The organism is Sporosarcina sp. Y1004, assembly GCF_057669665.1.
The window spans coordinates 1-57,671 of record NZ_JBYHFQ010000025.1; the positions used below are offsets into that span (position 1 = coordinate 1).

Consider the following 57,671-nt stretch of genomic DNA (forward strand, 5'->3'; position numbering starts at 1 on the left):
TTCCCGCTGGAGTCGCCGCTCTCCACTACAATCAACTAGTTCTTACTATGAAAAGCACTTTTTCAGTGCCCTCGATGCCTCCCGCGATAAGCCGGATAGGAGAGCACTTTCAGTCTTACCGCTCCGGCTACCACGAAGTTGCGCCTTCGCTGGTTTTTTCTCTACAATGGAGAAACCTCAGAAATGGGGATAGCGCCCGAAATTGTATCTTCGGGCGCTTTAAAATAGATAGAGAAGAATCTATTCTCTCATTAAAAAAAGAAAGCGCACTTCTATTTTGACCATTCTAGGTGAGCGAAGGACAAATAACGGAAACAGGATTACCGAAAAGAGCACTTAGATTAGTGACGTAGTCACTAATCTAAGTGCTTGGTTTCCTGGTAATGGTGTAGCGTTAACTTTGTCCAAAGCGAACCGATAATAGCTCAAAGGAAGACTGCGCCCAGTTTGGATAGGGATTTAGTTATTCAACTTATATAAGTCGAATTCGCTTATAGCAGCCCTTTGCCATTACGGTGGGCTTTCATCTCATCATTGAGCTTATCGAAGAATTCTTCGTTTGTTTTTGTGAGACGTAGTTTTTTCAGGAAGCGCTCTGCGAAGTCGTGCGAATCGGAAAATGTTTTCCGAATGGCCCATAACTTTTCAAGCTGGTCAGCAGGAATGAGTAACTCCTCTTTCCGTGTACCTGAACGACGAATATCAAGTGCTGGGAAGATGCGTCGTTCTGCAAGATGGCGATCCAGATGTAATTCCATATTACCCGTCCCTTTGAATTCTTCATAAATGACTTCATCCATACGTGAACCTGTGTCGATTAAAGCCGTCGCAAGAATCGTTAGACTGCCGCCTTCTTCCAAGTTTCGAGCTGCCCCGAAAAATCGTTTTGGTCGATGAAAAGCAGCCGGATCGATACCGCCGGACAGTGTACGTCCGCTTGACGGAATGACAAGGTTATACGCACGTGCTAGTCGTGTGATGGAATCCATTAGGATGATAACGTCTCTTTTATGTTCTACGAGTCTCATAGCTCGTTCCAATACTAGTTCCGCGACTTTAACATGATTTTCCGGTAATTCGTCGAATGTAGAACTGACGACATCCGCCTTAACGGAACGTTCGATATCAGTCACTTCTTCCGGTCTTTCATCGATGAGCAGAACAATCAGTTCAGCATCGGGGTGATTCAATGTGATGGAATTTGCAATTTCTTTCAATAACAATGTTTTTCCGGCTTTTGGCGGAGCGGCTATCAATCCACGCTGACCGAAACCGACCGGTGAAATTAAATCCATAATACGTGTCGACAGCTTCAAAGGATCCACTTCAAGCTTAATATGACGATCCGGATAGAGCGGTGTCAGTGCTGGGAAGTGCACCCGTTCACGTGCCACTTCAGGATCTTCACCGTTGACCGCTTCTACTTGCAATAGTCCGTAGTAGCGTTCCGATTCTTTTGGAGGTCGGACTTTCCCACTCACTTTATCACCGTTTCTGAGATCGAAGCGACGGATTTGTGAAGCGGATATATAAATGTCTTCCGAACTCGGTGAATAGTTAATTGGGCGAAGGAAGCCATAGCCTTCTGACTGGATGATTTCAAGGACACCTTCCATGAAAAAGTACCCTTCTTGTTCAGCTCTTGATTTCAATATAGCAAAAATAAGTTCTTTTTTTGTCAATTTGCTGTAATAAGCAATTTTATATTCTTTTGCGAGGGCATATAGCTCTTTTAAAGTCATATTTTCCAACGCTGATATTGTTAACACTGTCATATTCGGCACCACTCTTTACGTTAATGGGTTTAATTTTGAGGTTAAATAAGGAAGGGTAATTACAATAATAATTCCAAGGGTTCACTTTGAAAGGACTTGGATATATATAGGCACTCCCTATGTAAGCGAAAATGCCCGGCATGTGGCCGGGCGATGAGCTCCATCAGTCTTGCATGACAAGCAGAGGTTTTTTCTCCATACTGTGACGACCTTCAACGAAACGAATTGTACCTGATTTTGAACGCATGACAAGTGAATGCGTTTCACTATATCCGCCTTTGAATTGTACGCCGCGAAGAAGTTCTCCGTCGGTTACACCCGTAGCAGCGAATATCGCGTCATCACCTTTGACAAGGTCATCCATGTAAAGCACTTTATCGACATCAATCCCCATTTTGAGGCAACGTTCGCGTTCAGCGTCGTTCGAAGGAACGAGACGTCCTTGAATTTCTCCGCCGAGGCATTTTAATCCGACTGCAGCGATAACGCCTTCCGGTGCACCGCCCAGTCCGAATAGAATGTCCACGCCAGTTTCATCGAATGCTGTATTGATGGCAGCTGCAACGTCACCGTCATTGATGAGTTTAATGCGAGCGCCCGCGGCACGAATTTCTTCGATAATTGCTGCATGACGTTCTCTGTCCAGAACTGTTGCAACAACGTCACCGATGTCTTTATTTTTAGCTTTGGCTACTGCCATAAGGTTTTCCGTCACGGTAGCGTCAATACTGACTTTCCCAACAGATTCCCGTCCGACAGCAATTTTATCCATATACATATCTGGTGCATTCAAAAGATTTCCTTTATCCGCAATTGCAATGACTGCTAGCGCATTCCAGCCGCCTGCTGCGACAATATTCGTGCCTTCTAGAGGATCTACTGCAACGTCCACTTCTGGACCCACACCAGTACCCAGTTTTTCACCAATGTATAACATTGGTGCTTCGTCCATTTCGCCTTCACCAATCACGACAATACCTTGCATCGGAATTGTGTCGAAAACAGTACGCATTGCTGTTGTTGCAGCGTCGTCCGCTTCGTTTTTCAAACCGCGTCCCATCCAGCGTGAAGCTGAAACTGCCGCCGCTTCTGTGACTCGAACTAATTCCATCGATAAACTGCGTTCCATTTATGTTCCCCCTGATGGACGGTTTCAACCGTCATTATTGCCATTCTGATTAATTATAGCATATTTATTTTTTAAACTTACCAGCTCATTCTCTAACGACGGCTTCCTCCGAAACCGATGTTTTACGAATATCGGCACCGATTCCCTGAAGTTTTTCTATAAGTGAACCGTATCCACGCTCGATATGTTGGATTTCCTGAACTTCTGTTACTCCGTCGGCAATAAGTCCTGCAATAACAAGTGCAGCGCCAGCTCGTAGATCGGACGCGCTGACAGTTGCTGCTTGGAGCGGCGTCGGTCCTGCAAGTATAGCTGAACGTCCTTCGACACGAGAATCAGCATTCATCCTGCGAAGTTCGTCAATATGTTTAAATCTGGCAGAATACACCGTATCCGTAATGACTGAAGGTCCAGCTGCTTGTGTGAGCAACACGGAAAACGGCTGTTGAAGATCCGTCGGAAAACCTGGATAAACAAGTGTTTTTACATCCACTGCCTGCAGATTCCTCGATTTCGGAATGAAAATCTGTTCTTCACCTTCGACAACGTCGACACCCATTTCCCGTAGTTTCGCTGTAAGCGCCTCGACATGGAAAGGTATCACATTCTCTATAGTTACGCCATCGCCTGCTGCAGCCGCCAAAATCATGAAAGTTCCCGCTTCAATACGATCTGGAATGATGGTATGTCGCGTTCCGTGGAGTTTTTCCACTCCATCAATTCGAATGACATTTGTCCCGGCACCTTTTATTTTAGCACCCATATTGGAAAGTAGTGTAGCTACGTCAACAATTTCAGGCTCTTTCGCTGCATTTTCGATTGTCGTGCGACCTGTTGCAAGAACCGCTGCAAGCATAATATTAATCGTAGCGCCTACGCTGCTGACGTCTAGATAGATTTTTGCGCCCCGTAATTCTTCCGCACGTAAATAAATTGCACCATGTTCGTTTGTCACTTTTGCACCAAGCGCTTCAAAACCTTTAATATGCTGATCAATGGGTCGGGGTCCTAAAAAACAACCGCCTGGAAGTCCAATGACTGCGTGTTTGAATCGGCCTAGCATTGCACCCATCAAATAGTAGGAAGCACGAAGTTTTTTTACATTACCGTTTGGAAGCGGCATGGCTATCATTTCTGTCGGATCAATCGTCATTGTCCCTTTATCGAAATTAACTTTTCCACCGATGTCTTCCAGTAATGCTTGAAGCGTTGCAACATCCGAAATTTCGGGCAACCCTTCGATTGTTACGATAGAATCAGCCAGTATGGAGGCCGGGATAAGTGCAACTGCACTGTTTTTGGCGCCGCTCACTTTTATGGTTCCTTGCAATGGTTTGCCGCCTGTTACTTTATAAACGTCCATATTACTCTCCTTTGGTGAGTCACTTATTCTTTCTAGTTTCCCAGTCCGCAAGAAAAGCTTCGATCCCTTTATCTGTGAGTGGGTGCTTGAAAAGTTGTGTCAACACATTGAAAGGTGTCGTTGCAATATCGGCACCGCTTAGCGCGGCATCCGTAATGTGTTGCGGACTGCGGATTGACGCAGCGATGATTTCTGTTTTTATGTTATGGATTGTGAATATGTCTGCAATCGTAGAGACTAAAGCCATACCATCCTGTCCTATATCGTCAAGTCTGCCAAGGAACGGAGAAACATATGTTGCTCCCGCACGTGCAGCAAGAAGCGCTTGGTTTGCACTGAAGATTAGCGTAACGTTCGTTTTGATGCCTTCTTGTGAAAAGACCGAACACGCTTTCAGTCCTTCAGGTGTCATCGGTAATTTCACCGTGATGTTCGGGGCGATTTTTGCTAATTCGCGACCTTCCCTAATCATACCTTCTGCGTCAAGTGCGATCACTTCCGCACTTACTGAACCAGGGACAAGTGCTGAAATTTCTCGCAATCTGTCATGGAATGGTACGTCTTCTTTTGCAACGAGTGAAGGATTCGTCGTAACGCCGGACAAAATGCCCCAACTATGTGCTTCTTTTATTTCATCAAAGTTTGCTGTATCTATGAAAAACTTCATGAATGAATTCCCCCTTGGTGTTTGTTTTCTGGTGGTGCTTGTGGAAGGCTCTTTTCGCTAGCGAAAAAGCCCTGCTCTTTTCGTAAACGAAAAAGCCTTGAAAAAGCCTTATGCTTTGAAAATAAGGAGATGCATCATTGCAGATGCTTCTCCTCTTTGTTTTAGTGTTATGTGGTTACGCTTTTTGCGAGCTGCCGAATTCGCGCATTTTGCCGATGACCGTTTTTTTGATGGCATCACGCATTGGCGTTAAGAATTTACGCGGGTCGTATACTTCAGCGTCCGCTGTCAGTTTTTCACGGACCGCTTTTGTACCTTGGATTTGATTTTCCGTATTGACGTTAATTTTTGCCGTTCCAAGTGACACAGCGCGTTGAATGTCATGTAGCGGAATCCCTGTTCCACCGTGGAGCACTAGTGGTAAATCAGATTGCTTCGAAATTTCTTCCATTTCCTCGAAACCAAGGTTTGGTTCGCCTTTATAAGGTCCATGAACGGACCCTAATGCTGGCGCAAGACAATCGATTCCTGTCTTATCGACAAGCTCTTTACATTCTGCAGGATCTGCATAGATGACGCCGTCCGCAATGATATCGTCTTCCTGTCCACCGACTACGCCTAGTTCTGCTTCTACAGAAACGCCGCGTTCATGAGCAAAATCAACTACTCTTTTCGTAATTTCAATATTTTCAGCTAGCGATTTTGATGAAGCGTCAATCATGACAGAAGTAAACCCAGCTTCAATCGCTTCTTTACATTTTTCAAAACTCGAACCATGATCGAGATGAATAGCGACTGGAACAGTAACTTGATAATCATGCATCAGGCCTTTTACCATATGTACAACAGTCGTGAAGCCGCCCATATAACGTGCTGCACCTTCAGATACACCAAGAATAACCGGTGATTGTTCTTCCTGCGCTGCTTGTAAAATGGCTTGCGTATATTCAAGGTTGTTCAAATTGAACTGACCTATTGCATATCCTTCTTTTTTTCCTTTAATCATCATTTCTTTCATGGAAACAAGTGACATGTGAATTCCTCCTCAGGTTATAGAAAGCTATTTTCTTTAGCTCTGTTAGAACGAATTATGTGTATGTTTATACCTTATATACCTCTATTATCATAACAAAAACAGACAGTGTTTACCACTGTCTGTTTTGTCAACTTCCAAAAACTGCATTTACCGCATCACGGACTTCGTAAATATCGAATGGCTTTGTAAAATATTTAACTGCTCCCGTTTTCAGCGCATCTTCCGTCAATTCAATTTCCCCGTATGCGGTCATCATGATAACTGGAATTTCTGGCCAGCCCAATTTTATCCTTTTTAATACTTCCAGCCCATCAATTCCTGGCATTTTCATATCAAGCAGGACACAGTCTGGAACTTCTAACTCCACTTCACGTAGTGCCTCCATACCATTTGCGGCGAGTACTGTCTTAAAACCTTCTCGGCTAAAAACTTCATCAAGCAGAAGCCGAATCCCTTTTTGATCATCTACGATTAAAAGTTTTTTCAATTATCACTCCTACTTTCTAAATAGTTATTTATAACTGTTATTAATAACTATTTGACATATAAGTATAATATCCTTCTTTTAAGTCGAATTATTGTAATTTGCTTTCCATCCACATAATTCTATAATGGGATGGAGGTGTTCATATTGAAAATGTTAACAACACAAATTAGTGGGCTTCTCCAGCGCATTGCTGGAAACGGTGAAGCGTCAATTGAAGAGACTGCACGTCTTCTTGCGCAAGCGACAATTGGAGAAGGCCGCATAATTATTGCGGGATTTGGCGAAATGACTGCTGTTATTGAAACCGCAATTCATGGTGCAGAACCACTACACGGTGCCGTTTCTTACGATAATGAGATAGGCATTGGAAAAGCTGATAGAATTTGGCTATTAACGCGTTCCGCAACGGATGTCCAAGCTCTTGAGTTGGCACGCTTTCTCGCAGAACGATTCATCCCGTTCGCAGTACTCGCTGCAGAAAAGGCCGGTATTGGCAACGAACTCGATGATTTAGCCTATACGTATATATCGACTGGTCTAACACGAGGCCTGCTACCCGGTGATAATGGAGAGCGAATCGTTCAACCTCACGCGCTAGCTGCCTTGTTTGTTTACGAAGCTGTGAAGCTCGCTTATGACGAAATGATTTCGGATGAAGATTGACTGAAAAAAAAGCGGCACATTGACGTAATTTCAGTCGATGTGCTGCTTTTTTGGTTTTGTAGATGAGCAGATTCATTTTCTTACCTAATTCCTTACTCTTTTCCAGCAATTACCGCTTTAACGAATTCGCGGAATAACGGTTGGGGACGTGTTGGGCGTGATGCAAATTCCGGATGGAAAGAGACGCCGATGAAGAACGGGTGGTCCTTCAATTCAATAATTTCAACAAGCCGATCATTTGGGCTGATACCCGAAATAATCATACCTGCTTCTTCGAATTGCTCGCGGAATTCATTGTTAAATTCATAACGGTGACGGTGACGTTCGTAAATCAACTCTTCGCCGTATGCACCACTCGCTTTTGTACCTTCTTTCAATTTACACGGATAGGCACCTAAACGGAAATAATCTTCCGCAATCCCATTGCTCTCAGCCGGGCTTTCGAAAATTTGGTTTTTGGTCTCTTTATCGAATTCAACAGAATGAGCGTTTTCAATCCCCATTACATTGCGTGCATATTCAACTGCAGCCAATTGCATGCCTAGGCTGATTCCGAAGAAAGGCACATTATGTGTACGCGCATATGTGATTGCTTCAATTTTGCCATCGATTCCGCGATTGCCAAATCCTCCAGGTACAAGAATCCCGTCGACATCTGATAATATTTCATTTGCATTTTCTGCTGTAACTTCTTCAGAATTAATCCATTTCATTTCAATATCCGTGTCAAAGTCATAACCTGCATGGCGAAGTGCTTCTACAGCAGAGATATACGCATCCTGCATTTCAACATATTTCCCAACAAGTCCAATACGGATTTTTTTCGAAAGGGATTTCACTTTACGAACCAATGCTTCAATCTCTGTCATATCCGGTTCTTTCGTCTCAAGCTCAAGGAAGTCAACTACGATTTTATCCATATTTTGTTCGTGCAAACGCAGAGGAACTTCATAAAGCGATTCAGCATCGAGGGCTTCAATAACTTCTTCCGGTTTGATGCTGGCAAACAATGCAATTTTGTCTTTCATATCTTTCGGTACCGGGTGTTCACTGCGAACTACGATTAAATTCGGTTGGATACCTAGACTTCTTAGTTCTTTAACACTGTGTTGTGTTGGTTTCGACTTCATTTCTCCAGCCGCATGCAAGTAAGGAATGAGTGTGTTATGGATGTACATAACATCACTTTTACCAAGATCTGTCTTCATCTGACGGATGGCTTCTAAATATGGAAGCGATTCGATGTCGCCGACGCTACCGCCAATCTCTGTGATGACGACGTCTGCATTTGTCTCTTTTCCTGCACGTATAAGCAAGCCTTTTATTTCATTTGTAATATGGGGAATAACTTGGACAGTTGCTCCATTATAATCACCACGGCGTTCTTTTTTTAGTACGGATGAATAGACTTTCCCCATCGTAACGTTTGAGAATTTGTTCAATTTAATGTCGATGAAGCGTTCATAATGGCCAAGATCCAGATCCGTTTCCGCCCCGTCTTCTGTCACAAAAACCTCACCGTGCTGCAAAGGACTCATCATCCTAGGGTCAACGTTAATGTATGGATCGAATTTCTGAATTGTAACTTGAAGTCCCCGACTTTTCAACAAACGACCAAGTGATGCTGCGTTAATGCCTTTACCAAGTGACGAGACTACGCCGCCGGTTACAAAAATAAATTTAGTCATGTGCAATTCCTCCATTTTTCTCTTTACTTACTAAAAAAATAAAAAAGCGCCCCATCTGTAGACAATAATCTACAGGAGGAGCGCATATATACTGATTCTTGTCCTTTTAAGGAGCCCAGTAAAATCTTATAGTTTCGGACGCGTGAAGTCAAGTAATTATTCCTCTTCTTCTTCCTCTTCTTCTTCGTCATCAAGTTCTACATCATCGGGAATGATTTCAAGGTCATCATCAGGTTCGAGAAGGTCCACTTCAATTTCAACGACCTCTTCATCTTCTTCATCGTCGTCGTCATCATCGTCATCTTCATCGTCGTCGTCGTCTTCGAGCAGTTCATCGAATTCTTCGTCGAACAACTCATCCTCGTCGTCTTCGTCCTCAATGATATCCTCATCTTCAAGCACAACTTTTTTCTTTTTCTTCTTCTTGCGCACTTTTACGACTGGAGCTGTTTCCACTTCTATCTGATCAACCGGATACCATTCACGTAATCCCCAGCGATTATCATTGATGGCAAGGAATCTTCCGTCAATATTCATGTCCGTGTAGAACTGTTGCAACTTTGTTCTCATTACACGTTCTGTTACACCGTTCAGTTTACGGACTGCGTCCATCAGCTGAAGTAATGTAAGCGGCTCTTTTCTTTCAGCCAAAACTGCATATGCGATGTCTATCATTGATTCTTCAAACAGTTGATCTTTTGTCATTTCACGGATATTCAATAAACACACGTCCTTTCTATAAAGCGAAACTTCAATTAGCGGGATAAAAACAAACATACTTATCATTATAAACAATACCGTACGGAATATGCTACAATCTTTTACTCTTTTTAAAGTATAGGATTTCTTTCACACAAATAAACCCCAAATATACTCCAGTAAGTAAGAATGGGATGGCTCCTAATCCTTTATCATACAGAAAAAAGATAAGAGTGACAAGGATGACTATGATTATTACATGATGATACATTTTCATCCCTGCACCCCTTCCAGCCATTCTACCCATTATACGTGGAAATAACAGCCAATATCCAATAAAACGAAAAGTATTTAGAATGTGTGCAGGTATTAATGCTTAATATGACAAGAAAATCCGTGCTAACCGAAGTTTGCACGGATTTGTGTCTGCTTTAGACCTACAGGTTGTAAATTATGAAGTGTTCCTTTGTTGGCCAGCTGCAGGCGCCTTCCGCTTTTCGTACTGTCTAGCTGCAGGCGCCAGACGCTTGGGTCGCTTCAGGCCAACTGATAAAGGCAAAGTGCGCCTTTTTCAGTTGCCCCTCCAGCGCCTGGCGCGTCTTAACGGCGCCTTCCGCTTTTCTTGTTGTCTAGCTGCAGCGGCCAGCCTCTCGGGTCGCTTCAGCTTATCTGATAAAGGCAAAGTGCGCCTTTTTCAGATAAGCCTCCAGCAGGGCGGGATTGAACTCCATCCCGCCTACCTGTCGAGGCTTAACGGCCGCTTCCGCTTGGGCCCACAGGATGTGGGTCATGCAGCGGAGAGGGATTGAACTTCATCCCTCTTAATTGCCGCACGATGCGGCGTTCTTTGGCTGCGTTCCTTAGTTGTCCAGCTGCAGGCGCCAGACGCTCGGGTCATAAGCCGGCCTGACTGCGCGGGAAAACGCCGCTTCGTCATTCCGTCTTATGCCTGTCGCGTCTTAGCGGCGCCTTCCGCTTTTCGTACTGTCCAGCTGCAGCGACCAGACGCTTGGGTCATAAGCCAGACCGACTGCACGGCAAAGTACGCCGCTCCGTCGGTCTGGCTTATGCCTGTCGCGTCTAAACGGTCGCTTCCGCATTTCGTATTACATATTCCTTCTATATTGCCCGCCTACTTCATATAGGGCGTTTGTGATTTGGCCTAGGCTTGCTACTCTTACTGAGTCCATAAGTTGTTCGAAGATGTTGCCGCCTGAGACTGCTACTTCTTTTAGTTTTTGTAAGGCTGCTTCGGTTTGGTCTTCGTGTTTTGTTTTGAATGTACGTAAGTTGATGATTTGTGTTTCTTTTTCTTGTTGTGTGGCACGTGCGATTTCCATGTTATCGACGTCTTCTGAAGACGGCGGGTTCGGGTTCAGGTAGGTGTTGACGCCGATGATTGGCAATTCTCCTGAATGTTTTTTCATTTCATAGTGCATGGATTCTTCTTGAATTTTACCGCGTTGGTATTGTGTTTCCATTGAACCGAGCACGCCGCCGCGGTCGTTGAGGCTTTCGAATTCCTGTAGGACCATTTCTTCGACGAGGTCCGTCAATTCTTCGACGATGAATGCCCCTTGGAGCGGGTTTTCGTTTTTGGATAGACCGTGTTCGCTTGTAATGATCATTTGGATTGCCATTGCACGACGGACTGACTCTTCCGTTGGCGTTGTAATTGCTTCGTCGTAAGCATTCGTGTGTAGCGAGTTACAGTTGTCCTGCAGAGCCATAAGTGCCTGCAACGTAGTACGGATATCGTTAAAATCAATTTCCTGTGCATGCAAGCTGCGCCCGGATGTTTGGACATGGTACTTCAACTTTTGACTGCGTTCGTTTGCGCCATATTTCTCGCGCATCGCAACGGCCCAAATGCGGCGAGCAACTCGGCCGATTACCGTGTATTCCGGATCGAGTCCGTTCGAGAAGAAGAACGACAAGTTCGGAGCAAAATCATCGATATTCATGCCGCGGCTCAAGTAATATTCCACGTACGTGAAGCCGTTTGATAAAGTGAAAGCCAATTGTGAAATGGGATTCGCGCCTGCTTCAGCGATATGGTAACCCGAAATCGATACCGAGTAATAGTTACGCACTTTTTGGTCGATGAAGTACTGTTGGATATCCCCCATCATACGCAGTGCAAATTCAGTCGAAAAGATACATGTGTTTTGTCCTTGGTCCTCTTTCAGAATATCTGCTTGTACCGTACCACGCACGGCTTGCAGTGTTCCCTCTTTGACCTCTGTAAACTCTTCAACTGTCAAAGCACGACCAAGTTTTTCCTCATTGATGCGCACTTGCTGATCAATAGCCGTATTCATGAACATTGCTAGAATGATAGGAGCTGGACCATTGATGGTCATCGAAACGGATGTTGCCGGTGCGCACAAGTCAAACCCTTCATATAACTTTTTCATGTCTTCAAGCGTACAGATACTGACCCCTGATTCTCCAACTTTCCCGTAAATATCCGGGCGTTCATCTGGGTCTTCTCCGTACAATGTCACAGAGTCGAATGCTGTTGATAGGCGCTTTGCATCGTCATCTTTTGATAGATAGTGAAAACGGCGGTTCGTCCGTTCAGGCGTTCCTTCTCCTGCGAATTGACGTTTTGGATCTTCCCCTTCACGTTTGAACGGGAATACGCCTGCTGTATAGGGATACGATCCCGGAACGTTCTCTGCATACACCCAACGAAGAATTTCCCCATAATCCTTGAATTTCGGCAATGCGACTTTCGGTATTTTCAATCCAGAAAGGCTCGTTGTCGTCAAAGCGGTACGCAGTTCTTTATCACGCACTTTTGTGATGAATTCATCACCCGCATAGGCTTCTTTCAACTTTTCCCAGTTTGCTAGAATACGTTTCGATTCCGCCGTCAATTCTTCCTTAATGCCCTCCGCAAGTGTTTGCAGCGAAGTTACGAGTGCATCATCCGGTGCCTGTTCGTTGACCGTTTGAATGGCTCCTTCAAGCTGGAAGAGTTTGCGAGCCAGTGTTTCCTGCACGATGGACTTTTTATGGTAACCGCGGACTGTATCGGAAATTTCCCGTAAGTATTGCTGACGATCGTTCGGTATGATTACATTTTGTTTTTGTGTTTTTACAAATTGTCCATACGAAGTTTCCCAGTCAAGATCACATTTTTCATTCAGCACATTTACAAGTGCCGCGAAAAGCGAATTCGTCCCTTTATCATTGAACTGGCTAGCGATTGTGCCATAGACCGGCATTGTATCTAAGTTTTTATCCCAGAGAAGATGACTGCGCTGATACTGTTTTTGCACTTGGCGCAGTGCATCTTCAGAGCCTTTACGTTCGAATTTATTGATGACGATGAGGTCCGCGAAGTCAATCATGTCAATCTTTTCAAGTTGTGTCGGCGCGCCGAATTCACTTGTCATAACATACATCGAAGCATCGGATACTTCTGTAATTTCTGCATCGCCTTGACCTATTCCGCTTGTTTCAATCACGATCAGGTCGAATCCGGCTGTTTTGACGATGTCTAATACATCTTTAATGGCACCGGAAAGTTCCGTACGAGAACCGCGTGTCGCAAGACTTCTCATGAATACACGTTTGTTGAAGATGGCATTCATGCGAATTCGGTCCCCTAACAAAGCACCACCCGTTTTCTGTTTCGTCGGGTCGATGGATAGAATCGCTACTTTTTTATCGGGCAGTTCGTGGAGGAAGCGGCGAATGAGCTCGTCAGTTAACGAACTTTTCCCTGCCCCACCTGTTCCTGTAATTCCGAGAATCGGTGTATTTTTAGATAGCGTACGTGCTTTTTCAAGAACGGCAGTCGCTTGCGGATCGTTTTTACCGTACATTTCTTCCGCATAAGTAATTAAATTCGCAAGTATTTCCGGCTGACTAGCACTAACTTTTTCAAGATTTTCCATTTCGTTATCTGTTTCTGTAAGGAAATCACATTGTTCCATCATCCGGTTAATCATCCCTTGTAGGCCCATTTTGCGCCCGTCTTCCGGTGAAAAGATCCATGTGATGCCATAATCATGCAGCTCTTTAATTTCCTTCGGGATAATTACTCCGCCACCACCTGCGTAAATGTGGATGTGCGGAGCCCCTTTTTCCTGAAGAAGATCATACATGTATTTGAAGTATTCAACGTGCCCACCCTGGTACGATGACATCGCGATCGCTTGGACGTCTTCCTGAATTGCGGCATTGACCACTTCTTCAACAGAGCGATTGTGACCCAGGTGAATGACCTCAGCTCCGCTTGCTTGTAAAATGCGACGCATAATATTAATGGATGCATCATGTCCATCGAAAAGACTCGACGCTGTAACGAACCGGATATGGTGTTTCGGCTTGTAAATCTCAACTGTTTCCATATATAGAACACCCCTTCTGATATAGGTGCCAGGTACTCAAACAATTCGAGGTTCATGAATTTAGTAAGTTTCTGGCGCCTTATGAACATTCAACCATTTAGATTGTCGTTTTTTAATCTATCCCCCCGATTAATCCTTTGAAAAGCTGATCCGTTTGAACGCGGATATAATCTTCTATTTTATAGTTTTTTTGCAAAGCCCATCTGCGGAATGCCCACATCTGACCTTGAACGACGATATGATGTGCTGCAATTCCGATTTCTTCTTCCGCAATGCGCAGTTCCCCCGACTTTGCACATGCCTGCAGAAGATTTTCGAACAAGGCGGCCATTTCCATTTCTTTCGTTAAGACGTATTGCAAGGCATCTTTTGGCAACGATTTCGTTTCTTGGTACATGACAACGAATTCATCCGACATATCGTCTATCAAATGGAAATACTGATCAATGGCCACTTTTAGACCTTCCACAGTTCCTTCCTTAATAGGCAGGGCGGATAGGCGATCGTGCACTTCGTTATAAATGCTGTCGCAGACTAGATAGAGCACATCTTCTTTTGTACGGATGTATTCATAAAGCGTTCCGATGCTGAACCCCGCCGCTTTCGCAATTTCACGGGTCGTTGCTCGATGGAACCCTTTCTCTTTAAATAGTTTCACCGCACCATGGATCATCTGTTCACGCCGTTTTTCAATCAAACTTTCATCTTTGACAGACGATTTCACTTCTCTTTTGTTCATCCTAATACTCCTCCCTAGCTTATTTAGTTAGCATACGGGAGATGACGAGACGCTGAATTTCTTGCGTTCCTTCGTAAATCTGCGTAATTTTCGCATCACGCATGTATCGCTCAACCGGATAATCTTTTGTATAACCATAGCCGCCGAATACTTGAACAGCATCTGTCGTAACTTTCATCGCTGTATCTCCAGCCATCAATTTCGCCATTGCCGATGCTTTTCCGTATGGTAAGTCATTCGACTCTAGCCAAGCTGCTTGGTAAGTTAGCAGTCGTGAAGCTTCTGTCGCTGTCGCCATGTCTGCCAATTTAAATCCGATGCCTTGGTTTGCTGCAATCGGTTTACCGAACTGAACGCGTTCTTTTGCATAGTCAACGGATGCATCAAGTGCACCTTGTGCAATTCCAACTGCTTGTGCAGCGATTCCGTTACGACCGCCATCAAGTGTTTTCATCGCGATTATGAAGCCCTGTCCTTCTTCGCCAAGAAGGTTTTCTTTTGGTACACGGCAATTGTCAAACATTATTTCAGTTGTAGGCGATGAACGAATTCCGAGTTTCCGCTCTTTTTTCCCAACTGAGAAGCCTGGGAAGTCTTTTTCTACGATGAATGCGCTTGTGCCTTTATGTTTTGAATCTGGGTCAGTGACCGCGAAGACGATGTATATGTCTGCAATTCCGCCGTTTGTGATGAAGATTTTAGAGCCATTCAAGACATAGTGGTCCCCGTCTCGTTTTGCAGAAGTGCGCATGCCACCTGCATCAGAACCCGAACTTGGCTCAGTTAAGCCGTATGCGCCCATTTTCGTACCTTCTGCCATTGGTCGAAGGTATTGCTGTTTCTGTTCTTCCGTACCGTATTTGAATACAGGCCAGCCTGCAAGTGATGTATGTGCGGAAAGTGTAACTCCTGTTGAAGCACAGACGCGTGACAATTCTTCTACAGCGATACAATACGCTAGGAAGTCACTTCCAATGCCGCCGTATTCTTCTGGCCAAGGAATACCTGTAAGGCCGAGTTCAGCCATTTTCTTGAAGATATCCATGTCAAAACGTTCTTCTTCATCGCGTTCAGCTGCAGTTGGTGCAACTTCTTTTTCTGCGAAATCGCGAACCATTTTGCGAATCATTTCGTGTTCCTCGGATAATTTAAAGTTCATTGGGTTTCCCACCTTATTTGGTATTTTGTGTTGGCGTGTTTTTATGAGTTACTTCATCAAATGTTTGCTTATGACAATGCGTTGAATTTCGCTTGTACCTTCATAGATTTCCGTCACTTTTGCGTCACGGAAATAACGTTCGACTGGATAATCTTCAGTATAACCGTAGCCACCAAACACTTGGACCGCTTCAATCGAGCCTTCCACTGCAGCTTTTGATGCGAACAATTTAGCCATCGACGCTTCTTTTCCGCAAGGCAGTCCTTCTGCGCGTAGTTGTGCAGCCCTGTATACGAGCAATTTTGCCGATTCAACTGCGGTAGCCATGTCTGCCAGTTTAAATCCTACGCCCTGTTGAGCGGCAATTGGTTTCCCGAATTGGACGCGTTGTTTCGCGTAATCTGTTGCTGCTTCAAGTGCCGCTTCAGCGATTCCAAGTGCTTGCGCCGCGATACCGATGCGACCTACGTCAAGATTCGCCATCGCAATTTTGAATCCTTCGCCTTCTACACCCAATAGGTTTTGCGCAGGAACTTTCATTTGATCAAACGACAACTCTACTGTTCGTGATCCGTGAAGACCCATTTTCTGTTCATCTTTCCCAATTACGAGACCCGGAGTGTCTTTGTCTACGATGAACGCGGAGATTCCGTACGTCCCTTTTGTTGGATCTGTCGCTGCGAAGACGATGTAGACATCTGCTTCTCCACCGTTTGTAATGAACATTTTAGACCCGTTTAATACGTAGTGGTCCTCTTTTTTGACGGCGCGTGTTTTAAGGGATCCCGCATCAGAACCGGAAGAAGCTTCTGTCAGACAGAATGCACCAAGGTATTCGCCGCTCGCTAGTTTAGGAAGGTAACGACTTTTTTGTTCGTCGTTACCGAAATAGATAATCGGATTTGTGCCGACTGAAGTATGAACGGAAAGAATAACACCCACAACCGCGCTGACTTTCGATAGTTCATGGATAGCGCTAATATACGAGATGAAATCCATGCCCGCTCCGCCGTATTCTTCAGGAACGGTAATGCCCATTAAACCGAGACCGCCCATTTTCTTCAAGATTTCACGTGGAAATTCCCCAGCTTCCATACGTGGAATGAACGGTTCAATTTCGGTTTTCGCAAAGTTTATTACCATGTCGCGCATCATCTGCTGTTCTTCGGTGAATGATAAATCCATTATAATTTCCCCTTTATATTGAAAGCATTAGTTATTCGTAAACGTAGAATCCTCGGCCTGATTTCTTCCCTAGCCATCCTGCTTTAACATACTTTCTAAGTAACGGACATGGGCGATATTTTGAGTCGCCGAATCCTTCGTGCAAGGTTTCCATAATATACAGGCATGTGTCGAGTCCGATGAAATCTGCTAGTTGTAGCGGCCCCATTGGGTGATTCATGCCAAGTTTCATCACTTCGTCAATTGCTTCTTCAGTTGCAACGCCTTCATAGAGCGTGTAAATTGCTTCGTTAATCATCGGCATTAGTATGCGGTTTGCGACAAACCCAGGAAAGTCATTCACTTCAACTGGTGTTTTTGATAATTTCACGGTCATTTCTTCGACTGCTTTGTATACTTCGTCGGCTGTTGCCAGTCCCCGTATGATTTCAACAAGTTTCATAACAGGAACTGGATTCATGAAGTGCATGCCAATCACTTGTTCCGGACGTTTTGTCGCCGCCGCAATTTCAGTGATTGGAAGAGATGATGTATTGGATGCGAGGATCGCATGTTGCGGTGCAATTTCATCCAACTTTTCAAAAATCGACTTTTTAATGGCCATGTTTTCAACAGCTGCTTCGATGACAATATCTACGTCTGATGCGTCTTGTAGATCGAGTGATTTTGTGATGCGTCCGAGAACGGCAGATTTTTCGTCTTCCGTCATACGTCCTTTTTCAACGTTGCGTGAAAGGTTTTTCGTAATGACCGCAAGTCCTTTAACATAGGATTCTTCTTTGATATCATTCAATTTCACGTCGAAGCCCGCTTGTGCACAAACTTGAGCAATGCCTCCACCCATCTGTCCTGCTCCGATAACCATTATCTTTTTAATAGCCATTTGGTCGATTCCTCCTCCGTATTATTCCGATTTAGCTACTTCAATCATGATGGCGTCGCCTTGGCCTCCGCCTGAACAAATCGCTGCGATACCAATGCCGCCGCCTTGACGTTTCAATTCATGTGCAAGTGTCAGGATAATACGCGCTCCACTCGCTCCGATTGGATGACCTAGCGCAACCGCCCCGCCGTTGACGTTTACTTTTTCAGGATCTAACTCCGCAATTTGCGTACTTGCTAGTGCAACTGCTGCAAATGCTTCATTTATTTCAAAAAGCTTTATGTCTTCTAGTTTCTTACCTGTTTTTTCAAGTAATGCATTGATGACAAGTCCAGGTGTTTGCGGGAAGTTTTCCGGTTCAATGGCAACTTCTGCATGGCCGATAATTGTCGCAAGAGGTGTTTTCCCTTCTTTCAGGGCACGCTCTTCATTCATCAGAATCAGTGCACATGCACCGTCGTTAACGCCAGGTGCGTTTCCTGCAGTGATGGTTCCGTCCTTACCAAATACCGGACGCAATTTCGCGAGTGATTCAAGAGATGTCGTACGGCGTGGTGCTTCATCCGTATCAACTAAAACGGGCTCACCTTTACGTTGCGGGACCTCTACGGGAATGATTTCTTTTGCGAACAAGCCCGAATCAATTGCTTTAAGTGCACGTTCATGACTGCGCAGTGACCATGCATCTTGTGCTTCGCGCGTCAAAGCGAATTCTTCTGCTGTCGCATTGCCGTAAGTGCCCATATGAACGCGCTTAGGTGAGAATGAACAAGAAAGTCCATCGTAAATCAGACCGTCAATCAGTTCTGCATCGCCCATTTTCAGTCCGTATCGTGCTTTTGGTAAGTAGTAAGGAGCGCAAGACATAGATTCCATTCCACCTGCAACAATTACTTCTTCGTCCCCCAGACGAATTAACTGATCGCCAAGTGTTACGCTTCGCATGCCCGATGCACAAACTTTGTTAATGGTTTCCGTTTTCACAGACCATGGCAGTCCTGCCTTCGTTGCAGCTTGTCTTGATGGAATTTGTCCTTGCCCCGCTTGTAATACTGTTCCAATAATCACTTCACCGATTTCTTCCGGTTTTACATCTGCGCGGCTCAATGCCCCTTTGATGGCAATACCTCCGAGATCGCTTGCTGTCATCGATTTCAATGCTCCGCCTAACTTTGTAAATGGCGTACGTGCCCCGCTCAAGATAACTGTTCTTCCCATTCCCTTATCGCCCCTTTGTCGTTGGTGTAGCCGCTTTCATTTTTCATTTACATCGAACGACTGAACGCTCGCTCGGTTAATATTCAAGAAAAAAGGAGTGTTTCCACTCCTTTTTATTGGTAATTCATAGTTCTTATTCTATTAATTGTACGACAGTATTGTCTGTTCCGCAATGATTTATTGCAAAATTGACTCTACTTCTTCTGCTAGAACAGGACTCCAGTTTTCACCGAAAATGGAACGCTCCAGCAATTCAGCGATGTCGTACGTACCGACCGTTTCTTCGACTTCTTTTGCTTTCGTTCCGTCTGATAGCATTGTCAGGCAGTAAGGACAGCCGGATGAAATGATTCCCGGACTGACTTCAAGCGCTTGTTCAGTTCGGGCAACGTTAATGCGGTGGCCTGAATCTTCTTCCATCCACATTAGTCCTCCACCCGCTCCACAGCACATGCCGTCTTCGCGATTACGCTTCATCTCAACAAGCTCAACTCCCGGAATCGCTTTGAGAATTTCACGCGGCGGATCATAAACGTCGTTGTATCTACCCAGATAACATGAATCATGGAATGTGATTGTTTCATTGATGGCATGTTCCGGCTTCAATTTCCCTTGCACCACAAGTTCGTACAGCATTTCTGTATGATGGACGACTTCCGCTTTAAATCCGAAGTCCGGATATTCGTTTTTAAAAATATTGTACGCATGCGGGTCAATCGTAACAATTTTTGTGACGCCCGCTTTTTCGAACTCATCGATATTGGATGTAGCCAGTTCTTGGAATAAAAACTCATTTCCAAGACGACGCGGCGTATCTCCTGAGTTCTTTTCTTTATTGCCCAGAATAGCGAACTTGATGCCTGCTTCGTTCATGAGATGTACAAAGGATAAGGCGATTTTTTGTGAACGATTGTCGAATGAACCCATCGAGCCTACCCAGAACAGGTACTCGAATTCTTCACCCGCTTTCTTCAATTCTTTAACCGTTGGAATTTGAAGATCTGGACGTGCATCTCTCCAGTTTTCTTTTTCTTTACGGTTCAGCCCCCAAGGATTTCCTTGACGTTCGATGTTTGTCATCGCGCGTTGTGCATCCGGGTCCATTTTCCCTTCTGTCATCACAAGGTAACGGCGAAGGTCGATGATTTTATCAACGTGCTCATTCATAACTGGACATTGGTCTTCACAGTTACGGCAAGTTGTACATGCCCAGATTTCCTCTTCAGTGATAATATCGCCGATTAAGGACGGGTTATAGATATCGTCCATTGTTGCGCCTTCAAGTCCGGCTGCAAATGCGATTTGGTTTCCTTTTGTATTGTTGAATGCGAGCGCTGGCACCCACGGATTCTTCTTCGTGACAAGTGCACCCGTATTGGTCAAGTTATCACGAAGTTTTGTGATCAAGTCCATCGGGGACAGCATTTTACCAGTCCCTGTCGCTGGACACATATTCGTACAGCGTCCACATTCGACGCAAGCGTATAAGTCAATCATTTGCAGCTGTGTAAAGTCAGTAATTTTCCCTACTCCAAGCGGCGGCATTTCTTCTCCTTCTTCCACATTTTCCAATGCTTCGAAGTCGATTGGCTTTAATCTGCCCGCATGGTCAAGACGGTGAAAATAAACGTTGGCAGGCCCTGCAATCAAGTGCGCGTGTTTCGATTGCGGCACATAAACAAGGAATGTTAGTAAGATTAATAGATGAATCCACCAAGCGATAAAGAATATGACGGCTGCCCCAGTTTCCGGCATAAAGCTGAAAATCATGGCAATCCCAGATGCAATTGGTTCAGTCCATGACGCTGCATGTCCTTGCCAAATCATGTTCATACCGTTTGCAAGTAACGTCGAAACCATAAGCCCCCCAATGAAAATCAGAACAAGTCCCGATTTCCATCCGCGTTTCAGACGAACTAGTTTTTCAATATAACGGCGGTGGAATGCCCATACAACCGCAACGAGAATCGTTAATGCAACGATTTCTTGGAAAAATGTAAAAGCAGGATAAAGTGGACCGAATGGTAAGTGTGATCCCGGCTTTAACCCTTTCCAGATAAGATCGATGGCCCCGAATTGCACGAGTAAAAACCCGTAGAAAAACATGAGGTGGATCGCTCCACTTTTTTTATCTTTTAATAGTTTCTTTTGTCCGAATACGTACACCCAGATTTTACGTAGACGTTCGGAGACGTTATTATCAAATTCTTCTTTCTTCCCCAGTTTGATAAACTGAATCCGTGTTCGAATTAAATGTGTGAACAATGCAAGCGCATACGCCACGACTGCGAGAAACAGAATCCAGTTGGCAATAAGCAATGGATGCATATATTCTCCCCCCCCCTTAAATTGTTTGAATATTATAGACAGTGTAGTCGAAAATAGTATTCTTGTCGATGTCTATTTTCTATTTTAATTATGAATGAGCATTCAGTCAACAGATATTTTTAGATAAGATAGAAATTTAGTTTCGGTTTTGGTTTGATTGCTGATGGGTGGGTGGTTGGGGGCAGGAATTGGGCGCTTGCATGTCGGATTCGGGCGGTTGGACGACGGGATTGAGCGGTTGTATGTTGGATACGGGCGGTCGAACGACGGGATTGGGCGCTTGCATGTTGGATACGGGCGGTTGGACGACGGGATTGGGCGGTTGCATGTTAGATACGAGCGGTTGGACGACGGGATTGAGCGGTTCCATGTCGGATACGGGCGGTCAAACGACGGGATTGGGCGGTTGCATGTCGGATACGGGCGGTCGGACGACGGGATTGGGCGGTTCCATGTCGAATTCGGGCGGTCGCTCGCGCCGAATATACGATTCCGCTTCTTAATCACAGAAAAAACCTGCAAGAAATCTACAGGTTTCAAGTAATTATGATTAATTGATTCAATAGCGGACCGAAAAACGTTGCGGCCTCCTTTATTTTCGCTTCTGGAATGGCGAGGAGGACGACTGTTGACGGACCCGCTGATTTCAGTGGATCTAAAACAGTTTCAATGCGCGCATCTTTCATTCCGGTTAACAAACGGACTTCTTCTAAAATTCCGCTTGAGCCAACTGGCCAGATTTGATGGATGATTTCCTTTTTCATCGCCTCATGAATGAGGGAAACAGATGCAATTTCTTCCGCTTGTTCCCGCACTTCATCCCCGACTAGGGGCTTACCGTATGTAAACCAGGCAACTCTTTCTGTAGCTGGGGCCTCTACTCGCTTCCCAATCATCGTTACTGCCATTGCTGATTGAACCAGCTCCATATTCGTTTCCGAACTGCCGCTAATTGACGGCACTTCAAGCCCTGCTTCAAGAAATAAATCCGTCACACCAGCCACGTAGTTCCCCCAACTGTCACTGCCGCTAAAATTATGAATTAGAATCGTAATAGGTTCCGCTCGCGTTGCCCATTGCTCGAGCAGCGTCACGCGAGCAGCAAAGTATGCCGTGATTCTGTCTGGCACAGTAACGAGATCACCTGGTTTTTCACCAATACCGCCCGAATTATCGGTCGTCGCGATCATGCCATTTCCGATATCAATGGCATTCCTCACTTAAGAACACCCATGCGCCCCGTCACGATATGCTGAAGTGACGGCATGACAACCGCCGCAACAACTGCGTTGACGATTGTAGCAAGCAATAGGAACGGAACTGCTCCTATGAAAAATGCTGGTGAAATTAGGAAATAAAATGGTAGTGGCGCAATCAAACCATTTGCCACTATGAAAAATAGCCATTTCGCAATCGGGCGCTCCGCTTTATGCAGACGTGCAAAGATGATAACAATGACGAACATTTCAAGTGCAATGAGCACGTGAAATGGACCTAAAGGAAAACCCGCATACATTGCAGAGGCTGTGTGCCCGAGCATTGCGGCTACCCCCGAGAAGACGGGTGGAAGAAAGGCAGCCGAGATAAGAGCCGGAACCGTATCGAGTGCCAACGAACCGATGCCAGACGGGATTTTTATCATTCCGCCAACGACACAAAGTGCGACAAACAACGCTGTCAATGTCAGCTTTTTCAACTGCATCGTTTAATCCTCCTTTTTCTTGTCAGTTCTAAACACTTTCGCGCTTCTTACATACTCATTATCAGGCACATTTACCCGTGAATTCGCAATGCGTGCAGAGACAAAAAGATAGTCGGAAAGTCTGTTCAAATAGCGTTGGACAACTGCCGGCACATCGTCTTCAGCTTTCAAAAGCGAAACTGTTTGGCGTTCAGCACGTCTCGCGACAGTTCGCGCAATATGAAGCGTTGCGGCAGCAGGTGTTCCACCCGGTAAGATGAACTTTTCCAAAGGCGGCGCTTCTTCCATGAGTGCATCAATACGTTGTTCAAGTACTTCCACCGGTTCTTCGGCTAATTTATAATGACGTTCTTTCATAACGTTTGCTAAGTCGCCTCCGCCATCGAATAATTCATTTTGAATGGCTTCTAAATCCGTCAGCATATCTGCAAAAATGGCAGGATCTAGTTCCGTCATTGCCTTCCCTACGAATGAATTCAATTCATCCATCGTGCCGTATGCTTCAACTCGAAGACTGTCTTTGTCGACGCGTCCTCCAATTAGACTCGTTTGTCCTTTATCCCCAGTACGTGTATAAATCTTCATTTAAAATCTCCCCTTTTCTTTAGTGGTTTTGCAAGGCCGTACCAAATTCGTGTCACGTCATCCGCTTCCGTGAGCAACCGCTGATAAAGCCGGCCGACAGTATCTCTTAACTTTCGCTGGTTTGCATCTATCGGAACAATTCCCCGTCCAATATCGGTTAAAATAAGTACTGTATCCTGTTGTAGCGATACGCTCTTCATTACATATTCAACTGCCGCTTCTTCCGGCAATTTTGTTTCAGCTAGCCACTTCTCAATTCCGGCTACAACGATTGTCTGGCTAGCATCCTGATTGACTGGATTACTAGCATCAGGACAATCCCCTTCGAACCATTGAACGTTGTGTTTACCTCGTTCCGTCAGCCATCTCTTTACATAGTCCCGCTTGCCGTTATGGGCACCGCCGATAAATACGTGCATACTTTCCCCTCCTCGAATGCATTGTCACTTTCCCATTCAAGCCGGTACCCTGTTCCGTGGGGGACATTCCACGACCAGAACTCTTTTTCCTCAGGAGAAAACTTCGTTAGAATTGCACGGATTGGTCCGCCATGCGTGACAACAACCGATTTGTTCGGCAATTTTTTCAGCGCTGCAACTACACGCGTTTCTACATCCGCCAAACTTTCCCCGTCTAAAGGCGCAATCGCATAGGGATCGTCAATCCAATTTCTATAGTTCATGTTCTTTTCAAGTTGGGCGTACGTTTTCCCTTCAAACACGCCAAAATTACATTCTCGCCAACTAGCATCTGCTTGAAAAGTGACTTGTGGGAAATAGATTTCCGCACTTTGTTTTGCGCGGAGTAGATCGCTACCGTAAACGTGTTGCGGCATGTCCGGTAGCATCCACTCCCGTTTGCTCGTTTCCACAATGGGTTCATCTGTCCAGCCAATATACTTACGCTGTTGATTGCCTAAAGTTGGGAGGTGCCGAATCAGATAAAGCACAAAACTGTGAGCCATAAAAGCGCCTCCGATCCTTCAATGAATGCGCCGCACAAGTCACCACTAACGCCTCCGAAATGTTTCACTGTCCATCTGCGGTATATGAACAATGCGACTGTGAGAACAATTGCAAGGGCAGCGGGGATTATTAAACTATTCAACATTAATCCGATTCCTACTAAAATCATAGTACTGCCGAATAGCGTCCATCCAATGATTGATTTTGATGACATATTCCCTTTAAAAAAGTGCGCAATCCCTTTATCTTTCGCAGGTCGTAAGGTCGTGAAATACAGATTCATACCAGCTCTGGCGAGAAAAGGGATAGCTATAAATATGAAGCCATTTCCTACATCATGCATTAAGATTTCATTGAACAAAGCGATTTTTAGAATGATTAGTAAGATAAGTGCCATCGTTCCAAATGCTCCAAGGCGCGGGTCATCTAGAATTTCCAACCGTTTTTCACGATCTTTGTATGAAAAGAATGCATCGCCTGTATCCGCCCAGCCATCCAAATGTAAACCGCCCGTCAATAGGATACCTGTCAAAACAACCAACACAGCCGCCAGAAATGTGCCTACTTGTAAATAATTCAATAGGAGTTCTGACACACCGTACATTGCAAGCCCAATTACCGCTCCGACGAAAGGAAGCGCCACATACATTGCCGTTACTTCTTTTCGGCCTAGTGGCAATTCTTTTCGTATGGGGATTGCGGTGAAAAACTGCACTGCGAGCAATAATCCGTTCATTGTGTCCCACCGGATTGTGAAATCACTTTTTTCATCAGCAGCCAGTTGAGATGTGATTTGACATGATTTGCCCACGCATCGTAGACATCGACCCCCGCGGGTGCTTCCATAACGGGTCGGTCCATATCTTCCTCTTCGATGCCGTGATCGACTTTAAAAGGAATAACGCCCGCCACCGGAATGCCCGTGTAGTTTTCGATGAATTCAATTCCATCTGAGAATAGCGAGATATCCCCATGGAATTTGTTGATAATAATTGCTTTGACGCGCGCACGGTGTTCAGGTTGTAAGAGTTGTAACGTACCCACAATCGAAGCAATGGCACCACCACGATCAATGTCTGCAACTAGAACAGCCGGCACATCCGCGATTTCCGCAACACGCATATTGACAATTTCTCTTTCGTTGAGATTCACTTCGGCGGGACTTCCCGCGCCTTCGATGATAACTGTTTCATACATTTCCGACAGTTTGGCCAGCGACGTTTTAATCGCTTCAATTCCGCGGGTGAAAAATTGTTCTCGATATGCCATTCCAGCTACAGGTCCAAATTTCTTCCCAAAAAAGAGCACTTCTGATTTCATGTCCGCTACCGGTTTAAGTAAGATCGGGTTCATGTAAATCGACGGTATCGTTCGGGCGGCCGTTGCTTGTAAAAATTGCGCACGGCTCATCTCTTGTCCATTTTCCGTAATTGCAGAAAAACCGGACATGTTTTGAGATTTGAATGGTGTCACTTGAACACCTTCGTCGGATAAAATACGGCAAAGCGCTGTACAAATCATTGTTTTTCCGGAATCTGATGCTGTCCCCAGAACAATTAGTCCTCTCATCCCGTCAACTCCCGCCGTTCAGTTTTCCATACGACCGGAATTCCATAGTCCATTTCTATCGCTCTATCCGCTTTTGCGACAACCTTTTGATGGATAGATCCCAGCCACTTTCGGTAGATTTCTGTTTCAGTGTACTTTGTCGGCAGCTCATCGAAGACTTCATTCGAAACGATTACTAGGTGAGCGGCTTTCGCTAAGAGTGCGTCGATAGTTATGTACAGTTGCTCTTCCTTCTGTTCCATACACCCTTTTTGTTCGATACAAGGTTGCCCTAAATCCCAGCCAACATATAACTCGTTTGCAAGCCACGTCGTCGCGCAGTCCCAAAGAATACAATCCCCTGAATGGATAGATGGCAATACGTCTTCCAACTTAGTGGGCTGTTCAAACGTCTTCCAATTATGAGCAATACGATCGACTATGTGCCGCTCGATTCGCGCCTGCATTTCCAAGTCGGTTGCGGTACCGGATGCAATATAGACAAGGCGTCTTCCGCTGTTTCGCACCTCGTCTACAAGTGATTTCTCCGCGTAAGCACTTTTCCCACTTCGCACACCGCCGCTTACAAACGTCAGTTTTCCGCGAACCATTGCGACAACTCCTCCTTTAAGCGATTCATGGATGCTTCGTTTTTCATACCAATGCGCAACCATCTTCCGTCCATTCCTCTAAAGTTTTCGGAATGACGAAGAACAATTCCTCGCGACAGCATGTCTTTGTAAAGTTTCCTTGCATCCTGCCCTACCCCAGGTCTGAATGAAATAAAATTCGTGGTGGAATCTGTAACGGCGCACCCCTTGTCCAGTAAAAACTGTTTCATATTCTCCCGCTCGTAATTACTATGCCTAATCGCATGCTCTCGGAATGATGCTTCTTGTAAACAAACCGCTCCAATTTGAGCCGCCAACCCATTAACGTTCCAATGCGGAGCCAGCGCTTTAATTTCCTGAATAACTCTCCGACTCGCCACTACATAGCCGAGTCGAATTCCCGGAATCGCATACATTTTCGTCATTGAGCGCACGACTAAGACATGCGGATTGTGTTTGATTGCTTGAATAGAGGAAAGGGATTCATCGACGAAATCGATAAAGGCCTCGTCTAATACGACGTCACATTCTAGTTCAGCGCCGTGGTCAATAATCTCCTTTAACTCCGCACGCGACGGCATCATTCCGGTCGGATTGTTCGGTGTGCAAAGGTATAGGACAGACGCTGATTTCATGGCAAGGAGAATCTCATTCAACGGTAAGTTAAATTCGTTCTCTTCCGAAGCGTGAACCCGAATAATCTCCACTTTTTTTGCTGTGAGTGTCGCCTCGTATTCCGAAAATGTGGGGTGTACGATGATTGCCTTCTTCCCTTGATATCGATTTGCCAGAAGAGCTAGCAGTTCGGCTGCCCCGTTTCCTGCAAATACATAATCCGTCGAAACGCCGTGATAATCTGCTGCCGCGGATAGGAACGGCTCCCCTTCCGGATTCGGATAAGCCGTCAGACTTCCGAGTAAATCCGGCCACATCTGTGTAATGGATTCAGGAGGTCCTGCTGGATTAACGTTTTCACTGAAGTCGAGCAGCTGTGCAGGCGGTTGTATTCCTAATTTTACGTATACGCTGTGCGGATTTGCACCGTGTTCAGGCAACTGCATAGAATACCACTCCAATCATTGTTAGTACCATCCAAAAAATGAAAGACACGACATGCATCTGTGTAATAGTTTGTTTGATATGTATTGCCGTCAGTGTACTGTTTCCTGGGCCGAGTTCTGGACGCTTTGATAGGACTTTCTGATAGGTACTCGCTCCGCCAAGTGTAACGCCAAGTTGCCATGCTGTTGCCGCTTCTAAAAATCCGCTGTTCGGGCTTGGATGTTTTCTTGCATCCTTACTCCATCCGGAAAACCGTTTCCCGAAAGGTATCTTGCCTTTATTCGGCGCATATAAAATGATTAATAAACCCGTTATGCGTGCTGGGATGAAATTCAATAAATCGTCTGCGCGGGCGGAAAACTTCCCGAATTTCTCGAAACGCTCGTCTTTGTAACCAATCATCGAATCGAGTGTGTTCACCGCTTTGTACATCCAGAGCCCGGGTGCTCCAAGTAAAAAAGCCCAGAATAAAGGGGATGTAACACCATCCGCAATATTTTCTGACACCGTTTCCACAGCGCCGCGAACGATACCACTTTCTTTCAATTGATCGGTGTCACGACCAACAATCCAAGACAACTTCGTTCGCGCTGCCGGTAAGTCATTCTCAGAAAGCGGGAGATAAACGTCTAGCGCCGCTTCCCGTAAACTCTTCTGCGCAAGCCCGACGGCGATGAGTACTGATTCTACAAGAATCCCTATGTAGAGGTTGAATTGATAAGCCATTCCGACCAGAAAAAACACAATGGATAGAACAATTCCGACGGTGAGGAAAAGTGTAAATGCCCCTTTCAATGTACGGAATCGTCCTTTATTCAAAACTGCTGTCATTTTGGAAATGAACGTTCCAATCCAGCGGACGGGATGCGGCCATTTCGGGGGATCTCCAATTACCCTGTCTAGCAGAAAACCAATAGCGATGGCCATAAAGTGTGCAGGAATCACGTCGTCCACCCTTTCGCCTTTTTGTATGCACGGATCGCCGTCACTGTGCAATCATAGACACCATGGCCAATCAGTTTCCCTAGTTCCGTGATTGGACCTGCATATGGAAGAAATTCGCCTTGCTGAGTCGATGCAACAAGCAGGCTATCTGTTGAAGTGCCCGTAGCAGCTGTGCCGGTGAGCGGATCCATAATGGATTCCGTTTGAAGTGCTTTCACTTTCGCTTCCGTTGCAGTAATCATCGCTTGGATAAATGCTTCGTCTGGCAATTGACCATTGATAATCACCCAAGTATTAATCGTACCAACGCGGGGTTTTTCGTCACGCGTAAGTGCTTGCGAAACGTCTACAGCATTCCCGACTCCGGCTGTAACCGCAATAAGGATCGTGCCGAAATCGCCTTTGTATTCCTTGACTTCTGCATGCTCCGTTGTGACAGCAGTCATCATACCGACCGTTTCCGCCAGATGAAAACCTTGACTCTCGAGATAAGATGCATTTTCAGCTTTGACATCATCTACATTGTAATCAGCGTCAACATGCCGATTAACAAACGATCGATACCAACCCATTCCAGCATTGTGGACTGCAGAAGAGATTGTTTTCAACGGATGGTGTGTTCTGAGCGCAACATAGTTTGATGATATCGAAAAGTCTTCTCTTACGATGGTAAAAGGTTTCATTTCTTCATTCGTGTCTGGTAACAATGTAATTTGAGGCTTCGGTAGTTCAGGATGAGGCTGTGATTTGACACGCGCGCCATAAACAGACTCGATTTCTCCTTCTTTCACGACATCCTGCGGTGCACCGATTTTAACGATTTCCCCTTTATTCATCAACAGCAGTCGATCACAGTACAATGACGCCAAGTTTATGTCATGGAATACAGAAATGACTGTCAGGCCTTTATCGATTGCCTGTTTACGAATCGTGTCCAGAAGTTGTTGCTGATGCGCGATGTCCAAGTGATTTGTTGGTTCGTCGAGCAATAAAATCGGCGCTTCCTGAGCAAGCGCTTGCGCTACGAAAACACGCTGTTGTTCACCGCCCGATAGCAATTCAATGGCGTTCTCAGCGTAGCGCGTGATTTCCATACTGCTCAATGCTTCTGTGACAGCACGCTCGTCTTCATCCGACCACGAAGAAAATAACCCTGACTGATGTGGATAACGCCCTAGTTCTACCGTTTCACGTACAGTGTGGGAAAATGCGACGGCATGCAGTTGCGGCAGGACTGCCACTCTTCTGGCGAATTCTTTTTGCGAGTAACTCGATACATCTTGCCCTTCAATTTGGACAGAACCCGATTCCTTCGGGAGAATGCCAGAAATGATTTTTAACAGCGTTGATTTTCCACTGCCGTTTGGACCGAGTATTCCAAGTACTTCCCCTTTAGGGACATGGAACGTCACCGATTGCACGATTGGTTCTTTGCCGTAACCGCCGGAAAGATTTTCGACGTTTAACATGTCACATTCCTCCTGCCCTTCGTTGTTTATAAAAGATGAATGCGAAAACCGGCGCACCGATAAAGGCAGTAATTACACCAACCGGAAGTTCCGTCGGCGCAATAATTGTCCGTGCAATCAGATCACAAATGATAAGCAATGTCGCACCATTCATGAATGATAACGGCAGTAGGTGGCGGTGATCCGAGCCCCATAATAATCTTGTCATATGCGGAACAACGAGCCCAACAAATCCAATCGTACCTGACACCGCGACTGCAGAACCGGTAAGGATAGATCCCCCGATTAAAATGCTGAATTTACGTCGTTTCACATTGACGCCTAAGTAATGTGCCCGTTCTTCCCCGAATAGCATCGCATTTAATTCGCGGCGGTTCAGCCACAACATGAAGGACCCGATGACAACAAACGGCAATATCATCGTTATGTAATTCCAGCCCCGCATCGATACACTGCCGAGAAGCCAACCAATAATTTGCCGCAACTCTTCTCCAGTAAGCGCAATCATCAATGACAAGACAGAACCGAGGAATGAACCAAAAATAATTCCAGTTAAAATAATTGTTTCCATCCTCATTGCACGGTCCACGAGACGTGCGAATCCGAGCACAAGGAACATCGTCAGTGCAGCACCGACCATACTGAATATAGGAAGCGTATAAGTGCCTAGAAACGGAATAGAAATACCAAAAAAGAGTGTCATCACAGCACCGACCGAGGCGCCGGATGACACTCCGAGGGTATATGGATCAGCGAGCGGATTTTTCAGCAGACCCTGAAAAGCAGCTCCTGAAATTGCGAGCGACGCACCAACAAGTCCAGCGAGTACGACACGCGGCATGCGAATCTTCCACAATATGTTTGAAGCTGTTGCATCCGCCCCAGCATTCCATAACGTACTAATCGGTATTTGCACAGATCCGATCGAAACACCGAGCCATACCGCCACAACAAGTGCGACGGCAGAAACGATGTAGGCAACGCTTGACTTACTCACTGAAAGCCTCTGGATAGATGGCTTTCGCTATTTCTTCTAGTCCGTCCGCTAGACGTGGACCTGTACGGCTTGTGATATTTTCTTTAACCTGTACCACTGCTTCTTCTTTGATAGCCGTAATAGAATCAAAACCTGGTCGTGCATAAACATCTGCGACGGCCGTTTCGATGTAGTCATATAACACAATAATCACATCTGGATTGCGGTTGACGATTTCTTCCGAATCTATCATGAACCAACCTTCTTGATCGGCCGCGATATTTTCCGCGCCAATCATTTCAAGCATTTGATCCATGAATGTATTTTTACCTGGTGTGTAAATTTCCGGAGCTGGTGATGTTTCAACGAAAACGGTCTTTTTATTCTCAACTTTTGCAGTTTTCGCTACCACTTCTTCGACTTTCGCTTTCATGTCTGTAACGATTTTTTCTGCTTCCACTGTTTTACCAGTCGCTTTACCGATTGTTTCAATCGTCGTATAAGTTTCATCAAAGTTTAATGCGTTTTTCACAACAAAGACAGTGATTCCTGCATCACGGATTTGTTGCAGTCCTTCCTTGCCCATTCCAAGTCCTGATTCATGTGCAAAAACGATTTCAGGTTGCATCGAAACGATTTTTTCGACGTTAAATTCCTGGCCGCCGATTTTCTCTTTTTCAAGTGCTTCTTCGGGATAATCATCGTAGTCGTTGACGCCGACGATTTCATCAGCAAGACCAAGTCCAAATAATATTTCTGTATTGCTTGGCATCATCGAAACAATTGTTGCTGGTGCTTTTTCTAACGTAATTTCATTGCCGACCGCGTCCGTTAGTGTCATTGGGAAATCAGCTTTGACCTCTTCTGCGTTTGGTGTTTCGTCCACTTTCGGCTTATCTTCTGTAGCAGTCCCTCCGCATGCTGCGAGCAGGAATACTGCAAAGACAGCCGTCAATCCCAATTGCCAAATCTTCTTCATGTTGTTTTCCTCCTGTTTTTTGCCAAATAAAAATCCCCCGCAATTGCTACGGAGGAATAAGTTGAGTAAAAATCTGGACGCACGGAGACGCCGATTTCCACCAATCCTATCCTCGTAGGGTACGTGTGATCCATAAAGGCAGGTCTCCTGGCTCGTGTTCAAGGCTTGTCGCGTCTTCCCGGATTGTTTCCAGTGACTCAATGCGACTTGCTCACACTTACAGTGGCGGGACCGCGCCGGCATTGAACCGGCTTCCCTTTTAACCCCGTCTTTTAAACGGGGCACCTTTATGTTTGGTATGTATTTTTTGTTCAAAATTCAGTATACTACATTTTTTTGCCTGTCGGTAGCATAACTTGTCGATATTCGGGCAACTCAGGGGGTTTTTGTCCATTACAAAAACCGCCACACCAAAGAGGCAAACTTCTTTGGTGTGGCGGTCATATTGAAAGTTAAGGAACGTCTGGACGGCGCCCTGCGCTTTTGTTTATTACATTTTTTCCGGTGCAGAAACACCAATCAGTTTCAGTGCGTTAGCAATCGTTGTGCGTGTGACTGTGATTAGCGCTAGACGGGCTTCCGATAATTCACGATTATCCGGATCCAACACTTTTTCTGCATTGTAGAAACTATGGAAAGTCGCGGCTAGTTCCTGGATGAACGTAGCAACACGGTGTGGTGAACGGATTCTTGCCGCGTCACTGATAACTTGCGGGAAGTCCCCAATTTTCTTCAGCAATTCCAATTCTTTTTCAGCTTGCAATAAAGAAACATGCTCAACAGAAGCAGACATTCCATTTTCTTCAGCCTGACGTAAAATCGATGAAATCCGTGCATGCGCATATTGTGCGTAGTACACAGGGTTTTCATTGGACTGGGAAATGGCAAGGTCGAGATCGAAGTCCATTTGGGAGTCGCCCGAACGCATTGCAAAGAAGTACCGGACCGCGTCCAAGCCAACTTCTTCAACCAATTCACGCAACGTAACGGCTTTCCCTGTACGCTTGCTCATTTTGAATTTTTCGCCATCTTTATACAATTGAACCATTTGTACGACGCCGACTTCGAGTGTGTCGTCACCGTAGCCAAGTGCTTCGATTGCCGCTTTCATCCGCGGAATATAACCGTGGTGATCTGCGCCCCAAATATTGATAAGTTTATCAAATCCACGGAACAATTTGTCTTCATGGTACGCGATATCCGGTGTCAAATATGTGTATGTACCATCGTTTTTAATGAGTACACGGTCTTTGTCATCACCGAAAGTTGTTGAACGGAACCATGTTGCGCCATCTTCTTCGAAGACATGGCCATTGGCACGTAATTTATCGAGAGCAACGTCGATTTTGCCATTTTCATATAATGACGTTTCTGAGAACCACACATCAAACGACACACGGAAGTTGGCAAGGTCCGTCTTTAGCTTCTCTAATTCATGAGCAAGGCCGTATTGGCGGAAGAATGCATAACGGTCTTCATCTGGCGTGTTGACGTATTTATCGCCAAATTCAGTTGCTAGCATTTTCCCGATATTAATTATATCCGGACCTTGGTAGCCGTCTTCCGGCATTTCTTTATCCAAACCAAGCGCTTGGAAATAACGTGTTTCTACAGATTTCGCCAAGTTGTGCACTTGATTACCCGCGTCGTTAATGTAGTATTCACGCGCTACATCGTAGCCTGCAAAATCGAGAACGTTGGATAGAGAATCGCCAAGGGAAGCTCCGCGTGCATGACCAAGGTGAAGGTCACCTGTTGGATTGGCAGAAACGAATTCGACTTGGACTTTTTGTTTATTGCCGAAATTTGAACGGCCATAGTTTTCGCCTTGTTCAAGAACGGTCTTGACGATGCCGCCTAAGTAATCCGTTTTTAATTTGATATTAATAAAGCCTGGTCCTGCAATTTCAATCGATTTGATGGCAGTGTCTTCTGTATTTAACTTTTCAAGAATCGCTTCTGCAATTACACGTGGTGGCTTTTTCGCCAATTTTGTCAGTTGCATCGCAATGTTGGTTGCGTAATCGCCATTGTCTTTGTTATTCGGTGTTTCAAGCATAATGTCCGGTATCGCTGTTTCTTCCGCCAGACCTGCGTCAATTACTGCTTGACGCAATGCATTTTTCACTTCTTGTTGAATTTGTTCTACTGCATTCATAGTGTTCCCTCCGTGTATGTAATAGTAAGTTTGTACGTTCCGAGAAGCGATCCTTCTGCATGCAACTCATAGTTGACGTTGAAGCGACCTCCCGTATTGTCCTCTTCTTCCGTAAATGAAAGCTCTTCCGTTTTGACAACCAAATTGAAAGTCGCTGGACCACTTTCATATGAACCGACACGTTCACCTGTTGCCATGAAAGGAAGCCTCATATTGACTGCACCCCGACGCATTATAAGTGCATCTTCAGAATCGAGTTTAACAATTGTCTGGATTTGTTGGTCACTTTGTGTTTCTTCATATTTCAAATAGGTTTTTCCTGCTTTTTCAATCAGTAAACCTGTTGCGGTCAATTCATGTTTCTCCTCGTCTTGGTCCGGATGCCGGATTGACGAATAGAGCCGGATCAACACGTTTCGGTCTTTTTTCCGCGATTCCATACGCTCACCGTCCTAGTCATAAAACATCTTCTCATTATATCCTTTTACCAGTCTACATTTCAATCTATCCGAGTAAAGCAAGTTTTTACGTGTGTACCGTTTAATCTGTTTGCATGCGTCGCATACTAGATGGAATGACATGGACGGGACGGGATCGTATGCGACGGACAGTGTATGTAAAAGAGAAAAAAAAACGGACGACGACACGACGGCTGTTGCTATTATCCGTTACGATGCTGATGGCGGCGCTAACCGTATTCATATCGCTCAGATTGTATGCACAAATTACAGGGGCCCCTTCTTTAAGTGTGCCTAAAGCTTCTGTCTTTCTTGATAAAAACGGTAGGCAAATCGGCGACCGTTTTTCTGCGGAGCGGCGATACTGGGTTGGTCTTGACGAGATGTCCCCTTTTCTGATTGACGCAGTCATTGCAACGGAAGACAAAAACTTTTATAACCACGACGGCTTTGATTATAAACGGATTGCAGGAGCTCTTTTAAAAGATGTGAAAGCAGGAAAAAAAGTTGAAGGTGCCAGTACGATTACCCAGCAGTATGCGCGTAACTTGTACCTGACGTTTGAAAAGACATGGAAAAGAAAGATTCATGAAGCGCTGTATGCATACCGAATGGAAGTATTTTATGATAAAGATGTCATTTTGGAAGGATATATGAATACTGTTTACTTCGGCCACGGGATGTACGGAGTTGAAGCAGCAAGTAATTTTTATTTCGGAAAATCCGCAAAAGACTTGACGCTTGAGGAGTCTGCTGTCATTACGGCAATAGCGAAAGGGCCATCGATTTATTCGCCGGTTGATAGTCCTGAAAATTCGAGGAAACGGCAATTACTTGTTCTTTCATTGATGGAGGCACAAGGATACATTACGGCGCGGCAGGAAGAACGGGCAACAAACGAAGCCATCACGTTAAAAAATCGAGAATGGGCTGATTCGAAGCGCATTGCACCTTACTTTTTGGATGAAGTATGGCGAGAAGCGGAAAAAGTGCTTACCGCGAAAGGACGCTATCCCGCTGAAGGCGGCTGGACAATACGCACAACGTTGGATCCCCTTCATCAGCAAACCGCAGAGGAAACGATTGAAAAATGGATGCCCGACAGCGGATTACAGGTCGGTTTCATGTCAATCGAGGCTGGAACGGGCGCCATCACGTCTCTTGTAGGCGGAATAGATTACACTGAAAGTCCGTTCAATCGGGCGACACAAGCAAAACGCCAACCCGGCTCTGTGATGAAACCTATTTTGTATGCGGCCGCACTGGAAGATGGATTTAGTCCACTGACGTTTTTATCGACTGAAAAGACCATTTTCACGTATGATAACGGACGCTCGACATATGAGCCAAACAACGTAAACGGTAAATTTGCAGGACATCCCTTATCCCTAGCGCAGGCACTCGCTATCTCCGACAACATCTACGCCGTAAAGACACTTGAGGATATTGGCTATAAGAAATTCAGCAAAATGGCAGAACGTCTTGGTGTCAATGGAGATTTTCCGGAATCACCTGCAACGGCACTCGGCACTTCCCTCGTCACTCTTTCCGATATGACGAATGCCTATAATCGGATTGCATCGGGCGGCGTTGAAACTGTACCAACAACGATTCTATCCATAACAGATGCAGATGGAAAAACGGTATATGAGCGTCCCAAAAAGAGTACAAAACACGTCATGAGTGAACAGGATGCATTCGTTCTTTCGCACTTGATGACCGGCATGTTCGATCCCGTGTTCAACGATTATTCTACATCCACAGGATTATCAATGCGGCAAAAACAAACACGTCCTTATGCTGCCAAATCTGGAACAACGATTTCCGATCAATACCTGATTGGTTATACGCCTTCGCTGACAGCTGGCATCTGGACGGGATTCGACGTCGGAAAGCAACTGACCGATGCATCAGATAAAGCGGCATCGAAGAAAATATGGATTGACTTTATGGAGACAGTCCATCGCGGAAAAACGGCAGAACCGTTCATCCCACCAGAAGGTGTAAATGGCGTCATCGTTGACGTTGACACGGGCGGAATTGCAGTTAACGGTTGTGACAAGCAAAGGCTGGTCTATGTGAAAGAGAAGGATATGCCACAAAAGTTATGTACGGATAAAACGCTAAGAGAACAGCGCTCTTCAGGTAAGGCGGACGACAAGAAATTTGAACTGTTCCCGTTTTCGTTTTTTGAGTAGGGATTGAGCGGTTTACTCTCTTATTTGAGCGGTCGACGCAAAAAGTTGGGCGGTCCGCACTCTACTTCGAGCGGTCGACATTGTCATCAAAATCAAAAAAGCTATCCAATCCCAAATCAATTCGGGGTTGGATAGCTTTTTTACCAGTCAAGGCCTCCTGTTAAAAGGTGTATCACGCTTGGGTTTGTTTGATACGGTATTCATCAGGTATTGCACGATTCCGGTTGTCCTAGCTTACAACAGCAAGCTATGATGTTAGTTTACTTCTATTCAAGCTGACATTCAACCTTGGAAGTCAAAGTCTACAAAATTTGTCGCTTTTTGTTCACAATCCAGGTGAGTCGACACTCAGACCGATATGCAATTTTGGTTCGCTTCGATCCCACATTTCCTTATTATGATTTGCAAGGAAGTCGGCAAGGATTTGCTTTGATTTATCATCCATATGGTCGACAATGATATTGCGTTTCATCGATTTGTCCATCCGATTGACGTGATCGGCGAGTACTTTATAGCCCCGACGTTTTTCACGGTTGATGACCATTTCACAAGCTGTGATGCCGGCGTAGTAAGGTCCTTCTTCTCTGAAATCGATTGTCACCCAGACAAGCCAGTAGGGTTTCCCGCCTTCTGAATCTTCCCGGTTCAGCGTAAACTTGATACCCCGCTCCGTGTCGCTCCTTGCGTGCATCGCGCCGATTTCGATCTGTGCGACCCCTTCTTTGACGTCGATAATGACTGGTGACACGTTTTCAAGCGACAACGATCCGATCCCATATCCACCATGACCGTCAGTAGGATCATCCTTTATGATTGTAAAACCCAATTTCTGCTTCGGTTTTTTTTCATTTGGCATTTCTTCGTCCCCTCCAAATCTGATACTATATATACTATAACCAATAACTACAGGGAGGGGGAAATGAAATGCCAATCGTCACTGTAAAAATGTTGGAAGGTCGCACGGATGAACAAAAACGTGCGCTTTGCGATAAAGTAACACAAGCAGTCACTGAAACAACAGGTGCACCTGCTCAAAGCGTCACAGTTATCATCGAAGAGATGGTAAAAAACCATTACGCTGTTGCTGGAAAACGTTTAAGCGATCAATAATTAGCAGAAAAAAGGCTATGCCCCTTGCGGAAATTTTCCGTGAGGGCATAGCCTTTTTTATTTTTAGATCGCACACTTCTGCATTTCACCGATGAAATCGAATGCAGCAGCCATCTCCGTGTCGGAGAAGTTCAGTTTATTTTTCACGATATGGACTTTGGCAATTTGCTCATCTTTTGCGAGATGATCGAAGTAGAGCAGTGTTGAAACTAACTCTAAAAAACGTGAACTTTTTACATTCATGCTATCGATACAAGTTCCAAGATTTTCATGAGCGTTGTCCGCTGTCTCAAGAAAATGCTGCCCTTCCTCTGTTACCTGGTAGCTGTATTGGACGTAAGATCCCTTATCTATGCATTGTTCCGCTAGAAAGCCCATCTCACGCAGTTCTTCTACGCGCAACGTTAATTCCTCTGAATAAGGTCCATACATGTGGAGCTCGTATTTTTCCGCAAACGGGAAATTCATTTTTTTTGCGATATAAATCATTTTTTGTAATTTTTTTCTGCCAGTCACTTCATTCGCGATTGAAATGAACTGTACAATTTTTGCGTGTTCCTGTAACAACTTAACCTCTCCTAACCTTTCAACATATGTAAAATCTGTCCATACAGTGGATTTTGTTCTTTTCCTGCCTCCAGCACATCTTCGGGGAAATAGATTTTATGGTCTGTCCGTCTTTTACCTGAAATCGCATCCACCACATCCGATGAACGTGACAACTCGCTCAACTCGCCATTTGGCATTTGTAAAAAGATCGGCAAACGTTCATTTTCTTCGCCCGGGCCGTAAAAGTCATAGGGCAAGTCAGACGACGAATCTGTCACGAGATAATACGCGGGGTCAATTCCCGCGTCTTTGAATAATTGTTCGAGTACACTGATTTTGCGGTATTCTGTTGCCGGATCAAATTCTGCATACTGAAAGAGTTTGCGGTTGATGAAACGATAGCAAAGATCCGCTAAAATAGAGTCATCTTCCTTCATCCAAATCTGGAAATAGGTCAATAATATACTTTCATCAAGTGCTATATAGTCTTCCAGAACAATAACTTTATCGAAAAATGAACGGAAATGGGTAGGCTCTTGTTTAAAGACATATCCCAATTCATGCAAATGTTTTGCCCGATGTAAGATTTTCGTTAAAATGACTTCAGCGCTGCGCGATACCGGGTGGAAATAAACCTGCCAATACATCTGATAGCGGCTCATTATATAATCTTCCACGGCATGCATGCCGCTGTATTTAATGACGGCCTGGTCTTCAGTTGGCCTCATGACGCGTAAAATCCGTTCCATATCAAAATGCCCGTAGGACACCCCTGTAAAATAGGCGTCACGCTGTAAATAATCCATTCGGTCCGCATCAATCTGGCTTGAAATCAAACTTACCACAAGCTTATCGGGATAGGTTTTACCGATAACGTCAGCCACTTTTTGCGGGAAATCAGGTGCTACCCGGCGAAGTACTGCATTCACTTCCGTATCCCCCAGCAAAATTGCTTGCGTAAATTGTTCATGGTCAAGATTGAACACTTTTTCAAAGGCATGCGAAAATGGACCGTGCCCGAGATCGTGCAGCAGCGCCGCACACATCGTCACTAGTCTTTCATCGCTGTTCCATTCAGGACGACCGCTAAAACCATCGTCAATGATACGCCTGATGATTTCATAGACGCCTAGCGAATGGTGGAACCGGCTATGCTCCGCCCCGTGAAATACGAGATAGGTTGTCCCTAGTTGTTTAATACGGCGAAGGCGCTGAAATTCACTTGTACCGATCACGTCCCAAATCACCTTGTCGCGCACGTGTATATAGCGATGCACAGGATCCTTGAATACCTTTTCTTCTTTCAGTTTTTCATTTTTGTATTCCATCGTGCACCTCCGATAACTCATTCCTCTTAGTATAATCATAAAATTGCTTCTCTGGAAGATGGAAAAAGGTTCATTTAAGTGAAAAAGAGATAGAATGCTTTTTTCATTATGAATAAAGTAACACATTCCTGTACACACTAACCGTAGTTAGAAACTATGAACATATGACAGGAGGCACGGAAATGGTGAAAGTTAGGCAGGATGCTTGGATTGAAGAAAATGATACTTTATTAGCCGACACAGTATTGCGGCATGTCCGCGAAGGTAGTACACAACTCAGCGCTTTCGAAGAAGTTGGGGATGCGCTCAACAGAACAGCAGCGGCTTGTGGGTTCAGATGGAATGCTGTTGTAAGGCGCGACTATGAAAAAGAACTAGCAGACGCGAAAAAAGAACGTAAGCAAGCCATACGTGTCCTGGGCAAAGACTTTAAACGCCGGGGACAACAATTATATAGCCCTTCACAAGGTGCAGCAGAAGAAAGAAAGGTATCTGTTCCATTATCGGACTTATCCCTAGATACGGTTATCGCTTTTCTCGTACGCATGCATCATACGGGCGCGGGTGATAATGAGTCATTTCGATGGAGGCAAACTGCTAAAATCGCGAATGAAAAGGTCGAGCAGCTCCAAAGAGAAATCGAAAACCTTCAACAGGAAAATAAAACACTGCGCGCTGATTATGAGCAATTTGTTCAAATTATGAATCGGGCACGTCGTCTCGTTACACTAGATGACGAAACCGATCGCACGGCACCCGTCTTCAAGATGGAACAAAATGGTAACCTTGTATCTAAAGAACCGCCTATCAATCATTGATAGGCGGTTTTACCTTGTGTGGTGTTTTGTTATTCGTGCTCTAGCATTTTTTTATTTCGTTCAAAGACACGGTTCAAATAATAGGTATACAGTTCCATTTCTTCCGGCTTTAAGCCGCCCATGTCAACGTAGTCCGCAAGTTTACGCAGCACAAGCTGTGTACGGATGACAACTTCACTGACAGTCAGTGGCATTTCCAACAGTTCTGACAGCGATGCCATCACTTCCGGTTTGATGGATGGGTAATCGAACTTTGTGGCCTTCCCTTGCAAACCGGCCTCGTAAAAAGATCGAATTAACTCGGCACGTTCCGCTCCGCTTCCTTCGATGCAAAGATAGACCTGAACCGCGATGCCTTGACGCAATCTGCGCTGCGAGATGCCCGCAAACTTACGGCCCCCAATGCTTAAATCAAACGATCCTGGACAGTACGAGCCAACGATTTCATAAGCTTCAATCCGGTTGCCTGCTTCAGGGAAAAGCATGCGCACGAATGCGAGCATCACTTCATACCCCGCCGGAATATCGATTGAAGAATCCAGCTCTGACAGTACGATTGATATGTTTAACACACCTTCGTCAAGGCACACTGCAAGACCGCCTGAATTGCGGACGATTGCATTATATCCCGCAGTTTCAAGTATCGATATGGCTTCTGCAACATGCGGAAGCCGATGATCTTGAATTCCGAGCACGACGGTGTTGTCGTGAACCCATGTACGAACTGTCGGTTTACTCATTTGCTGGCCAACAAGGTGACAAAGCGTATCATCCACGGCGAAGGATTCCAATGCGGAGCGATTGCGGGATATCATTGATTCATCCACGAAACGCCATTCGGGAATGTATAAAAAAGAGTCATATGTCATTTCAGATTCTCCTGTTCATAGACTTTGTGCCGCTGTCAACAAAGCAAGCTTGTACACATCATCTGCGGAACAACCGCGCGACAAGTCGTTTACGGGTGCATTCAATCCCTGAAGAATGGGTCCAATTGCTTCGAAACCGCCCAGACGCTCCGTTAGTTTATAACCGATATTACCCGCTTCAAGCGATGGGAATACAAAAACGTTTGCATTGCCTTGAATGATGGATCCAGGTGCTTTTTTCGCAGCAATTTCCGGTACATAGGCCGCGTCGAATTGGAATTCACCGTCTAGTGGTAAATCCGGTGCAAGCGATTGAGCAATTTTCACCGCGTTCGCAACCTTCTCCGTTTCTTCAGTGACCGCGGACCCTTTAGTGGAAAACGAGAGCATTGCAACCCGTGGATCCACACCAAATGATCGCGCTGTTTTTGCACTTTCGACTGCGATTTCAGCCAGTTCCTGCGCTGTCGGTAATACCGTAATTGCACAATCTGCAAAAACGAGACGTTCGTCGCCTTTCATCATGATGAAAGCCCCGCTTGTTCTTGAAATTCCCGGTTTCGTCTTAATGATTTGCAGTGCTGGTCTTACTGTATCTGCAGTTGAATGTGCCGCCCCGCTTACTAATCCATCTGCACGCCCTGTGTAAACAAGCATTGTTCCGAAATAATTGACGTCTTTCAGTTGTTCACGCGCTTGTTCTAAAGTAGCTTTACCTTTACGACGCTCTACGAATTTTCCAGCGAGTTCTTCAAAATAAGCAGCACTCGCGGGATCAATAATGTCTATTTCCGAAATATCAATTCCTTCTTCAGTTGCGGCTTCTTTCACCTCAGCTTCATTACCAAGTAGGACGGGTTTCACAAGACCCTCCCCTTGAAGGCGCGATGCAGCTTCCAAAACGCGGATATCCGTTCCTTCAGGCAGGATTATCGTCTTTCGTTTACCACTTAAACTCTCTTTAATACCGCCAAATAAATCAGCCAATGGATATCCACCTTTCACACAATCTTATGCTTCAAGCATACACCAATGGGACGGGCTGTAAAAGCGTTTTACTTCATGTCAAATTCGTGACACTGGCGCAAGTCAAGAGGCCTAACACGTCGGTTTATGCTACACTGATATAAGAAGTTAATTCATAATGAGGGAGTCTGATTTGATATGATCGAAGCAGCACAAACACTCGATGGCTGGTACGTATTGCACAATTTACGTTCAATGGACTGGGCGTCATGGAAATTGGTTCCACAAGACGAACGCCAAGCAGCAGTCGAAGAACTTCTTGTCTATCTTGAGAAGCTTCAAAAAGCGGATGACGATACAACCGGCGCACACGCTTTCTATACAGTAATCGGTCAAAAAGCGGATTTCATGCTAATTACATTGCGTCCAACAATGGTTGAACTGCAAGAGCTTGAAACGGAATTCGATAAACTCGCAATCGCGGATTTCACGATTCCAGCTTACTCGTACCTGTCAGTTGTTGAACTGTCGAACTACCTTGCAGGCGAATCTACGGAAGATCCTTATCAAAACCCACATGTACGTGGGCGTTTATATCCCGAACTTCAACGCAGCCAATACATTTGCTTCTACCCAATGGACAAGAAGCGCGACGGCGACGTTAACTGGTATATGCTAGATATGGATAAACGCAAAGAACTAATGCGCGCACACGGTTTAATTGGCCGAAGCTACGCTGGTAAAGTGAAACAAATCATTTCGGGTTCTGTCGGTTTTGACGACTACGAATGGGGCGTTACATTGTTCGCAGAGGACGTTCTCCAATTTAAAAAACTTATTTATGAAATGCGTTTTGATGAAGTAAGTGCACGCTATGCTGATTTCGGTTCATTCTTTGTTGGAACCATTTTGGAAGGCGACAAAAGAGAAGCGTTTTTCAATATCTAAGCAATTCTATAAATACCGTCTACCTGTTTTTACAGGTAGACGGTATTTTTTTTCGGAGTTATAAGTGATGCCCATAGCGCATATGATTCATCAAGGAGGTTGTGCCGTGGCTGTAATAAAATACACGGACGCTGAATTAGATTTGCTCGCACGTTTGATCCGCTCTGAAGCGGAAGGAGACGGTCAATTAGGGGTGCTTTTAGTCGGCAATGTTGGGGTCAATCGCGTACGAGCTGGGATGTCTAGACTTCAATGATATTCGGAGTTTTCAGGACATAGTTTTCCAGAGTCCCGGCGGCTTCGAAGCGACAACAAAAAGTTATTTCTATCAGCGTGCCTGTGAGTCAGATCGAAAACTAGCAAGACGCACCATCAACGGTGAACGTTTCACTCCTAGCGAACGGTCATTATGGTTTTTCATGCCGGCAGGTGATTTCCCTGCGCAATGGTATAACCAGTGGAACACCGGCAGATTCAAGTCGCATTATTTCTTTAGCCCGACTGTAGAAGACTGCCCGAATTTATAATCTCTAATGGAGAAAGGATGAAATAATGGTCCAATATTATTGGAACCCCGCTTATCAGAATCAGCATGTCGCACCTCCACAAGGAACAGTTCCAGCTAGGCCAATGAGTCCGCCAGCAGGACCACCTCAACGTGAGCAGTCATACATTGAAAACATTTTACGATTGAATAGAGGTGAACCTGGAACTTTCCACTTTTCATTCGAACGTGCAACTGGAGAGGCTACAAATACGAAAGCAGTACGTGGGACTGTAGAGGCAGCCGGCCGAGATCATGTCATCTTAAGCGATTCGACAACAGGACATCGTTTTCTTTTTCCGATGATTTATTTCGATTATGCCGAATTTGATAATGAAGTCAGGTACTTCCCACAGCAACCCTAAATTCAAAAAACTTCTGAATCCCATTACTTGGGCGTTCAGAAGTTTTTTTTAGTTTGAGAATTTAATGGCCGCTATAATCAGCATGACCCATCCTACGATGAATGCAACGCCACCGATTGGTGTGATGGCACCAAGTATGCCAATCCCAGTCAAACTCAGCACGTACAAGCTGCCGGAAAAGATAATGATTCCCGCAAGAATTAAATACCCGGCCCAACTTAACTGCGTAGACGATCCAAAAAGCGATGAGCTCATAAGGATACCAACAGCAATGAGTGCAAGTGCGTGGAACATTTGATACTGCACTGCTGTATTCCAGATAGCCAAATAGTGTTCAGTTAATTTTTCTTTTAAAGCATGTGCTCCAAAGGCTCCAAAGGCCACGGCAATTGCTGCGTTGACAGCCCCTGCAATAATGAAAAATGGCAAATCGTTCCCTACTCTCTTGTTTTAAACTCAATCATTCATGTCTTTCTGCCTATCAAAAATCAAATAGCGAGCCGCCGTTTGCATCCTCTTCTTCAAGAGGTTTAGCTTCTAACGAGGAAATTGATTGTACAGTGCTAGCGGTTGTCAGCATTTTCGGTACAACTTTCGCTTCACGCCCACTATCTCCGCCAAGCGCAACTTCGCAAAGCGATCTAACAGCAGAAAAAGCTTCCCGCATTGTGCTTTCTTCATTTGCTTGCTTTGCCACAATGAGTTGTCGCTCCATTTCCGATATGATCCGATTGTAAGGAATCATGGTTTGGCATCCCCTTTCTTCTGTTCAAATTGCAAACAGTCCATGCCTGAAGACCTTCTGACGACGACCGATGGCATTTCCCGCGTTTTAAATCCATATGCTTTGCAGCCACGTGGGCTCCGCTGATCCCATGTTATGAAGAAATGTTGGCATTGAAAACAATTGATTGCCACAACGGTCCACCTCTTTTCATCTCCAACTTTATCATGCAAACTGTGCAATTTAAAGCACTCCGCCTGTTCGGCACCAATCAATCGGGGTTTCATCCCACGCTTTTAAAGCCTCATTTGCTTGTGAATATGGACGGCTACCTAGAAATCCACGGCTCGCACTCAATGGACTGGGGTGAACCGATTCAATAATCGCATGTCGCGTTGCATCGATGAGTTTCTTTTTCCCTTGGGCAGCTCGTCCCCATAATAGAAAAACGACCGGTTTTTCCCTTTCAGACAAATACCGAATCACTTCATCCGTAAACGTCTCCCATCCTTGTTTTTGATGTGAATGAGCCTGGCCTTGGCGCACAGTTAGCACCGTATTTAGCATCAGTACGCCTTGGTCTGCCCACCCTGTCAATGTCCCGTTTTCCGGAATTGGACAGTCCATGTCAGTCGCCAGTTCCTTGAACATATTGCGCAGACTTGGCGGTATTTTGACACCCGGTTTCACAGAAAAACTTAAGCCATGTGCTTGTCCAGGTCCATGATAGGGGTCCTGTCCTAAAATCACGACCTTCACTTCATTGAATGACGTCCTTTTGAATGCAGTCCATAAATCATCCATCTGTGGAAATACCGTCGCTTCAGCATATTCCTTTTTCAGAAATTCACGTAGCGTACTGTAATAGGGTTTCTCAAATTCTTCTTTTAAGACTTCATCCCATTCGTTACCTAGCTGATTATCCACGGCACTCACTCCTTGAAATCAATCGTTACGGTATAGCCTGCGAATGAAAACATTTCTGTTAGTGTCTTCTCGGCATTTTGCTGCGCCGTGGCTAAAACGCCCTGTGCTGTCGTTTCTTTCATGATTAGTTTTTTTGCTTCATCGGCAAGTTCGTACGCTTCTTCGATATTCGCCTTTTCCCGGAATACGCCTTCGTAGGAGTACACTTCGACTTTATCGAAAAAGATTTCTGCTCCCCCAAGGAAAGTGGCAGGCGGTAAAGTAAGTTTAGCAGTTTTATTCTTTTCATCGATTATCACATCTTTTTTCGTTACTCCGGACATGTCAACGCCCGCTTTCACTGATCCCGGAACGACGACCAACAACTGTCGTTTTGTGCCCGGCACGTTTAGACCGATGCTTTGCCCGAACAACGTATTATCTTGCCGCTCTATAATGACCTTTGTGTATGCTTCTGCCGTTGCAAGTTCGTTCAAGTCCTGGATTTGTTCAAGGAAAGCACCTTTTTGCTCCGTAAATGTGCTCCCTGTTTTCAGAATGAAGTATGTCGCAAATGGCAAAGCAACCATGAGTAGTAAAAGGAGAATTGCAATTGCTAAAAAAGGCTTTTTCCATAATGAAAAGAGGACTTTCCCAACACGCCAGAATCCCGACGAGCGTCCTTCCACTTCTTCCACTGTCACTGCAGTTTCTTCCTCTGAAGCTTTCAATTCTTTCAGTAGGCGCTCAATTTCACCGATTTTCTCTTCATCCGCCACGTCATCCCTCTTTTCCTCTTTTTTCGATACTATTCTTATACGTTTAGATTATAGGAAAGTTGCATTTCAAACAAGAACTATAGCCCAGGTCGCCTGGCGTCCCGACTAAATTGCGATGTCAATATTTTAGAAGTTTTCCATTCTACAAAAATTTTTAATTCTCCAAAAAACTAAAAAGGTGGTACGATTGACCGAGGGAGGTGCGACATGGCTGATATGCACTTACGTGAGAAGATGAAAAATGTTTCTGAAGCTGCAAAGAATAGTGATTTGGTTCCTGAGCGCTCTAAAAAAGCGGGAATCATTGTTTTCATCATTTTAGTAAGTTTTGGAATTATCGTCATGCTAGCTCTTGCCATAAGCCTCATTTTAAACAAACATGTCGTCTCGGCTGCCGTGATTTCAAGTATTGCAGCCTTTCTCGCTTATTCCATCTATAAAATGATAAAAGCCGATAATATCGGACAATTGTAATTTCAATTTTTATTCGATAAGATTAACTTAGAATTTATTTAAAAAGGAGATAGACCCAATATGACTTTGAAAAAGACGTTAACAATTGCAGGATCTGATACTTCCGGCGGTGCAGGTATTGCGGCGGACTTGAAAACATTTCAAGAACACGGCACTTACGGCATGACAGCAATTACAGTCATCGTGACGATGGATCCGGATAATAATTGGTCACACGGTGTTTACTCATTGCCAATCGACGTCTTAAAAACGCAAATAAAAACTGCGCTTTCGACAGGAATCGATGCCATTAAGACTGGCATGCTCAGCACAGAAGAAATCATCAAAATTGCGGGTAATGCGATTTCAGAATCAGGTCTCTCACATGTAGTCATCGATCCAGTTATGGTTTGTAAAGGTGAAGATGAGGTATTGAATCCTGGGACAGTTGACGCCATGGTTGAATTCCTTCTTCCAAAAGCGGAAATTGTCACACCGAACTTATTTGAAGCTGGACAGCTTGCAGGTACAAAAACGCCGAAAACCATTGAAGATATGAAAGTGGTAGCTGTAAAAATCCATGCACTGGGCGCTCGCAATGTTGTCATCAAAGGCGGCAAACAGCTTGAACACGATAAAGCGGTCGATTTATTCTATGACGGCAAAACGTTCACACTTCTTAAAGCAGATAAAACAGACACAACTTATAATCACGGCGCCGGTTGCACGTTTGCAGCTGCAATCACAGCTAACCTTGCAAATGGCCTAGATGTAAAAGAATCTGTATTCGAAGCGAAAAAGTTCGTCACAGCGGCAATCGCTAACGGCTGGAAACTGAACGAGTACGTTGGACCTGTCATGCACGGAGCGAAAAACCGTTTCGGCGCAACTGAAATTACGACAGTTGAAATTTAATATGTTTTAAACGCCAGGAGACATGTGGAATGTCTCTTGGCGTTTTTTTGGGTTGTTGAAGGCTTTCTGGAGTTGGTTGTAGGCTTTTCCGAATTTGTTGGAGACTTTATGTTGTTGGTTGGACACTCTCCCTTCCATTTTCCGGGTCTAAGCCCAACTATCGCATTCACGCCCCATTTTCTATATACTGAAGAGAAGCATTGTTATAGATTTAAGGAGGCATATGCATGGAGAAAGTGAAAGCGGACCATTTACAGGAACTCATAACTTCATTTGCAAATAAAGATGTGTACATTCATCTTGAAACGACGAACGGCTCATACGCTGCCCATACCAATGAGGCATTTTTCAATGCGGGCGCATTTATTCGTAATATTATCGTTAAATTCGAACTAGGTAAAGTGGCTGGCGATTCGCCCCACCGCATCGGTTTGAAACTGCCATACGGTTGGATTTACGCTCAAGGCATCACACATTATAAACTCGATGAACACGGACGCTTACTTATGGCAGGACTTGAAGCAGAAGGTAAACTTGCAGTAGCGCTTGAAATCAGCGAGACCCCATTCACATACTAAGGAGGATACGATTTTGATAAAAAAAGAACGCCACGTACTTGTCATATTCCCTCACCCGGACGATGAAGCATTCGGCGTATCAGGCACCATTTCTTCCTATCGGGATATGGGCGTACCCGTTACGTACGCGTGCTTGACACTTGGTGAAATGGGTCGTAACTTAGGAAATCCGCCGTTCGCTAACCGTGAAACGTTGCCGCAGATCCGCAAAGAAGAACTTAAATTAGCGTGTGAAGCGATGGGACTCGACGATTTAAGAATGATGGGATTCCGCGATAAAACCGTTGAATTTGAAGATGATGAAAAGATGGTGAAGCTCGTTACAGATTTAATCGAAGAACTGAACCCTTCACTTGTCATTACTTTCTATCCTGACTTCGCAGTTCATCCCGACCATGATGCAACGGGTCGCGCAGTTGTCCGCGCCGTCCGAAGAATGCCGGAAACGGAACGCCCTACAATTTATGCACTTGCTTTTTCAAATAATTCAGTTGAAGTGCTTGGCGAACCTGATGTTACCCACGATATCACAGCAAATGCTGACAAAAAAATTGCAACATTAAAAGCACATGCATCCCAGACAGTATGGATGATGAAAGAGATGGAAGAGAAATTAGAAGCGCTAGATCCAGACGCGCTTAAATGGTTGAATTATGAGCGTTTTTATACGTACCGCTGGGACAGGGATTTAGTATAATACCCCCAATACTACAACTGCAGTCTATACAAAGGCTGCAGTTTTTTTCATTGCCAATAGATTGAAAAATGGAACATATGTATATGATATTTACATAAAGAGAATTACGAGGTAATATGTATAAATATTCATCTTATACAAACGTTATGCAAAAAGGAGATATTATGAAAAAGTTTAATTTATCCACTTGGTTTTTATTCCTCGTTCCATCCATTCTCGGTATTCTTTTATTTATGATTCCGGTAAAGTTTGGTGGAGAATGGAAAATCCCTATTGCCATCCTTGCAGATTTATTATCAAATAGAATTGCACCCATTATGCCATGGGTTGCTACGATTACACTTATTATCGCTGCACTCGGCTCAATCGCTTATATGTTTATTCCAAAAAGTTCTGTCAAGCCTTCCTTTATGACGAACTTATTCAAAGTATCGCTTTTCTGGACAATCGTTCGGATTATCGGGGCAATTTTAGCCATCGCCACCTTACTTCAAATTGGTCCGGAAGCCATTTGGAATGAAAATACAGGTGGACTGCTACTTAGTGAAACCGGTCTTGTCACATTCCTATTTACCATTTTCCTTTTTGCAGGAATGCTCTTGCCACTTCTTCTAAATTTCGGTTTACTCGAATTTTTTGGAACGATGATGGTGAAAGTAATGCGTCCTGTATTTAAAATACCGGGTCGTTCTTCAATCGATGCACTTACATCATGGATTGGAGATGGAACAATTGGTGTCCTACTAACAAGCAAACAGTATGAAGAAGGTTTTTACACGAAGAAAGAAGCGGCCATTATTGGAACAACTTTCTCTGTTGTATCGATTACTTTTTCTATCGTCATCATCGAAGAAGTTGGCCTCGGTTCATACTTCTTACCGTTTTATGGGACAGTCGTTCTAGCCGGGCTTGTCCTTGCATTTATCATGCCGCGGATTTATCCTCTTTCCAGAAAGAAAGAAGAATATATAGACGGAAGACCGTTTACGGGTGATGAAGAAAAATTACCAGAAGGATACAGCTCCTTGACACATGGACTTGAAAACGCATTAACAAAAGCGAATACAAATCGTTCTTTCGTTAAAATGTTGTCTGAAGGTATAAAAAACGTCCTCGATATGTGGGTTGGTGTCATTCCGGTCGTTATGGCTTTCGGGACAATCGCATTAATTCTAGCGGAGTATACAAGTGTCTTCAAAATTCTAGGTATACCGTTCGTACCGATTCTGTCCATCCTGGGCATACCTGAAGCAGCAGAAGCGGCGCAACTTATGGTTGTCGGATTCACGGACATGTTCCTGCCAGTCATCCTTGCAAATGGTATGATTACATCTGAGTTAACACTGTTCGTTGTTGCTACTGTTTCAGTGACACAACTCATTTTCATGGCAGAAGTTGGCGGACTTCTTCTAGGGTCAAAAATCCCCATCAACTTTTGGGAACTCGTCGTTATCTTCCTTCTGCGTACGGTGATTTCATTGCCAATTATTGCAGGAGTCGCACATCTTTTATTTTAATGAACAAACGAAAGACCTCGCAGGAGTTTGCGAGGTCTTTTTTGATTTGGCAAGGAATAAATTCCATGATCGGATACTCATTTATTCAATTTAATTTTCAATTTGTCTAGCATATCAACCGTCATTTCATCCAAATCATAGTTCGTTTTGAAGCCCCATTCGTTCACGGCCGCTGTTGCATCAATGGAATCGGGCCAGCTATCGGCAATCGCTTGACGTACCGGGTCTACGTCATAGCTCATTTCGAAGTTGGGTATGTATTTTTTTATGGACGTAGCGAGTTGAGAAGGTTCGAAACTCATCGCGGTTACATTGAACGCGTTGCGATGGTTCAATTTCGCTGGATCAGCTTCCATCAAGTCGACAATCGCCTGCAATGCATCGGGCATATACATCATATCCATATACGTGCCTTCTGCGATATAAGAAGTGTACTTCCCTTCTTCAAGCGCTTTGTAATAAATATCTACCGCATAATCCGTTGTGCCGCCACCCGGTTGTGCTACATACGAGATTAACCCTGGGAATCGAACTCCCCGCGTATCAAGTCCGAATTTATGGAAGTAGTAATCGCATAGCAACTCACCTGCAACTTTGTTGACCCCATACATGGTTGTTGGTCGCTGTAATGTGTCTTGAGGTGTGTCCGTTTTCGGAGTTGACGGTCCGAATGCACCGATGGAACTCGGTGTAAAAAATTGCAGATTTAGTTCACGCGATACTTCTAGTGCATTCATCAAGCCGCCCATATTGAGATTCCATGCAAACAATGGCTCATTTTCAGCTTTTGCTGACAACAATGCAGCCATATGCATCATTGTATCCGCACCGAAATCTGTCGCAAGTGTGTGCATTTTTTTAGCATCTGTCACGTCGAGCACTTCAAAAGGACCCTCTATTGCCGAATCCGTGCAACGAATATCTGTTGCCAAGACGTTTTCGGTACCGTATTCTTTACGCAACTTTGCAATTAACTCTGAACCAATTTGACCTGAAGCACCTGTCACCAAAATTTTCTTCATGATAAACTGTCCCTCACTTTCGAACGATTGTATTTATGGGGAGTACACAACTATTCAACATTAATTTTATTGTTGATTTAAAAGCCTTTGTACATTATAAAACGTTCTCCTGGAAAAGACAACGTTGTTTTCCATAGAAGTCTATTTGCTATCAGCTTATCTGTTATAATTAGAGGAAAACTTGAGGTGAATCATGTTACCAAATAATAAGCCGTCTGTCTTTTCAAAATTCTATAGATTAATACTCCTATTGGCTACAGGGATTATGCTCATATTTGTTCTAGTATCATTTGATGCGCCAAAGTGGATTGTTGTCTCCGCGGTCTTGGTTTTGTATATTTCCGTGTCCATTTTTCGGCCAATGTATATCATCTATAAATCCAAATCTCTTCGAGCGATTGGCCGATATGTTTCTGCTAATTATAAGAAACCTATTTTCGGTTATTCCTATGCGCTGGCAAATGGAAATAAGCAAGATATTGAGAAATCATTGAAAAGAATTATAAATACCTATACGCAACAGGATATGTCCGATATTTATGGCGCAAACCTAGCAATTTTCCAAAACAACTCCAAAGCTGTGATGGGGCACGCTGAAAAACTCAGCGGACAAGAATATAAAGAGTATTATTTAGGACATGCCTATGTAATGAATGGGAACTTCGACAAAGCTTCCAACTTTGCTTCTAAATTGCAAACGCCTTGGATGATCCACTCTTTAAAAGCCTATGCGGCCTTGAAACGCGGAAACCGTGATGAATACGAGACTGAAATGGATCGCTCCATTGATAGTGCTACCGGAATGCAGCGTTTTGTATTGCATCATACAAAGAAACGCTTCGTTAACGGTGATTTCAAAGTTTAACTTCATTCAGCGGGGGGGCAAACCCCTGCTGAATAAATTTAAGCCTCCAAGGGAGTTAATTGAGCAAGCTCAATTAAAAATCTGGACGTAATCACACCGAGGCGTGATTGATTGAATCAAAAAAGCCCTCAATTCTAGAGGGCTTTTCGTTTGTATAAGTATGTGCTTGAATGAGCAAGGTTACTCTTTTATTAACGAGGGCACTGAATAAGTCCGATTTCCTTCAATCCCGTTGATTTCCGTTCCGAGCGGACGCTTTCCGCGGGCACGGCTTCAGCCAATCGAACAGCAAAGGGTTCGATTTGCCGTATTTCTGCGTTCTTTGCAGAAATTAAGGCATTCTTGCCCCGTGCACCCAACGCTAACGCTTTTGGTCGCAAAAGCCGTACTGCGTGACGGCTTTTCCTGTGGGGTCTTCAGCTATGGAAGAGTGAACTTCTTTCTCTTCCTAGCTGTTCCCGCCGGAGTCGCCGCTCTCCACTACAATCAACTAGTTCTTATTATAATAAAGAACTTTTTCAGTGGCCTCCTATTAACAGCGCACCGTTTTCTTTTTCTTCGGTTCACCGCGCTCGAGTATTTTGTTAATATATTCTGTTGCAAGCGGAACCTTACACGCCGTATTTCCAACGTCGACATGTACTTTCCCAACAATTTCTGCAACATTGCTTGCTGCATCACGAAGTTCGGGTATATACGCCCCAACGCAGATGATAAATTGGTTCATATTGTAGCGTACTCGATTTGGTGCAACGTGTATCGAATTACGGATTTCCAGCAAGAGTGAATTTATTTCATCCAGGTCCAGTTCTTCCGCCCCTGCATACGTAACGTAATTTGAATACGTGCTCCAACCCGCGACCGCTGTCATTTCACGGTCAGATTTCATCCATTCACGTGCAAGTTTTAACGCATTTGGACTTTCCGCTGTTACCCAACCGACTGCACTTTCTGCGATTAGATACCAAGTTGCCGCAGCACTCCACCGCCTGAGATCATCTTCAGTCATCAATTTCGGATCCACCGCAAGCGCTGCAAGGTACATTGCATCGGAATTACCTGTGTCGTAAAGACGAAGTGCCAGTTCATGATCTTTTTTAATATGCTTCAAAACCTTTTTCAAATCCCCCACACGCACCCCAAACAGTGGTTCAGTTGCACCGTGAATTAAGAACGTATTCTTCGTCTGTTCGTTGCCGAATTCTTTTAGTTGTTGCATCACTGCTTCGAATATCATGCGCTTCGCTCCTTTAACTAGACCATTTCCATAGTTATCTGCCCATCCAACTTCTTACCAAAGAACCCCAGACAGCTCATGTGTGCCACCTGGGATTCGATCTTTATTATGAAATTACATTGAGTTCTTTACCGACTTTTTCATAAATCGCAAGTGCTTCGTCGAGCATTTCTTTTGTATGTGCAGCGGTCGGCATGTTGCGGACGCGGCCTTTTCCTTTAGCGACCGTCGGGAAGACGATCGACTTGGCGTAGACGCCTTCTTCAGCTAGGCGTTTTGAAAATTGCTGTGTCAGCTTTTCTTCACCGATGATACATGGTGTGATGGGTGTTTCGGATACACCAATATTGAAACCTAATTTCTTAAGCCCTGCTTTTAAATAGTTTCCATTTTCCCAAAGTTTATCATGTAGCTCTGTCGATTCTGATATCTTGTCCAACGCGCCCATGATTGCTGCGATATCTCCTGCAGGCAGTGACGTGGAGAATAGGAATGGACGTGAACGGACTTTCAACCAATCAATTAATTCCTGCGTACCTGCAACGTAGCCGCCAACGACGCCGATTGCTTTTGACAGAGTACCCATTTGAAGGTCGATCTCTTTTTCAAGACCGAAATGTTTGACCGTTCCTTTCCCTTTACCGGTAACGCCTGAACCGTGAGCATCGTCAACATACGTGATCAAATCGAATTCCTTCGCGACTTCGACAGCTCCAGGAAGGTTGGCAATATTGCCGTCCATTGAGAATACGCCATCTGTAATATACATTACTTTTTCATAGAGACCGGACTCCGTCGCTTCTTTCGCTTTGGCACGGAGGTCGTCCATGTCTTGGTGTTTGACTCGGATGACTTTCGCACCTGAAAGGCGGCAGCCGTCAATGATCGATGCATGATTTAATTCATCCGAAAGAATTGCATCTTTTTTAGTCATAACAGCGGAAATTGCCGCCATATTACAGTTGAAGCCTGATTGGTAAGAAATCGCAGCTTCCGTTCCTTTGAATTCAGCAAGCTTTTTTTCTAACTCAACGTGAATATCAAGCGTCCCGTTAATGGTACGGACCGCTCCTGCTCCTACACCGTATTTTTCAGTCGCGGCAATTGCTAGCTTTTTCAAATCTTCGTCTGTTGCAAGTCCTAAATAGTTATTAGAGGATAAGTTAATAAGGTCTTTACCTTTGATCTTAATAATGGGGCCGTTTGGTCCTTCAATAGGATCAATTTCATTGTAAAGTCCTTGATCACGAAGCTCTTTTAAATTTTCCTCTAAAAATGCATGGAGTACTTTTGACAAAGTAATCTTCCTTTCAAACAAATGATACCTTCATTTTACCATACGACTGACCCTGTCGCAGAATGAAGTGCATCCTAGATCAATCACGCCTCGCTGTGATTGATCTAGCTTATTATTTGGGTTGGCTGGACTCTTATCGCCTTTCCACTCCCTGAAGGCATAACTTAAGTGAGAGACTTCTATAGCTGAAACTTCACTTTCAGTAAAAAATGATTTTCCGAATGAAATTAAATCAAATCCAGAAGTGTATTTGTTTTTTTCTCGAATACAGGGGTGATAATAGCAGAATCCATTATGACTTTCATGCTGTTCTCAGCTTGTGCATATGACTGCATATAGCCAGTCGCATCAAGCATTTTTTCTGCATAGACTTCACGAATTATACCAATCTCCTCTTCTGCCCCTGCATCTTCTTCACACATACGCACAAGGTCAAGTATTTCGTCACCCGGGCGCTCCAAGTCGTAAACATGCGGCATGGTTGCATCAATCAGACAAACCGATAGCTCAGGAAATAATACGAGATCGACTCCTGATGGATCTAGTCCACACCAGCCATATTGGACGTCAAATCCGCGTTTTTCCGCTTCAGCCCCTAGACTTTTCATGAGCGTCGATTTTCCTGTTCCCGGCAGTCCTTTTATAAGAATACGTCTTTCTGTTCGTTTCGTAATGGAGGTAATGAAATCCTTTGCCCCTCCAGATGTCAGCGATCCGATTAGTCTGTGGGAAATAGCGGTTTCCTTATTTAGCTTTATCTTCCCAAACAGTTCTTCTTTCAGCGCTTCTATTTGATGCACATGGACATCCCACATCATTCGTTTGATATTCACTGCTTCCCAATCGTCATGAATTCCTTTTGCATCCTCAAGTGACTGCAACGCTTTTTTTAGAGCAATACCCGATTCTTTCAATAATTTCACAATCGAACCATTCTGTTCGCGTAATTTCACTTCATCATACACATCGTAAAAACTGATCACTTTGTGTTTACCGCCAATATCCGTCGGCTCGAGTGCAACCGGATGAGAAGCTTGAAGAATCAGCACATCCGGTCCTTTTATATAGATTGCATCTGTTTTGTCAGGTTGTACAGGATCCATGAACCGTTCTACATTATAGCCTTGTTTAACGTAATATGCCGCCACTTCATTCAACACAGTTGAAATTGCGTTTGTCGGAGGACATTTTAGAAATAACGTTTGTGAGGCAGCTGTAATCAGATTGTCGTATTTGTGAGTGATTCCCGCACCTGTATAGGCTGTCCCCATATATTGGGTTATCGTTCCATTCATGCGTATCATCCTTTCTGTACATACGATTAACCTATGCACAGACAATAAAAAAAAGCACGGCTTGGCAGCACATGCTTAAATGTTTTTTCAGAATGTTTTTTCCTCTTCACTCTTACCTATAATTCTCATCAAAAACTTCCGGCTTTGCGGCATAGTATAATGGGCGACCTGTCCTAAAAATAGCGCGATTAGTACCGTCCCGATTCCAACCGGACCACCAAATAGCCATCCGACGATTGCTACAACGACTTCGAGTGTCGTCCGGATTTTCTTCACGCTTGCCCCTGTTTTCTGAACAAAGACGAGCATAAGACTATCCCGTGGGCCCGCGCCGATATTTGGTGAAATATAAATCCCAATGCCATATCCCATAACAATTACACCCGCTGAGAACATAAGTATTTGCGCACCCAACGATGTGATATCCGGCAGCAGCCAATTGAATAAATCGATAAATAGACCAATTGAAATCATATTCAACCATGTGCCAATCTTCGGCCATTCTTTCAAAACAGCGGCAGTTGCAATGATAATAATGAATCCCGTAATAATTCCCCATGTGCCAATCGTCAAACCGAAGTTTTTGTACAATCCAACATGCAATACATCCCACGGAGCAATTCCAAGTTTTTGACCTTTAATCGTCATTGAAATACCCAGTGACATTATCATCATTCCTATAAAAAAGAATGCCCATCTCCATATTAATATCTTTCTCATATAAGTCCTTCTTTCCATACTAAAAGACATTCACACCTTGCGTGAATGCCGTCCTCTTTGTCTATTCATTATAGCACGCCTCATGTCCTTGAAATTATTAATCCTTCACAATGTCGTGAAAAGATGCATC

At 44.6% G+C, this 57,671-nt stretch carries 60 protein-coding genes, 1 pseudogene and 1 riboswitch (1 of these 62 running past the window's edge); of the genes and pseudogenes, 15 read left to right on the forward strand and 46 right to left on the reverse strand.

Annotated elements, in window-relative coordinates:
- Positions 1-281, forward strand: a 281-nt coding sequence (locus tag AC25Y6_RS15070) for a hypothetical protein (protein WP_488143604.1), incomplete at its 5' end; no start/stop codon positions are given.
- A gap of 210 nt (positions 282-491) precedes the next feature.
- Here the strand turns inward: AC25Y6_RS15070 and rho are convergent.
- The 6 genes from rho to AC25Y6_RS15100 form a co-directional block, all read right to left on the reverse strand.
- Positions 492-1,775: a transcription termination factor Rho gene (rho, locus tag AC25Y6_RS15075; protein ID WP_482101133.1), complete on the reverse strand. Its 1,284-nt coding sequence runs from the start codon at positions 1,773-1,775 to the stop codon at positions 492-494.
- A 163-nt stretch (positions 1,776-1,938) separates the two neighbouring features.
- A complete protein-coding gene (gene glpX / locus AC25Y6_RS15080; protein ID WP_482101134.1) occupies positions 1,939-2,904 on the reverse strand; it encodes a class II fructose-bisphosphatase in 966 nt (321 codons plus the stop codon).
- Between the two features lie 85 nt (positions 2,905-2,989).
- Positions 2,990-4,267, reverse strand: coding sequence for a UDP-N-acetylglucosamine 1-carboxyvinyltransferase (gene murA, locus AC25Y6_RS15085; protein WP_482104329.1), 1,278 nt, complete (start codon positions 4,265-4,267; stop codon positions 2,990-2,992).
- 19 nt (positions 4,268-4,286) lie between these two features.
- A complete protein-coding gene (gene fsa, locus AC25Y6_RS15090) occupies positions 4,287-4,934 on the reverse strand; it encodes a fructose-6-phosphate aldolase (RefSeq protein WP_482101136.1) in 648 nt (215 codons plus the stop codon).
- 175 nt (positions 4,935-5,109) lie between these two features.
- Complete coding sequence (locus tag AC25Y6_RS15095; protein ID WP_488143605.1) at positions 5,110-5,967, reverse strand: class II fructose-bisphosphate aldolase; 858 nt, start codon at positions 5,965-5,967, stop codon at positions 5,110-5,112.
- A 130-nt stretch (positions 5,968-6,097) separates the two neighbouring features.
- Positions 6,098-6,457: a response regulator gene (locus AC25Y6_RS15100; RefSeq protein ID WP_482104331.1), complete on the reverse strand. Its 360-nt coding sequence runs from the start codon at positions 6,455-6,457 to the stop codon at positions 6,098-6,100.
- A gap of 150 nt (positions 6,458-6,607) precedes the next feature.
- On the opposite strand from AC25Y6_RS15100, the gene AC25Y6_RS15105 reads away from it, so the two are divergent.
- The gene (locus AC25Y6_RS15105; protein WP_488143646.1) at positions 6,608-7,120 is read left to right on the forward strand and encodes a DUF2529 family protein; all 513 of its coding nucleotides are present in this window, start codon (positions 6,608-6,610) and stop codon (positions 7,118-7,120) included.
- Positions 7,121-7,212: 92 nt separating this feature from the next.
- Here the strand turns inward: AC25Y6_RS15105 and pyrG are convergent, their stop codons facing one another.
- The 9 genes from pyrG to AC25Y6_RS15150 all read right to left on the reverse strand — a co-directional run bounded on the left by pyrG (position 7,213) and on the right by AC25Y6_RS15150 (position 21,383).
- Positions 7,213-8,808: a CTP synthase gene (gene pyrG / locus AC25Y6_RS15110; protein WP_482101139.1), complete on the reverse strand. Its 1,596-nt coding sequence runs from the start codon at positions 8,806-8,808 to the stop codon at positions 7,213-7,215.
- Between the two features lie 156 nt (positions 8,809-8,964).
- Positions 8,965-9,537, reverse strand: coding sequence for a DNA-directed RNA polymerase subunit delta (gene rpoE / locus AC25Y6_RS15115; protein WP_488143606.1), 573 nt, complete (start codon positions 9,535-9,537; stop codon positions 8,965-8,967).
- A gap of 1,076 nt (positions 9,538-10,613) precedes the next feature.
- Entirely contained in the window at positions 10,614-13,871 is a 3,258-nt protein-coding gene (gene icmF / locus AC25Y6_RS15120; RefSeq protein ID WP_488143607.1) for a fused isobutyryl-CoA mutase/GTPase IcmF, read from the reverse strand.
- Between the two features lie 112 nt (positions 13,872-13,983).
- On the reverse strand, positions 13,984-14,610 hold the full coding sequence (locus tag AC25Y6_RS15125) for a TetR/AcrR family transcriptional regulator (protein WP_488143608.1): 627 nt from the start codon (positions 14,608-14,610) through the stop codon (positions 13,984-13,986).
- 19 nt (positions 14,611-14,629) lie between these two features.
- On the reverse strand, positions 14,630-15,769 hold the full coding sequence (locus AC25Y6_RS15130; RefSeq protein ID WP_488143609.1) for an acyl-CoA dehydrogenase: 1,140 nt from the start codon (positions 15,767-15,769) through the stop codon (positions 14,630-14,632).
- A gap of 48 nt (positions 15,770-15,817) precedes the next feature.
- Entirely contained in the window at positions 15,818-16,954 is a 1,137-nt protein-coding gene (locus AC25Y6_RS15135; protein WP_488143610.1) for an acyl-CoA dehydrogenase, read from the reverse strand.
- Between the two features lie 31 nt (positions 16,955-16,985).
- Entirely contained in the window at positions 16,986-17,837 is an 852-nt protein-coding gene (locus AC25Y6_RS15140) for a 3-hydroxybutyryl-CoA dehydrogenase (protein ID WP_482101144.1), read from the reverse strand.
- Positions 17,838-17,858: 21 nt separating this feature from the next.
- Positions 17,859-19,055, reverse strand: a complete 1,197-nt coding sequence (locus tag AC25Y6_RS15145; RefSeq protein ID WP_488143611.1) for an acetyl-CoA C-acetyltransferase — start codon at positions 19,053-19,055, stop codon at positions 17,859-17,861.
- Between the two features lie 177 nt (positions 19,056-19,232).
- Positions 19,233-21,383: a (Fe-S)-binding protein gene (locus tag AC25Y6_RS15150; RefSeq protein WP_488143612.1), complete on the reverse strand. Its 2,151-nt coding sequence runs from the start codon at positions 21,381-21,383 to the stop codon at positions 19,233-19,235.
- 188 nt (positions 21,384-21,571) lie between these two features.
- Between AC25Y6_RS15150 and AC25Y6_RS15155 the strand changes: the two genes are divergently transcribed.
- Positions 21,572-21,886: a hypothetical protein gene (locus AC25Y6_RS15155; RefSeq protein WP_488143613.1), complete on the forward strand. Its 315-nt coding sequence runs from the start codon at positions 21,572-21,574 to the stop codon at positions 21,884-21,886.
- 33 nt (positions 21,887-21,919) lie between these two features.
- Here the strand turns inward: AC25Y6_RS15155 and AC25Y6_RS15160 are convergent, their stop codons facing one another.
- The 15 genes from AC25Y6_RS15160 to AC25Y6_RS15230 form a co-directional block, all read right to left on the reverse strand.
- Complete coding sequence (locus AC25Y6_RS15160; RefSeq protein WP_488143614.1) at positions 21,920-22,603, reverse strand: hypothetical protein; 684 nt, start codon at positions 22,601-22,603, stop codon at positions 21,920-21,922.
- Positions 22,600-23,085, reverse strand: coding sequence for an ECF transporter S component (locus tag AC25Y6_RS15165; RefSeq protein ID WP_488143615.1), 486 nt, complete (start codon positions 23,083-23,085; stop codon positions 22,600-22,602). Before AC25Y6_RS15165 ends, AC25Y6_RS15160 begins: the two co-directional genes overlap by 4 nt.
- Before the next feature lie 3 nt (positions 23,086-23,088).
- The gene (locus AC25Y6_RS15170; RefSeq protein WP_488143616.1) at positions 23,089-23,670 is read right to left on the reverse strand and encodes a cob(I)yrinic acid a,c-diamide adenosyltransferase; all 582 of its coding nucleotides are present in this window, start codon (positions 23,668-23,670) and stop codon (positions 23,089-23,091) included.
- Complete coding sequence (locus AC25Y6_RS15175) at positions 23,667-24,089, reverse strand: bifunctional adenosylcobinamide kinase/adenosylcobinamide-phosphate guanylyltransferase (RefSeq protein WP_488143617.1); 423 nt, start codon at positions 24,087-24,089, stop codon at positions 23,667-23,669. The genes AC25Y6_RS15170 and AC25Y6_RS15175 overlap by 4 nt, the downstream gene beginning before the upstream one ends.
- Positions 24,041-24,634 carry a histidine phosphatase family protein gene (locus tag AC25Y6_RS15180; protein WP_488143618.1) on the reverse strand — a complete coding sequence of 198 codons (594 nt, stop codon included), beginning with the start codon at positions 24,632-24,634 and terminating at the stop codon, positions 24,041-24,043. Before AC25Y6_RS15180 ends, AC25Y6_RS15175 begins: the two co-directional genes overlap by 49 nt.
- The gene (gene cobS / locus AC25Y6_RS15185) at positions 24,607-25,371 is read right to left on the reverse strand and encodes an adenosylcobinamide-GDP ribazoletransferase (RefSeq protein ID WP_488143619.1); all 765 of its coding nucleotides are present in this window, start codon (positions 25,369-25,371) and stop codon (positions 24,607-24,609) included. The genes AC25Y6_RS15180 and cobS overlap by 28 nt, the downstream gene beginning before the upstream one ends.
- Positions 25,368-26,204 (reverse strand): cobyric acid synthase, encoded by an 837-nt coding sequence (locus tag AC25Y6_RS15190; RefSeq protein WP_488143620.1) that lies wholly within the window; start codon positions 26,202-26,204, stop codon positions 25,368-25,370. The genes cobS and AC25Y6_RS15190 overlap by 4 nt, the downstream gene beginning before the upstream one ends.
- Entirely contained in the window at positions 26,201-26,794 is a 594-nt protein-coding gene (locus AC25Y6_RS15195; protein WP_488143621.1) for a bifunctional adenosylcobinamide kinase/adenosylcobinamide-phosphate guanylyltransferase, read from the reverse strand. The genes AC25Y6_RS15190 and AC25Y6_RS15195 overlap by 4 nt, the downstream gene beginning before the upstream one ends.
- On the reverse strand, positions 26,776-27,855 hold the full coding sequence (locus AC25Y6_RS15200; RefSeq protein ID WP_488143622.1) for a pyridoxal phosphate-dependent aminotransferase: 1,080 nt from the start codon (positions 27,853-27,855) through the stop codon (positions 26,776-26,778). The genes AC25Y6_RS15195 and AC25Y6_RS15200 overlap by 19 nt, the downstream gene beginning before the upstream one ends.
- Positions 27,842-28,798, reverse strand: coding sequence for an adenosylcobinamide-phosphate synthase CbiB (cbiB, locus tag AC25Y6_RS15205; protein WP_488143647.1), 957 nt, complete (start codon positions 28,796-28,798; stop codon positions 27,842-27,844). The genes AC25Y6_RS15200 and cbiB overlap by 14 nt, the downstream gene beginning before the upstream one ends.
- A complete protein-coding gene (locus tag AC25Y6_RS15210; RefSeq protein WP_488143623.1) occupies positions 28,798-30,270 on the reverse strand; it encodes a heme ABC transporter ATP-binding protein in 1,473 nt (490 codons plus the stop codon). Before AC25Y6_RS15210 ends, cbiB begins: the two co-directional genes overlap by 1 nt.
- 1 nt (position 30,271) lies before the next feature.
- Positions 30,272-31,267 carry a FecCD family ABC transporter permease gene (locus AC25Y6_RS15215; protein WP_482104348.1) on the reverse strand — a complete coding sequence of 332 codons (996 nt, stop codon included), beginning with the start codon at positions 31,265-31,267 and terminating at the stop codon, positions 30,272-30,274.
- Complete coding sequence (locus AC25Y6_RS15220; protein WP_488143624.1) at positions 31,260-32,225, reverse strand: ABC transporter substrate-binding protein; 966 nt, start codon at positions 32,223-32,225, stop codon at positions 31,260-31,262. Before AC25Y6_RS15220 ends, AC25Y6_RS15215 begins: the two co-directional genes overlap by 8 nt.
- Before the next feature lie 120 nt (positions 32,226-32,345).
- Positions 32,346-32,529: riboswitch (cobalamin riboswitch) on the reverse strand.
- A 186-nt stretch (positions 32,530-32,715) separates the two neighbouring features.
- On the reverse strand, positions 32,716-34,383 hold the full coding sequence (argS, locus tag AC25Y6_RS15225; RefSeq protein ID WP_488143625.1) for an arginine--tRNA ligase: 1,668 nt from the start codon (positions 34,381-34,383) through the stop codon (positions 32,716-32,718).
- Positions 34,380-34,823: a YwiB family protein gene (locus AC25Y6_RS15230; RefSeq protein ID WP_488143626.1), complete on the reverse strand. Its 444-nt coding sequence runs from the start codon at positions 34,821-34,823 to the stop codon at positions 34,380-34,382. The genes argS and AC25Y6_RS15230 overlap by 4 nt, the downstream gene beginning before the upstream one ends.
- Before the next feature lie 158 nt (positions 34,824-34,981).
- Here AC25Y6_RS15230 and AC25Y6_RS15235 point away from each other — a divergent pair, with 158 nt between their 5' ends.
- Positions 34,982-37,039 (forward strand): transglycosylase domain-containing protein, encoded by a 2,058-nt coding sequence (locus AC25Y6_RS15235; RefSeq protein ID WP_488143648.1) that lies wholly within the window; start codon positions 34,982-34,984, stop codon positions 37,037-37,039.
- Positions 37,040-37,364: 325 nt separating this feature from the next.
- Here AC25Y6_RS15235 and AC25Y6_RS15240 read toward each other — a convergent pair whose 3' ends face one another.
- Complete coding sequence (locus AC25Y6_RS15240; protein WP_488143627.1) at positions 37,365-37,895, reverse strand: YwhD family protein; 531 nt, start codon at positions 37,893-37,895, stop codon at positions 37,365-37,367.
- 68 nt (positions 37,896-37,963) lie between these two features.
- On the opposite strand from AC25Y6_RS15240, the gene thmT reads away from it, so the two are divergent.
- On the forward strand, positions 37,964-38,149 hold the full coding sequence (gene thmT / locus AC25Y6_RS15245) for a 2-hydroxymuconate tautomerase (protein WP_482101163.1): 186 nt from the start codon (positions 37,964-37,966) through the stop codon (positions 38,147-38,149).
- A gap of 63 nt (positions 38,150-38,212) precedes the next feature.
- Here thmT and AC25Y6_RS15250 read toward each other — a convergent pair whose 3' ends face one another.
- Both AC25Y6_RS15250 and AC25Y6_RS15255 read right to left on the reverse strand, forming a co-directional pair.
- Complete coding sequence (locus AC25Y6_RS15250; RefSeq protein WP_488143628.1) at positions 38,213-38,716, reverse strand: YwgA family protein; 504 nt, start codon at positions 38,714-38,716, stop codon at positions 38,213-38,215.
- Between the two features lie 11 nt (positions 38,717-38,727).
- Positions 38,728-40,026, reverse strand: coding sequence for an HD domain-containing protein (locus AC25Y6_RS15255; RefSeq protein ID WP_482104354.1), 1,299 nt, complete (start codon positions 40,024-40,026; stop codon positions 38,728-38,730).
- 182 nt (positions 40,027-40,208) lie between these two features.
- Between AC25Y6_RS15255 and AC25Y6_RS15260 the strand changes: the two genes are divergently transcribed.
- Positions 40,209-40,844 (forward strand): RsfA family transcriptional regulator, encoded by a 636-nt coding sequence (locus AC25Y6_RS15260; protein WP_482101165.1) that lies wholly within the window; start codon positions 40,209-40,211, stop codon positions 40,842-40,844.
- A 29-nt stretch (positions 40,845-40,873) separates the two neighbouring features.
- Here the strand turns inward: AC25Y6_RS15260 and lipL are convergent, their stop codons facing one another.
- Both lipL and pta read right to left on the reverse strand, forming a co-directional pair.
- A complete protein-coding gene (gene lipL / locus AC25Y6_RS15265; protein ID WP_488143629.1) occupies positions 40,874-41,713 on the reverse strand; it encodes an octanoyl-[GcvH]:protein N-octanoyltransferase in 840 nt (279 codons plus the stop codon).
- Positions 41,714-41,728: 15 nt separating this feature from the next.
- On the reverse strand, positions 41,729-42,700 hold the full coding sequence (gene pta / locus AC25Y6_RS15270) for a phosphate acetyltransferase (RefSeq protein ID WP_488143630.1): 972 nt from the start codon (positions 42,698-42,700) through the stop codon (positions 41,729-41,731).
- A gap of 177 nt (positions 42,701-42,877) precedes the next feature.
- On the opposite strand from pta, the gene hemQ reads away from it, so the two are divergent.
- The 3 genes and pseudogenes from hemQ to gerQ all read left to right on the forward strand — a co-directional run bounded on the left by hemQ (position 42,878) and on the right by gerQ (position 44,536).
- The gene (hemQ, locus tag AC25Y6_RS15275) at positions 42,878-43,627 is read left to right on the forward strand and encodes a hydrogen peroxide-dependent heme synthase (protein ID WP_488143631.1); all 750 of its coding nucleotides are present in this window, start codon (positions 42,878-42,880) and stop codon (positions 43,625-43,627) included.
- Positions 43,628-43,733: 106 nt separating this feature from the next.
- Positions 43,734-44,154 (forward strand): annotated as a pseudogene (locus AC25Y6_RS15280) (cell wall hydrolase).
- Positions 44,155-44,179: 25 nt separating this feature from the next.
- Complete coding sequence (gene gerQ, locus AC25Y6_RS15285; protein WP_488143632.1) at positions 44,180-44,536, forward strand: spore coat protein GerQ; 357 nt, start codon at positions 44,180-44,182, stop codon at positions 44,534-44,536.
- Positions 44,537-44,584: 48 nt separating this feature from the next.
- Here gerQ and AC25Y6_RS15290 read toward each other — a convergent pair whose 3' ends face one another.
- From AC25Y6_RS15290 to AC25Y6_RS15310, 5 genes are read right to left on the reverse strand one after another with little or no spacing between them, the layout of a single operon-like run.
- On the reverse strand, positions 44,585-44,965 hold the full coding sequence (locus AC25Y6_RS15290; protein WP_482101170.1) for a DUF423 domain-containing protein: 381 nt from the start codon (positions 44,963-44,965) through the stop codon (positions 44,585-44,587).
- 52 nt (positions 44,966-45,017) lie between these two features.
- A complete protein-coding gene (locus tag AC25Y6_RS15295; protein ID WP_488143633.1) occupies positions 45,018-45,281 on the reverse strand; it encodes a YwdI family protein in 264 nt (87 codons plus the stop codon).
- On the reverse strand, positions 45,278-45,454 hold the full coding sequence (locus tag AC25Y6_RS15300) for a uracil-DNA glycosylase (protein WP_482104384.1): 177 nt from the start codon (positions 45,452-45,454) through the stop codon (positions 45,278-45,280). The genes AC25Y6_RS15295 and AC25Y6_RS15300 overlap by 4 nt, the downstream gene beginning before the upstream one ends.
- 49 nt (positions 45,455-45,503) lie before the next feature.
- Complete coding sequence (locus AC25Y6_RS15305) at positions 45,504-46,187, reverse strand: uracil-DNA glycosylase (RefSeq protein ID WP_488143634.1); 684 nt, start codon at positions 46,185-46,187, stop codon at positions 45,504-45,506.
- Between the two features lie 5 nt (positions 46,188-46,192).
- Positions 46,193-46,945 (reverse strand): DUF4230 domain-containing protein, encoded by a 753-nt coding sequence (locus AC25Y6_RS15310; RefSeq protein ID WP_488143635.1) that lies wholly within the window; start codon positions 46,943-46,945, stop codon positions 46,193-46,195.
- A 207-nt stretch (positions 46,946-47,152) separates the two neighbouring features.
- On the opposite strand from AC25Y6_RS15310, the gene AC25Y6_RS15315 reads away from it, so the two are divergent.
- From AC25Y6_RS15315 to AC25Y6_RS15335, 5 genes are all read left to right on the forward strand, one after another.
- Positions 47,153-47,419, forward strand: coding sequence for a hypothetical protein (locus AC25Y6_RS15315; protein ID WP_482101174.1), 267 nt, complete (start codon positions 47,153-47,155; stop codon positions 47,417-47,419).
- A gap of 60 nt (positions 47,420-47,479) precedes the next feature.
- Complete coding sequence (thiD, locus tag AC25Y6_RS15320; protein WP_488143636.1) at positions 47,480-48,313, forward strand: bifunctional hydroxymethylpyrimidine kinase/phosphomethylpyrimidine kinase; 834 nt, start codon at positions 47,480-47,482, stop codon at positions 48,311-48,313.
- 227 nt (positions 48,314-48,540) lie between these two features.
- Positions 48,541-48,891 (forward strand): YojF family protein, encoded by a 351-nt coding sequence (locus tag AC25Y6_RS15325; RefSeq protein WP_488143637.1) that lies wholly within the window; start codon positions 48,541-48,543, stop codon positions 48,889-48,891.
- Between the two features lie 16 nt (positions 48,892-48,907).
- Positions 48,908-49,588, forward strand: a complete 681-nt coding sequence (bshB2, locus tag AC25Y6_RS15330) for a bacillithiol biosynthesis deacetylase BshB2 (RefSeq protein ID WP_488143649.1) — start codon at positions 48,908-48,910, stop codon at positions 49,586-49,588.
- A gap of 164 nt (positions 49,589-49,752) precedes the next feature.
- Complete coding sequence (locus AC25Y6_RS15335) at positions 49,753-51,105, forward strand: YjiH family protein (RefSeq protein WP_482104364.1); 1,353 nt, start codon at positions 49,753-49,755, stop codon at positions 51,103-51,105.
- Positions 51,106-51,182: 77 nt separating this feature from the next.
- Here the strand turns inward: AC25Y6_RS15335 and AC25Y6_RS15340 are convergent, their stop codons facing one another.
- Positions 51,183-52,127: an L-threonine 3-dehydrogenase gene (locus AC25Y6_RS15340; RefSeq protein WP_488143638.1), complete on the reverse strand. Its 945-nt coding sequence runs from the start codon at positions 52,125-52,127 to the stop codon at positions 51,183-51,185.
- Between the two features lie 250 nt (positions 52,128-52,377).
- On the opposite strand from AC25Y6_RS15340, the gene AC25Y6_RS15345 reads away from it, so the two are divergent.
- Positions 52,378-52,992, forward strand: a complete 615-nt coding sequence (locus AC25Y6_RS15345; RefSeq protein WP_488143639.1) for a hypothetical protein — start codon at positions 52,378-52,380, stop codon at positions 52,990-52,992.
- A 532-nt stretch (positions 52,993-53,524) separates the two neighbouring features.
- Here AC25Y6_RS15345 and AC25Y6_RS15350 read toward each other — a convergent pair.
- The 5 genes from AC25Y6_RS15350 to ybaK form a co-directional block, all read right to left on the reverse strand.
- Entirely contained in the window at positions 53,525-54,229 is a 705-nt protein-coding gene (locus AC25Y6_RS15350; RefSeq protein WP_488143640.1) for a DNA alkylation repair protein, read from the reverse strand.
- Between the two features lie 106 nt (positions 54,230-54,335).
- Positions 54,336-55,526 (reverse strand): glycine C-acetyltransferase, encoded by a 1,191-nt coding sequence (locus tag AC25Y6_RS15355; RefSeq protein ID WP_482101181.1) that lies wholly within the window; start codon positions 55,524-55,526, stop codon positions 54,336-54,338.
- 227 nt (positions 55,527-55,753) lie between these two features.
- The gene (locus tag AC25Y6_RS15360) at positions 55,754-56,821 is read right to left on the reverse strand and encodes a hypothetical protein (RefSeq protein WP_488143641.1); all 1,068 of its coding nucleotides are present in this window, start codon (positions 56,819-56,821) and stop codon (positions 55,754-55,756) included.
- Between the two features lie 87 nt (positions 56,822-56,908).
- A complete protein-coding gene (locus AC25Y6_RS15365) occupies positions 56,909-57,541 on the reverse strand; it encodes a YczE/YyaS/YitT family protein (protein WP_488143642.1) in 633 nt (210 codons plus the stop codon).
- 97 nt (positions 57,542-57,638) lie between these two features.
- Positions 57,639-57,671: the 3' portion of a Cys-tRNA(Pro) deacylase gene (ybaK, locus tag AC25Y6_RS15370; protein WP_488143643.1), read on the reverse strand. The gene runs 459 nt beyond the window's last position; only the last 33 of its 492 coding nucleotides appear in the window; the start codon falls outside the window, past its right edge; the stop codon is at positions 57,639-57,641.

What these genes read in the sequence shown, in the direction of transcription:
- rho (WP_482101133.1), bottom strand. Translation starts at nt 1,775, where the DNA reads ATGACAGTGTTAACAATATCAGCGTTGGAAAATATGACTTTAAAAGAG.
- glpX (WP_482101134.1), bottom strand. Translation starts at nt 2,904, where the DNA reads ATGGAACGCAGTTTATCGATGGAATTAGTTCGAGTCACAGAAGCGGCG.
- murA (WP_482104329.1), bottom strand. Translation starts at nt 4,267, where the DNA reads ATGGACGTTTATAAAGTAACAGGCGGCAAACCATTGCAAGGAACCATA.
- fsa (WP_482101136.1), bottom strand. Translation starts at nt 4,934, where the DNA reads ATGAAGTTTTTCATAGATACAGCAAACTTTGATGAAATAAAAGAAGCA.
- AC25Y6_RS15095 (WP_488143605.1), bottom strand. Translation starts at nt 5,967, where the DNA reads ATGTCACTTGTTTCCATGAAAGAAATGATGATTAAAGGAAAAAAAGAA.
- AC25Y6_RS15105 (WP_488143646.1), top strand. Translation starts at nt 6,608, where the DNA reads ATGTTAACAACACAAATTAGTGGGCTTCTCCAGCGCATTGCTGGAAAC.
- pyrG (WP_482101139.1), bottom strand. Translation starts at nt 8,808, where the DNA reads ATGACTAAATTTATTTTTGTAACCGGCGGCGTAGTCTCGTCACTTGGT.
- icmF (WP_488143607.1), bottom strand. Translation starts at nt 13,871, where the DNA reads ATGGAAACAGTTGAGATTTACAAGCCGAAACACCATATCCGGTTCGTT.
- AC25Y6_RS15125 (WP_488143608.1), bottom strand. Translation starts at nt 14,610, where the DNA reads ATGAACAAAAGAGAAGTGAAATCGTCTGTCAAAGATGAAAGTTTGATT.
- AC25Y6_RS15130 (WP_488143609.1), bottom strand. Translation starts at nt 15,769, where the DNA reads ATGAACTTTAAATTATCCGAGGAACACGAAATGATTCGCAAAATGGTT.
- AC25Y6_RS15135 (WP_488143610.1), bottom strand. Translation starts at nt 16,954, where the DNA reads ATGGATTTATCATTCACCGAAGAACAGCAGATGATGCGCGACATGGTA.
- AC25Y6_RS15140 (WP_482101144.1), bottom strand. Translation starts at nt 17,837, where the DNA reads ATGGCTATTAAAAAGATAATGGTTATCGGAGCAGGACAGATGGGTGGA.
- AC25Y6_RS15145 (WP_488143611.1), bottom strand. Translation starts at nt 19,055, where the DNA reads ATGGGAAGAACAGTTATCTTGAGCGGGGCACGTACGCCATTTACAAAG.
- AC25Y6_RS15150 (WP_488143612.1), bottom strand. Translation starts at nt 21,383, where the DNA reads ATGCATCCATTGCTTATTGCCAACTGGATTCTGTTTCTCGCAGTCGTG.
- AC25Y6_RS15165 (WP_488143615.1), bottom strand. Translation starts at nt 23,085, where the DNA reads ATGCAGTTGAAAAAGCTGACATTGACAGCGTTGTTTGTCGCACTTTGT.
- AC25Y6_RS15170 (WP_488143616.1), bottom strand. Translation starts at nt 23,670, where the DNA reads ATGAAGATTTATACACGTACTGGGGATAAAGGACAAACGAGTCTAATT.
- AC25Y6_RS15175 (WP_488143617.1), bottom strand. Translation starts at nt 24,089, where the DNA reads ATGCACGTATTTATCGGCGGTGCCCATAACGGCAAGCGGGACTATGTA.
- AC25Y6_RS15180 (WP_488143618.1), bottom strand. Translation starts at nt 24,634, where the DNA reads ATGGCTCACAGTTTTGTGCTTTATCTGATTCGGCACCTCCCAACTTTA.
- cobS (WP_488143619.1), bottom strand. Translation starts at nt 25,371, where the DNA reads ATGAACGGATTATTGCTCGCAGTGCAGTTTTTCACCGCAATCCCCATA.
- AC25Y6_RS15190 (WP_488143620.1), bottom strand. Translation starts at nt 26,204, where the DNA reads ATGAGAGGACTAATTGTTCTGGGGACAGCATCAGATTCCGGAAAAACA.
- AC25Y6_RS15195 (WP_488143621.1), bottom strand. Translation starts at nt 26,794, where the DNA reads ATGGTTCGCGGAAAACTGACGTTTGTAAGCGGCGGTGTGCGAAGTGGG.
- AC25Y6_RS15200 (WP_488143622.1), bottom strand. Translation starts at nt 27,855, where the DNA reads ATGCAGTTGCCTGAACACGGTGCAAATCCGCACAGCGTATACGTAAAA.
- AC25Y6_RS15210 (WP_488143623.1), bottom strand. Translation starts at nt 30,270, where the DNA reads ATGTTAAACGTCGAAAATCTTTCCGGCGGTTACGGCAAAGAACCAATC.
- AC25Y6_RS15220 (WP_488143624.1), bottom strand. Translation starts at nt 32,225, where the DNA reads ATGAAGAAGATTTGGCAATTGGGATTGACGGCTGTCTTTGCAGTATTC.
- argS (WP_488143625.1), bottom strand. Translation starts at nt 34,383, where the DNA reads ATGAATGCAGTAGAACAAATTCAACAAGAAGTGAAAAATGCATTGCGT.
- AC25Y6_RS15230 (WP_488143626.1), bottom strand. Translation starts at nt 34,823, where the DNA reads ATGGAATCGCGGAAAAAAGACCGAAACGTGTTGATCCGGCTCTATTCG.
- AC25Y6_RS15235 (WP_488143648.1), top strand. Translation starts at nt 34,982, where the DNA reads ATGCGACGGACAGTGTATGTAAAAGAGAAAAAAAAACGGACGACGACA.
- AC25Y6_RS15240 (WP_488143627.1), bottom strand. Translation starts at nt 37,895, where the DNA reads ATGCCAAATGAAAAAAAACCGAAGCAGAAATTGGGTTTTACAATCATA.
- thmT (WP_482101163.1), top strand. Translation starts at nt 37,964, where the DNA reads ATGCCAATCGTCACTGTAAAAATGTTGGAAGGTCGCACGGATGAACAA.
- AC25Y6_RS15255 (WP_482104354.1), bottom strand. Translation starts at nt 40,026, where the DNA reads ATGGAATACAAAAATGAAAAACTGAAAGAAGAAAAGGTATTCAAGGAT.
- AC25Y6_RS15260 (WP_482101165.1), top strand. Translation starts at nt 40,209, where the DNA reads ATGGTGAAAGTTAGGCAGGATGCTTGGATTGAAGAAAATGATACTTTA.
- lipL (WP_488143629.1), bottom strand. Translation starts at nt 41,713, where the DNA reads ATGACATATGACTCTTTTTTATACATTCCCGAATGGCGTTTCGTGGAT.
- hemQ (WP_488143631.1), top strand. Translation starts at nt 42,878, where the DNA reads ATGATCGAAGCAGCACAAACACTCGATGGCTGGTACGTATTGCACAAT.
- gerQ (WP_488143632.1), top strand. Translation starts at nt 44,180, where the DNA reads ATGGTCCAATATTATTGGAACCCCGCTTATCAGAATCAGCATGTCGCA.
- AC25Y6_RS15295 (WP_488143633.1), bottom strand. Translation starts at nt 45,281, where the DNA reads ATGATTCCTTACAATCGGATCATATCGGAAATGGAGCGACAACTCATT.
- AC25Y6_RS15315 (WP_482101174.1), top strand. Translation starts at nt 47,153, where the DNA reads ATGGCTGATATGCACTTACGTGAGAAGATGAAAAATGTTTCTGAAGCT.
- thiD (WP_488143636.1), top strand. Translation starts at nt 47,480, where the DNA reads ATGACTTTGAAAAAGACGTTAACAATTGCAGGATCTGATACTTCCGGC.
- AC25Y6_RS15325 (WP_488143637.1), top strand. Translation starts at nt 48,541, where the DNA reads ATGGAGAAAGTGAAAGCGGACCATTTACAGGAACTCATAACTTCATTT.
- AC25Y6_RS15335 (WP_482104364.1), top strand. Translation starts at nt 49,753, where the DNA reads ATGAAAAAGTTTAATTTATCCACTTGGTTTTTATTCCTCGTTCCATCC.
- AC25Y6_RS15340 (WP_488143638.1), bottom strand. Translation starts at nt 52,127, where the DNA reads ATGAAGAAAATTTTGGTGACAGGTGCTTCAGGTCAAATTGGTTCAGAG.
- AC25Y6_RS15350 (WP_488143640.1), bottom strand. Translation starts at nt 54,229, where the DNA reads ATGATATTCGAAGCAGTGATGCAACAACTAAAAGAATTCGGCAACGAA.
- AC25Y6_RS15360 (WP_488143641.1), bottom strand. Translation starts at nt 56,821, where the DNA reads ATGAATGGAACGATAACCCAATATATGGGGACAGCCTATACAGGTGCG.
- AC25Y6_RS15365 (WP_488143642.1), bottom strand. Translation starts at nt 57,541, where the DNA reads ATGAGAAAGATATTAATATGGAGATGGGCATTCTTTTTTATAGGAATG.